The 57671-nt window shown below is 62.3% G+C and carries 48 protein-coding genes and 5 pseudogenes (1 of these 53 running past the window's edge); 26 read left to right on the top strand and 27 right to left on the bottom strand.

Features of this window, described 5'->3' with window-relative positions; all coding sequences use genetic code 11:
• Both SPHV1_RS21070 and SPHV1_RS21065 read left to right on the top strand, forming a co-directional pair.
• On the top strand, positions 1-233 hold the 3' portion of the coding sequence (locus tag SPHV1_RS21070) for a hypothetical protein (RefSeq protein WP_054947958.1). Its footprint begins 355 nt before the window's first position; the window shows 233 of its 588 coding nt (coding positions 356-588); the start codon falls outside the window, past its left edge; the stop codon is at positions 231-233.
• On the top strand, positions 217-2649 hold the full coding sequence (locus SPHV1_RS21065) for an AAA family ATPase (protein ID WP_054947957.1): 2433 nt from the start codon (positions 217-219) through the stop codon (positions 2647-2649). Before SPHV1_RS21070 ends, SPHV1_RS21065 begins: the two co-directional genes overlap by 17 nt.
• Before the next feature lie 462 nt (positions 2650-3111).
• On the opposite strand, the pseudogene SPHV1_RS21060 reads toward SPHV1_RS21065, so the two are convergent.
• Positions 3112-4116: pseudogene (locus SPHV1_RS21060) on the bottom strand (IS91 family transposase); the annotation flags it as partial.
• A gap of 168 nt (positions 4117-4284) precedes the next feature.
• Between SPHV1_RS21060 and SPHV1_RS21055 the strand changes: the two are divergent.
• Genes SPHV1_RS21055 through SPHV1_RS21045 form a run of 3 tightly spaced genes read left to right on the top strand, consistent with a single transcriptional unit; the run spans position 4285 to position 7408 of the window.
• A complete protein-coding gene (locus SPHV1_RS21055; RefSeq protein ID WP_231634796.1) occupies positions 4285-5517 on the top strand; it encodes a tyrosine-type recombinase/integrase in 1233 nt (410 codons plus the stop codon).
• Positions 5517-6422 (top strand): tyrosine-type recombinase/integrase, encoded by a 906-nt coding sequence (locus SPHV1_RS21050; RefSeq protein WP_054947985.1) that lies wholly within the window; start codon positions 5517-5519, stop codon positions 6420-6422. Before SPHV1_RS21055 ends, SPHV1_RS21050 begins: the two co-directional genes overlap by 1 nt.
• On the top strand, positions 6419-7408 hold the full coding sequence (locus SPHV1_RS21045) for a tyrosine-type recombinase/integrase (RefSeq protein WP_054947955.1): 990 nt from the start codon (positions 6419-6421) through the stop codon (positions 7406-7408). The genes SPHV1_RS21050 and SPHV1_RS21045 overlap by 4 nt, the downstream gene beginning before the upstream one ends.
• Before the next feature lie 81 nt (positions 7409-7489).
• Here the strand turns inward: SPHV1_RS21045 and SPHV1_RS24640 are convergent.
• The 4 genes and pseudogenes from SPHV1_RS24640 to SPHV1_RS21030 all read right to left on the bottom strand — a co-directional run.
• Positions 7490-7684 (bottom strand): annotated as a pseudogene (locus SPHV1_RS24640) (transposase zinc-binding domain-containing protein); the annotation flags it as partial.
• 4 nt (positions 7685-7688) lie between these two features.
• The gene (locus tag SPHV1_RS21040; protein WP_054947954.1) at positions 7689-8597 is read right to left on the bottom strand and encodes a site-specific integrase; all 909 of its coding nucleotides are present in this window, start codon (positions 8595-8597) and stop codon (positions 7689-7691) included.
• Positions 8598-8890: 293 nt separating this feature from the next.
• Positions 8891-9040, bottom strand: a pseudogene (locus tag SPHV1_RS26015) (type II toxin-antitoxin system RelE/ParE family toxin); the annotation flags it as partial.
• 155 nt (positions 9041-9195) lie between these two features.
• Positions 9196-9441: a type II toxin-antitoxin system ParD family antitoxin gene (locus SPHV1_RS21030; RefSeq protein WP_013831443.1), complete on the bottom strand. Its 246-nt coding sequence runs from the start codon at positions 9439-9441 to the stop codon at positions 9196-9198.
• Positions 9442-9613: 172 nt separating this feature from the next.
• Between SPHV1_RS21030 and SPHV1_RS24630 the strand changes: the two are divergent.
• A pseudogene (locus SPHV1_RS24630) lies at positions 9614-9925 on the top strand (integrase); the annotation flags it as partial.
• Positions 9926-9942: 17 nt separating this feature from the next.
• On the opposite strand, the gene SPHV1_RS21025 reads toward SPHV1_RS24630, so the two are convergent.
• From SPHV1_RS21025 to SPHV1_RS20990, 8 genes and pseudogenes are all read right to left on the bottom strand, one after another.
• Positions 9943-10506, bottom strand: a complete 564-nt coding sequence (locus tag SPHV1_RS21025) for a PIN domain-containing protein (protein WP_255352310.1) — start codon at positions 10504-10506, stop codon at positions 9943-9945.
• 20 nt (positions 10507-10526) lie between these two features.
• Positions 10527-10985, bottom strand: a complete 459-nt coding sequence (locus tag SPHV1_RS21020) for a helix-turn-helix domain-containing protein (RefSeq protein WP_054947951.1) — start codon at positions 10983-10985, stop codon at positions 10527-10529.
• A 418-nt stretch (positions 10986-11403) separates the two neighbouring features.
• A complete protein-coding gene (locus SPHV1_RS21015; RefSeq protein WP_082431093.1) occupies positions 11404-12339 on the bottom strand; it encodes a DUF2493 domain-containing protein in 936 nt (311 codons plus the stop codon).
• A 305-nt stretch (positions 12340-12644) separates the two neighbouring features.
• Positions 12645-13696, bottom strand: a pseudogene (locus SPHV1_RS21010) (toprim domain-containing protein).
• Between the two features lie 99 nt (positions 13697-13795).
• Complete coding sequence (locus tag SPHV1_RS21005) at positions 13796-15895, bottom strand: ParB/RepB/Spo0J family partition protein (protein ID WP_054947950.1); 2100 nt, start codon at positions 15893-15895, stop codon at positions 13796-13798.
• Positions 15896-16072: 177 nt separating this feature from the next.
• Complete coding sequence (locus SPHV1_RS21000; RefSeq protein WP_054947949.1) at positions 16073-17269, bottom strand: hypothetical protein; 1197 nt, start codon at positions 17267-17269, stop codon at positions 16073-16075.
• Positions 17270-17549: 280 nt separating this feature from the next.
• Positions 17550-17861 carry a type II toxin-antitoxin system RelE/ParE family toxin gene (locus tag SPHV1_RS20995; protein WP_054947948.1) on the bottom strand — a complete coding sequence of 104 codons (312 nt, stop codon included), beginning with the start codon at positions 17859-17861 and terminating at the stop codon, positions 17550-17552.
• On the bottom strand, positions 17858-18112 hold the full coding sequence (locus SPHV1_RS20990) for an antitoxin (protein ID WP_054947947.1): 255 nt from the start codon (positions 18110-18112) through the stop codon (positions 17858-17860). Before SPHV1_RS20990 ends, SPHV1_RS20995 begins: the two co-directional genes overlap by 4 nt.
• 192 nt (positions 18113-18304) lie before the next feature.
• Between SPHV1_RS20990 and SPHV1_RS20985 the strand changes: the two genes are divergently transcribed.
• From SPHV1_RS20985 to SPHV1_RS20965, 5 genes are all read left to right on the top strand, one after another.
• Positions 18305-20473: a TonB-dependent receptor gene (locus tag SPHV1_RS20985; protein WP_054947946.1), complete on the top strand. Its 2169-nt coding sequence runs from the start codon at positions 18305-18307 to the stop codon at positions 20471-20473.
• Positions 20474-20486: 13 nt separating this feature from the next.
• Positions 20487-21572: a PepSY domain-containing protein gene (locus SPHV1_RS20980; protein WP_054947983.1), complete on the top strand. Its 1086-nt coding sequence runs from the start codon at positions 20487-20489 to the stop codon at positions 21570-21572.
• Between the two features lie 73 nt (positions 21573-21645).
• Positions 21646-22059, top strand: a complete 414-nt coding sequence (locus tag SPHV1_RS20975) for a nucleotidyltransferase substrate binding protein (RefSeq protein ID WP_054947945.1) — start codon at positions 21646-21648, stop codon at positions 22057-22059.
• Entirely contained in the window at positions 22056-22364 is a 309-nt protein-coding gene (locus SPHV1_RS20970; RefSeq protein ID WP_054947944.1) for a nucleotidyltransferase domain-containing protein, read from the top strand. The genes SPHV1_RS20975 and SPHV1_RS20970 overlap by 4 nt, the downstream gene beginning before the upstream one ends.
• 155 nt (positions 22365-22519) lie before the next feature.
• The gene (locus tag SPHV1_RS20965; RefSeq protein WP_054947943.1) at positions 22520-23098 is read left to right on the top strand and encodes a hypothetical protein; all 579 of its coding nucleotides are present in this window, start codon (positions 22520-22522) and stop codon (positions 23096-23098) included.
• Positions 23099-23152: 54 nt separating this feature from the next.
• Here the strand turns inward: SPHV1_RS20965 and SPHV1_RS20960 are convergent, their stop codons facing one another.
• The 11 genes from SPHV1_RS20960 to SPHV1_RS20910 all read right to left on the bottom strand — a co-directional run bounded on the left by SPHV1_RS20960 (position 23153) and on the right by SPHV1_RS20910 (position 34124).
• Complete coding sequence (locus SPHV1_RS20960) at positions 23153-24328, bottom strand: diguanylate cyclase (protein WP_054947942.1); 1176 nt, start codon at positions 24326-24328, stop codon at positions 23153-23155.
• A 164-nt stretch (positions 24329-24492) separates the two neighbouring features.
• On the bottom strand, positions 24493-24897 hold the full coding sequence (locus SPHV1_RS20955) for a hypothetical protein (protein ID WP_156367414.1): 405 nt from the start codon (positions 24895-24897) through the stop codon (positions 24493-24495).
• 125 nt (positions 24898-25022) lie between these two features.
• Positions 25023-25394 carry a hypothetical protein gene (locus SPHV1_RS20950; protein ID WP_197277763.1) on the bottom strand — a complete coding sequence of 124 codons (372 nt, stop codon included), beginning with the start codon at positions 25392-25394 and terminating at the stop codon, positions 25023-25025.
• Positions 25395-25522: 128 nt separating this feature from the next.
• On the bottom strand, positions 25523-25765 hold the full coding sequence (locus SPHV1_RS20945) for a cold-shock protein (protein ID WP_054947939.1): 243 nt from the start codon (positions 25763-25765) through the stop codon (positions 25523-25525).
• Positions 25766-26077: 312 nt separating this feature from the next.
• Positions 26078-26566 (bottom strand): hypothetical protein, encoded by a 489-nt coding sequence (locus tag SPHV1_RS20940; protein WP_054947982.1) that lies wholly within the window; start codon positions 26564-26566, stop codon positions 26078-26080.
• Positions 26567-26701: 135 nt separating this feature from the next.
• Positions 26702-27421, bottom strand: a complete 720-nt coding sequence (locus tag SPHV1_RS20935; RefSeq protein ID WP_054947938.1) for an RES family NAD+ phosphorylase — start codon at positions 27419-27421, stop codon at positions 26702-26704.
• Positions 27418-27831, bottom strand: coding sequence for an MbcA/ParS/Xre antitoxin family protein (locus SPHV1_RS20930; RefSeq protein WP_054947937.1), 414 nt, complete (start codon positions 27829-27831; stop codon positions 27418-27420). Before SPHV1_RS20930 ends, SPHV1_RS20935 begins: the two co-directional genes overlap by 4 nt.
• 158 nt (positions 27832-27989) lie before the next feature.
• A complete protein-coding gene (locus tag SPHV1_RS20925; protein ID WP_054947936.1) occupies positions 27990-29462 on the bottom strand; it encodes a sulfatase in 1473 nt (490 codons plus the stop codon).
• Positions 29459-31363: a sulfatase gene (locus SPHV1_RS20920; protein WP_054947935.1), complete on the bottom strand. Its 1905-nt coding sequence runs from the start codon at positions 31361-31363 to the stop codon at positions 29459-29461. The genes SPHV1_RS20925 and SPHV1_RS20920 overlap by 4 nt, the downstream gene beginning before the upstream one ends.
• A complete protein-coding gene (locus tag SPHV1_RS20915; protein ID WP_231634794.1) occupies positions 31360-33102 on the bottom strand; it encodes a sulfatase in 1743 nt (580 codons plus the stop codon). Before SPHV1_RS20915 ends, SPHV1_RS20920 begins: the two co-directional genes overlap by 4 nt.
• Before the next feature lie 344 nt (positions 33103-33446).
• Positions 33447-34124, bottom strand: coding sequence for a response regulator transcription factor (locus SPHV1_RS20910; protein ID WP_054947934.1), 678 nt, complete (start codon positions 34122-34124; stop codon positions 33447-33449).
• Between the two features lie 230 nt (positions 34125-34354).
• On the opposite strand from SPHV1_RS20910, the gene SPHV1_RS20905 reads away from it, so the two are divergent.
• From SPHV1_RS20905 to SPHV1_RS20875, 7 genes are all read left to right on the top strand, one after another.
• Positions 34355-36778, top strand: coding sequence for a TonB-dependent receptor (locus SPHV1_RS20905; protein ID WP_054947933.1), 2424 nt, complete (start codon positions 34355-34357; stop codon positions 36776-36778).
• Between the two features lie 207 nt (positions 36779-36985).
• The gene (locus tag SPHV1_RS20900) at positions 36986-37276 is read left to right on the top strand and encodes a PepSY domain-containing protein (RefSeq protein WP_054947932.1); all 291 of its coding nucleotides are present in this window, start codon (positions 36986-36988) and stop codon (positions 37274-37276) included.
• A 9-nt stretch (positions 37277-37285) separates the two neighbouring features.
• The gene (locus SPHV1_RS20895; RefSeq protein WP_054947931.1) at positions 37286-37960 is read left to right on the top strand and encodes a response regulator transcription factor; all 675 of its coding nucleotides are present in this window, start codon (positions 37286-37288) and stop codon (positions 37958-37960) included.
• On the top strand, positions 37957-39306 hold the full coding sequence (locus SPHV1_RS20890) for a HAMP domain-containing sensor histidine kinase (protein WP_054947930.1): 1350 nt from the start codon (positions 37957-37959) through the stop codon (positions 39304-39306). The genes SPHV1_RS20895 and SPHV1_RS20890 overlap by 4 nt, the downstream gene beginning before the upstream one ends.
• Entirely contained in the window at positions 39303-40640 is a 1338-nt protein-coding gene (locus SPHV1_RS20885; protein ID WP_054947929.1) for a TolC family protein, read from the top strand. Before SPHV1_RS20890 ends, SPHV1_RS20885 begins: the two co-directional genes overlap by 4 nt.
• On the top strand, positions 40640-41662 hold the full coding sequence (locus tag SPHV1_RS20880; protein ID WP_054947980.1) for an efflux RND transporter periplasmic adaptor subunit: 1023 nt from the start codon (positions 40640-40642) through the stop codon (positions 41660-41662). Before SPHV1_RS20885 ends, SPHV1_RS20880 begins: the two co-directional genes overlap by 1 nt.
• Entirely contained in the window at positions 41659-44712 is a 3054-nt protein-coding gene (locus tag SPHV1_RS20875; protein WP_054947928.1) for an efflux RND transporter permease subunit, read from the top strand. Before SPHV1_RS20880 ends, SPHV1_RS20875 begins: the two co-directional genes overlap by 4 nt.
• A gap of 27 nt (positions 44713-44739) precedes the next feature.
• Here the strand turns inward: SPHV1_RS20875 and mprF are convergent, their stop codons facing one another.
• From mprF to SPHV1_RS20860, 3 genes are all read right to left on the bottom strand, one after another.
• A complete protein-coding gene (mprF, locus tag SPHV1_RS20870; RefSeq protein ID WP_054947927.1) occupies positions 44740-47316 on the bottom strand; it encodes a bifunctional lysylphosphatidylglycerol flippase/synthetase MprF in 2577 nt (858 codons plus the stop codon).
• Positions 47317-47348: 32 nt separating this feature from the next.
• Entirely contained in the window at positions 47349-47720 is a 372-nt protein-coding gene (locus SPHV1_RS20865) for a DUF2147 domain-containing protein (protein WP_231634792.1), read from the bottom strand.
• Between the two features lie 89 nt (positions 47721-47809).
• The gene (locus SPHV1_RS20860; protein ID WP_054947926.1) at positions 47810-48541 is read right to left on the bottom strand and encodes an AcvB/VirJ family lysyl-phosphatidylglycerol hydrolase; all 732 of its coding nucleotides are present in this window, start codon (positions 48539-48541) and stop codon (positions 47810-47812) included.
• Between the two features lie 280 nt (positions 48542-48821).
• On the opposite strand from SPHV1_RS20860, the gene SPHV1_RS20855 reads away from it, so the two are divergent.
• The 8 genes from SPHV1_RS20855 to SPHV1_RS20820 all read left to right on the top strand — a co-directional run bounded on the left by SPHV1_RS20855 (position 48822) and on the right by SPHV1_RS20820 (position 57655).
• Entirely contained in the window at positions 48822-49235 is a 414-nt protein-coding gene (locus tag SPHV1_RS20855) for a PDZ domain-containing protein (RefSeq protein WP_231634791.1), read from the top strand.
• On the top strand, positions 49225-49908 hold the full coding sequence (locus SPHV1_RS20850) for a response regulator transcription factor (protein WP_054947924.1): 684 nt from the start codon (positions 49225-49227) through the stop codon (positions 49906-49908). Before SPHV1_RS20855 ends, SPHV1_RS20850 begins: the two co-directional genes overlap by 11 nt.
• Positions 49909-49911: 3 nt before the next feature.
• Positions 49912-51312, top strand: coding sequence for a HAMP domain-containing sensor histidine kinase (locus tag SPHV1_RS20845; protein ID WP_054947923.1), 1401 nt, complete (start codon positions 49912-49914; stop codon positions 51310-51312).
• Between the two features lie 97 nt (positions 51313-51409).
• On the top strand, positions 51410-51625 hold the full coding sequence (locus tag SPHV1_RS20840) for a hypothetical protein (RefSeq protein WP_054947922.1): 216 nt from the start codon (positions 51410-51412) through the stop codon (positions 51623-51625).
• Between the two features lie 1086 nt (positions 51626-52711).
• Positions 52712-53266, top strand: a complete 555-nt coding sequence (locus SPHV1_RS20835; protein WP_054947921.1) for a hypothetical protein — start codon at positions 52712-52714, stop codon at positions 53264-53266.
• Positions 53267-53424: 158 nt separating this feature from the next.
• On the top strand, positions 53425-54210 hold the full coding sequence (locus SPHV1_RS20830) for a fimbria/pilus periplasmic chaperone (RefSeq protein ID WP_054947920.1): 786 nt from the start codon (positions 53425-53427) through the stop codon (positions 54208-54210).
• 7 nt (positions 54211-54217) lie between these two features.
• The gene (locus tag SPHV1_RS20825) at positions 54218-56731 is read left to right on the top strand and encodes a fimbria/pilus outer membrane usher protein (RefSeq protein WP_054947919.1); all 2514 of its coding nucleotides are present in this window, start codon (positions 54218-54220) and stop codon (positions 56729-56731) included.
• 9 nt (positions 56732-56740) lie between these two features.
• Positions 56741-57655: a hypothetical protein gene (locus SPHV1_RS20820; protein ID WP_156367413.1), complete on the top strand. Its 915-nt coding sequence runs from the start codon at positions 56741-56743 to the stop codon at positions 57653-57655.
• Positions 57656-57671 lie beyond the last annotated feature (16 nt).

The following is a 57671-nucleotide window of genomic DNA, read 5'->3' as shown; positions in this document are numbered from 1 at the left end:
ATTGGCTCGCAGTATTGCTGCCCTTGACGCCGCCCAAGACCAATGCCGGCCGCGCCGAAGCGGCGATCGCGACGCTGCTCGCCGAGCCGGCCGACCCATTGGTTCAGGAATTTGTAGCGCTAGCAGCCCAGGGCAAGGACAGCGTGGCGACCCACTTGGCCGAGGCGATCGACGAGCTCTTCTTGCCCACCGAACCTACTGACGAAGGGGGAACCGATGCCACCTCGTCTTAAACGGCTATTAGTCGAGGACTTCCGCAGTATTCGCGGGCAGATCGATGTCTCACTCGATGCACCTGTCGTGCTCGTCCATGGTCCGAACGGCACCGGCAAAACCAGCCTGCTGTCGGCGATTGAGCTAGCACTGACGGGCGCAGTGCCCTCGCTGGCCCGGTTGGATCAGCATTATTTGGCCCACCTTCCGCACAAGCGTGCGAGCAAGAAACAGGCGTCCATTGCTCTATTGGCAGACGGCTTTGGCGAAGAAGGCAAAGGCGCATTCATCGCCGACGGCAAGGCAATCATCGGGGAGGCTCTACTGGATGATGAAGGGACGCGCTTTTACACCGAACGTTGCTATCTGGCTCAGGCGACCTTGGGGCGGCTGCTGGAGATCTACGAGCATCAGGACAATCGCAGGTCCGATTCCCCACTAACCCGTTTCGTCAAAGAGCTGCTCGGGCTTGACGCGCTCGATGCCTTGATCGAGGGCCTCCATGCTGCGGGAGACGTTCGGCGCCTTCGCGAAGTCTCGCCGTTGTTCTGGTCGGCGAGAAGCGACGCGCCAGAACTTGAAGCAAAATTGCGGGAAGCGCAGTTCCACGAAGTCGATATTCGCGAAAAGCTCACCGCGGCGGATACCAAGGTGCGGGAGTTGGCCGCGCCTTTAGCCTCGGACGGCGCGCTCATCGACATCGACACCTTGCAGACGTCAATGGCCACGCTAGCCGCTCACAGTGAGAAGCGGCTCACCGAGCTGGCCCGGCTTCGCCGCGATATCTCTGGTGCCAGTGGCCAAGTTCAGGAAGCTTCGTTGGCGGATGCTGGCGGCGCGCGCGCGCGCGCCGAAGCCGCGAATGTCGCGGCTCGCGAGGCGCTGACCGCTTGGCAGTCCGGCCAAGGCAAGGAACTCGAAACCCTTGTCACCGCGGTGCAAGCGAGCTTCCCCGATGTGCCGCCGATGGCGGCAGACCCCGCGGCCTCGCACGCGGCCGCCCTGGCTGCGGTGAGGGCTGCAGGCGTCCGCTCCGAGAAGATCAGCAAGGCTGACAGCGCAGATGCGGAATTGCTTGCTGATGTCCAAGTCGAAATTCGCCAAGGCGAGGGCCGGGTAGAACAAATCGATCGTGAGCTTGCCAGCGCCCAAGGTGCCAACCGGGAGCTCGCCGAAGCGCTGACGGCGATATCGAGCCATATCGAGAACGAGCGCTGCCCGGTTTGCGCGCGCGACTATTCGGAGTATTCGCCCACGCCGTTGGCCGAGCACATTTCGCAGGAGGTTGCTCGCTTGGTGACGGCGGCGGGCCGCGTCGAAGCGTTGGTCCGCGACCGTGGCACGACGGCTACGGCGGTAGCCACAGCCCAGCGGCGCGAGGCCGACCTGCTGGCGCGGCGCCTGCCGGCAGAGCGCCGTGACGCCATAAAATTGGAGATCGCCAATCTCACGGAATGGGTGAATAGCTTGGAAGCGCTTTCCGAGGCGGCCCAGGCCGGCACCCAGATCACCAGAGCCGCGATGCACAGCGCGCAGGTACTCGCGTCAATGAACAGCACCCAGTCGGCGGTCGCGGGTTTGCGTGCGGAGCTGACGAAACATACCGAAAGGCTCGCACTGCCGCCGCCGGCGGAGGACATCCCGCTGCAAGCCATCGTCGATGATCTCATCGCTGAGATCGCCCGGCAGGAAGCGGCGGAGACTGCCCACAAGGAGAAGTGCGACGAGGCGATCCAAACCCTCTCCATTCTCTCGGATCTCAGGACGCAGCTTAAGGAGGCCGAAGACAACTGCTCTCGCCTCTTCAAGCAGCATCAAGTTTCCACGCGTCTGTTGGCAGAGGTGGACCGCCGGATTGGTGTCGCCCGAGATCTCATCGCCAAGGCGCAAGGCGTGCGCAGCGCCGAGGTGCGGCGTGTGTTCAACGACGAGCTCAATGCCGTCTGGCGCGAACTGTTCATTCGGCTTGCGCCCGATGAAGACTTCGTCCCAGCATTTGCATGGCCCGAAGTCACCGGACAGCCAGTCGAAGCAGTGCTGGAAACGCGTTATCGCGCGGGCGGAAAGGGCGGCAATCCGAGGGCGATGCTGAGTGCCGGCAACCTCAACACGGCAGCGCTGACGCTGTTCCTAGCGCTGCACCTGTCAGTGCCGGCCACGTTGCCCTGGTTGATCATCGATGATCCGGTGCAGAGCATGGACGATGTCCATATTGCTCAATTTGCTGCCCTGCTGCGCACGCTGAAGCAGCACGGTCGGCAGGTGATAATCGCAGTGCACGATCGGCCGCTGTTCGACTACCTCGCGCTCGAACTAAGCCCGGCGTACAACGGTGATCGGCTGGTCACAATCGAGCTTGGGCGTGACGCGGACGGCATGACGACAGCGCCATGGAGCCTGATCGCATTCGAGCCTGACAAGGCGATCGCGGCCTAGCCCTGACAATGCCTCCAGCCTTATCATTAACACGGCGACTCACCCCGTCCGTGCGCAACTAGCGAACTTCCACGGTGTCCCTAGCCCCTCTTCTGCGAACGCATGCTTCTGCTGGCTGGATGTATGTCCGCTCATGGAGTTCATTGGCTAAAGTCCGGAAGGTCGAAGGGTTTCGGGCGCCGACAGGCGTACTAAAACCCGGACAGGTACGACCCGCGGTGGGTCTGGGCGTGAGCTATGGGGATTTTGGCTTCGGGCGGGTCTGTGCTGTCGGCCGGGCGCTACGTAGCAGCGGCGCGGGCTGCGTGAGCCGCGCGCATTTTCCGTGATGAGTCCGTGTTCCGGAGTGGCGTTTCGGCGCTCCATCGCAGCATTTTCGATTGGGGCCGACGACGGAGGCGAGTGTTCGCGCTTCCAGCGAGGCGGTGATCGCTGGATGGGACAGTTGCAGGCCATGCCGGATCATGGCGCGAGTTCCCGGATTGGCGGCGTCATTGTCGGCGGTGCCCGTGGCTGGCGCCAGCGTTCGAAGGTCTCGATGATCACCATGTGGCCGCCGCAGCATGGGCACGGCGGGCGATGGTCGACAGGCTCGTCGATGTTGTCATTGGCCGGTTCGGGAGCGACCTGGAGCAGTTCGCGGGCGCGTGCCAGGCTGGATTTGCGGGTAGAGCCGGCGAGCAGGCCATAGTGGCGGATGCGGTGGAAGCCGCGCGGCAGGACATGGATCAGGAAGCGGCGGATAAACTCGTCGGTCCCAAGGGTCATGACCCGTTGGCGCTCCGGGCCGTCGCGCTTGTAGTCCTTGTAGCGGAAGGTGACGCCCCTTTCGTCGAACGCGATCAGCCGCCGGTTCGAGATCGCAATGCGATGCGTGTAGCGCGAGAGGTAGGCGAGTACGGCCTGCGGTCCCGCGAACGGCGGCTTGGCATAGACCACCCAGCGCTTCTTCCGGACCGGCGACAGGTGGCGCAGGAACGTCCTGCGGTCAGCGAGCGGGGCCGCCGTGCCGAAGAACGCAAGGCGTCCGGCCTGGTGCAACTGGATCAACCGGGTCAGGAACAGGCGGCGGAACAATGCCCCCAGCACCCGGACCGGCAGCAGGAAGGCGGGACGCGACGATATCCAACTGGCACCATCGGGAGCAATGCCGCCTCCCGGCACGATCATGTGAACGTGCGGATGATGGGTCATCGCCGAGCCCCAGGTGTGGAGCACGGCGGTGATCCCGATCCGCGCGCCGAGATGCTTCGGATCCGCCGCGATAGTCAGCATCGTTTCCGACGCTGCCTTGAACAGCAGGTCGTAGACCACCGCCTTGTTCTGCCAGGCGATGTCAGCGATCTCGGCGGGCAGCGTGAACACGACGTGGAAGTAGCCGACCGGGAGCAGGTCGGCCTCGCGCGCAGCCAGCCAGTCGCGCGCCGCAGCGCCCTGGCATTTGGGGCAATGTCGGTTGCGGCACGTAATGTGGAACGCCCATTACATGCCTTATGGGCAGATCCAGTAATGGGGAGCTGGCGACTGCACCGCCAGTATTTTCCCGTGGATCGTCGATTTTCACTCTTCATAACATGGTGCCGGTGGTGCCCCGTCTGCTCGGCCACTGACGGCCGATTACGAGCGGGGACAAACATGTTGGAGATCTACTTTTCTTCGTTGAAGACGCTGGAGCATCTGCGCAGCGGGCCGTGCGGACCATTTCTAGATAGCTTTGCCGGTTCGCTCGAACGGCGGGGCTATGGACCCGATACGGCGGTGCGCTATCTGCGAGCGGCAGCTCACGTTGGCCACGTCATGGCCGAGCGCGATGCCAGCGTAAGCGATATCGATTTAGCAGCGTTCGAACTGCATTTGAGGACGTGCCGATGCCCGCGCGCCAAGGGAGGACGTCGCAACCATCACACTATCTACGGTGCGAGGCTTTTTCGTCGGCACCTCGAGAAAATAGGTGTGTGCAAGCCCGCAGTCGCCGCGATGCGCCCTGCTGAACCGCAGTTGGTCGCCGACTTTAAAGCATGGCTCAGCAAGCATCGCGGTGTATCTGATGCGACCATCGGGCTATATGTGCGCAACGCGATCAGTTTCATGGCGGCACTTGGAGCGGGGCCGACACATTGGTGTCCCGCCGATATTCGCTGCTATTTCATGACGCGCGTGAGCACATGCGGGCGCGGCACCATCGAGAAGATGACTACGAGCCTGCGGGCGTTCTTGCGCTACCTCGCCACGCAAGGGCACTGCCGCGCCGGCCTCGACAATGCCGTTCCGGCCTATGCCCATTGGCAGCTTGCCGAGATGCCGCGATATCTATCGAGCGAACAGGTCAGTCGCTTGATTGCCGCCTGCGATGGAGACGCCGGCGCGCGCAGGCGAGATCGCGCCATTGTTCTGCTGTTGGCTCGCCTCGGACTGAGGGCCGGCGACGTGGCACAGCTCCGCCTCATCGATATCGAGTGGCAGGCGGGTTCGCTGCGGGTCACGGGTAAGTCGAGCCATGAAGTTCGCTTGCCGCTGCCCCAGGACGTCGGGGATGCGGTCGCAGCCTATCTCGAATGCCGACCGTCTTTCTGCCGAAGTGATCGCGTGTTCCTGAGCACGATCGCGCCCAGTCGCCCGTTCTTGAACGGTGACGCCGTTTCTTCGGTGGTCAGGCGCGTCATGAAGCGGGCTGGCCTCATGACACCGTTCAAGGGCGCGCACGTCCTACGCCACACCGCGGCAACAGAGATGCTGCGCCACGGGGTACCGCTCGACAAGATCGGCCTGGTCCTCCGACATAGTGGGATCGACACGACGGCCCACTACGCCAAAGCCGATGTCGCTCTTTTGAAACAGGTGGCGCAGCCATGGCCGGAGGTGCTCTGATGTTGAAGACCATAGAGACCTATCTCGCACTGCGGCGTACCACGGGCTTTGCGATGTCGAATGCCGAGTATCTGCTCAAAAGCTTCGCCGACTTCGCGGCTGAGCGCGGACAGGCGTATGTTCAAACGCAAACAGCCATCGATTGGGCCGCACTGGGACCGTCAATTGCACAGCGCGACGCTCGGCTGAAAGCTGTCTGCCGCTTCGCGCGCCATATCCGCATCGAAGACTTGCGGCATGAATTGCCCCCGGGCAATCACTTCGGTGCCCGCAAAAGGCGCCGACCACCGCACATTTACTCGGGCACGGAGATCGCTCGCCTGATCGAAACCGCTGGCCAGCTTCGACCTCAAGGGAGCCTGCGCCCGCTGACTTACGCGACCCTAATAGCCCTACTCGCAGCCACAGGATTGCGTATCTCAGAAGCCCTTAAGCTCACGTTCGCCGACATATCGGGCGACGGTTTGCTGATCCGCGAGACCAAGTTCCGGAAGACCCGTCTTGTGCCTCTGCACGATACGGCGGCGGCAGGCTTGCAACGCTACCTGCAGCGCCGCGGCCCCGGCTCGGGAGATGATTCTGTGTTCGCCGATGCACATGGCCAGCCACTGCGCTACATCGCAGTCAAAGAGACCTTTGACAGGCTGGTTGGCAAAGCTGGCATCCGGCCATCGTCGGCGCGCCGCCCGCGGCTGCATGATCTGCGGCACACATTCGCGGTGCGGGCATTACAAGACAGTCCGACGGGTCGAAATCGGTGCGGTGCGCATATGGTCGCGCTCGCAACGTACATGGGGCACGTCAACATCTACGCCACCTATTGGTATCTGGAGGCAACCGCCGACCTCGTGCGCGACATCGCCATGGCCAGCGATGCGTTCATGTCTGAGGGGAAGCGAGCATGACACCCATCGCTCCCCTCATCGAAGCGTTCCTGCGCGAAACACTCGTCCATCATCGTGGCGCTAGCCGACACACCTGCGATTCTTACGCTCAGAGTTTCCAGCTCCTGTTCGAGTTCGCGGCTGAAAGGCTCAAGAACAGACCATCCAGGTTGATGCTGGAGCAGATCGATGCCGGTTTGGTCAGCGCCTTCCTCGAGCATCTTGAGGACCATCGTCATAACGCCGCCGTGACGCGAAACGTTCGCTTGGCGGCCATCAAGTCGTTCTTCCGCTTCCTCGAATACCGACAGCCGGCGGCCCTCGATCAGGTCCGTCGCGTGCTTGCGATCCCGTTCAAGAAGACCGAAACGCGTCTCGTTCCCTATCTACTACGCGAGGAACTGCAGGCGCTTCTCGACGCTCCAGACCCGGCAACGCGCGACGGCATCCGCGACCGAGCAATGTTGCATGTCGCCGTGTGTGCAGGGTTGCGCGTCTCGGAACTTACTGGCCTGACAATCGACAATATCGACATGGCGTCGATGAGCATACGCGTCGTCGGCAAGGGACGGCGGGAACGAGCGCTGCCGCTGTGGAAGCCGGCAGCCACCGCACTCCGCTCATGGCTCGCCATTCGTGGAAAGGTTGCGACGCCCGAAGTGTTCGTCAGTGCACGCGGTGAAGCGTTGAGCCGATGGGGCTTCGCCTATCTACTCAAGCAGCACACCGCAGCCGCGGCACGGCAACAGCCAGGGCTCGCCAAAAAGCGTGTCTCGCCACATGTCCTCAGGCACACCTGCGCGATGATCATCCTGCAGGCGACCCAAGACATCCGGAAAGTATCGCTGTGGCTGGGCCATGCTACGATGACGACCACCGAAGTCTATACGCGCGGAGATCCAACCGAAAAGCTCGAAGCCATAGAAGCGGTCGTGCCGCCGCATCTGCGTCGTGGGACATTCCAACCAACCGACAAGCTGATGGCGCTGCTGAAGAGCACAACGTAATGGTGAGCGGGGCTGGCAGCGAAATGGGTCGACGAAGCCACCAAGTCGCTCCAGCTCCCCATTACTGGATCTGCCCATAAGGCATGAGTTGTAGGCGATCCGCCAGTGCCCGCAGTCTTCGCAGGCCTCGACGTGGCCGCCCAGCGCTGCAGTCCGACAGTTCTCGATCGCCGTCATCACCTTGAGCTGGACGAGGTTCAGATGCCCGGCATGGGTAGCCCGATAGCCTGGTCCGGCAGCACGGAAGATGTCGGCGACCTCAATCGAGGTGCGCACCGGCTCAACCGGGCGGCAACCCTTGCGGCCCTGGGAACATGCCCAGGCGGTCAAGCGGGCTGACCACGGCCTTCACCGTTTTGGTTGCCACCCGGGTGTACAGCGTCGTGGTCTGCAACTGGGAATGTCCCAGCAGCACCTGGATGATCCGGACATCGACGCCGTCTTCGAGCAAGTGGGTTGCGAAGCTATGGCGCAATGTATGCGGCCCGACCCGCTTGGTGATGCCGGCGGCATGGGCTGCTTCTGCAGCTATGCGGTGGACTTGCCGGGTGCTGATCGGCTTGAGGTAATGCATGCCCGGGAACAGCCAGCCATCGGGATGCATCACGCCCTCCTTGCGCCCGATCTTCCACCATTCCCGCAGGAGGACGAGCAGGTCCTGGGCGAGCATGGCATTGCGATCCCCGCCGCCTTTGCCGCACTCGACCCGGAGCAACATGCGTTCGCTGTCGATATCCCGGACCTTGAGGCGGGACACTTCTCCTGCGCGCAGGCCGGCTCCATAGGCAACGGACAGGATCGCCTGGTGCTTGATACTGGTCGTGGCATTCAGCATCCGGCCCACTTCGTCCCGGCTGAGCACGGTCGGCAATCCGCGAGGATGCTTCACCCGGTGGAGCTTGCGGGTCAGGTCAGGACGATCCAGCGTTCGGATGTAGAAGAACCGCAGCGCTGACACGGCGGTGTTCATGGCCGGGGCACCGAACCCCATCTCCGACTGCTCTATCTGGTAACGGCGCAGATCTTCATCTGTCGCCGTGTCGGGCGGCCGCCCAAGCCAGATCGCGAACCGCTCGACATCGCGCAAGTAGTTGCGCTGCGTCGTCCGGCAAAGACGATGCAGCTTCATATCCTCGATCATCCGCTCGCGAAGCGTGGTGGCGGGCGCTGGCATAGTGATATTGGTCATGTTCGACTCCTCGGTTGAAGGAGCCGAAAGCGTCTGCCTCTCAGTCGCGAGGCTCAACCAAGGCGCGTTGTAAGCAGGACTTTCACAACATCAGGTCCAGCGCTATTCCCGCGACAGCGGGTTCGTACATGTCCGACGTAACCGACGTTGCGGCGCGGCCAAGCAAGGATCTGAATATGTCCGATGTTTGGATTCTGGAAACGTCCCGTGAGCGGCAAAAAAGGGTCGGCAGGAGAAACGCTAATGTGGTGAGAATCTCTGCGGATTGGCCGCCAGCGCGGACCTTTTCACGGCTAACCGTCGTAATTCGATGATGTCCAATCTTCCCGACCCTGCCGGACGCGTAGAATGATGACCTCGCCCTCATCTCCTACATCATAAATCACCAGGTGGGCCTTGTAGGGATGCACGCGAACTGGCGGCGAGATTTCCTCTCGCAAGCGCGCGGCATGGGGCTAGTCTGCGAGAAACGCGAAAATCGCACTCAGCCCTTCGTGATAAGCGTCAGCCTGCGGCAAGCCAAACTGCTCGATGCCTTCCAGAAAAATGGCTGTCAGATCGTCGGCTGCAGCGCGTGTTAAGTGAAAACGTGGCACAGTCAGGCTTGCAGGCCTGCCTGGCTGATCGCTCGCGCCCGGATATCCGCCATCGTCTCATCGCTCAGACCGCCAGCTCGGGCGTCGTCGACAAGGCGCTGCATGGCGGCAATCTTGTCGGCGCGTTCCTGGTCACGGCGGATAAGATCGCGCACATAGTCGCTGGCATTGCTATACCGACCAGTATCAGCTTGCGCTTCCACCCATTGCTTCATCGGATCGGGCAGTGAGATGTTCATCGTAGCCATGGCAACCTCCATGCCCTGAAATAGCAAAAATTGGCAAAGCTTGTCAATTTCTGCTCAGCCATGACCTACCCCCACGAATAGGGACAATTATGCAGCCGACGCCTCGCAGCACCTCCCCCTGCGGCTGCCAGACGTTCTTCCGTTGGCCAATTCTGGCTATCGGAGAATGAACATGGAAATGCCTGAAACCCAACCTACATCCGCCAAGCGTCAGGTCTGGAACGCAGGTCGCGCTGTCGGCGCGAAGCGGGCGCTGAAGCCGAAGCAAATTTGGGAGATCCGCTTTTACCTCAATCAGCGTCGTCGCCTTCGAGACCGGGCTCTGTTCGACCTGGCGATCGACAGCAAATTGCGTGGTTGTGATCTCGTGCAAATGAAAATCGGCGACATCGTCAGCGGCGGGCAGATCCGAACACGCGCCATCGTGATGCAGTGGAAGCTGCCGTTTAAAGCCCGGTTGGCGAACGACGCATTTTGGTTGGAGATGTTGGAAGCGAGCCTTCAGATTGAGCTGAGGTGGGAAGCGAGAACCGAAGCTGTTTCGAGCAGGCCGTTAGCTTCCATGGCCCGTAAAAATTCTTCAGGGGACATTTGAGGTCGCTTAAGGCGCTCGCGCATTTCACGGATTGCAGCAATCGCCCTCCCCTCATCAAGGGCAATCGTGTCAGCAATGAAGTCATCGGCAGTTCGTGCCTCAATGTTGAGTTTGCCAAGGATGACAGCCGGGAAATCCTTTAGATTCTCGGTAACGAGGTCTTGGGCTTGCGTTTTGACGGCAGCGGCGATGACGTGTTCGTCATCAGGATCGGGTAAGCCAAACTGCGCGCTAACAATCAGCTCAAAATCTTCGACCATTGCTTCTGGGAAGGCCGTCTGCATGGCCCTTATCGCTCGCGCCCCTCGTGCCTCAGGATCATCGAGATCGCGCTCGCGGGCCATCTTGATCAGAGCTGCTTTAGTCTCGTTAAGAATGGGCACTGACCAGCGAATGCGGAAAAATACGGCTTCGGCAAGCGACAGCAGCAAATTGCGCCGCCAGACACTGACGAGCGTACAGGCATCAATTAGGGCAGTGTAGCGCTGGGTCAGACCAAGTCGGCATCGCCGCTGATGAGTTCGTCGAGGGCGCGCGAACGTTCATCATCGCGTTGCGCCTTGTAGCGGAACACGTCATCGGCCCGGATACGACGATGTCGCCCTACCAGAGTGTGGGGCATTGCCTCCTGCTCAAGCAGCTTGATCAGATAGGGACGTGACACATTGAGTAGGTCTGCAGCTTGCTGGGTCGTCAGCATTTCCTGGATCGGCACGAGTGTTACTGCACTGCCGCTGCCGATATAACGTAGCAATTCAAGAAACAGGTCAGACATGGCGGGAGTGAGAGTAATTTCGACCGGCTTCTTCGATTCCGGCTCCCGGACACGCAAGGTTGCTTCGCCCGACTTTTGGGCAACAAGCACGCGACGTAGCTGGTTAGCGATCTGGCGGTCATCAGCCGACGGCATATGGCCGCCGAACGGCTCTGAATGCGCAGGCAATGTCATGGGAACTCTCCGTGGTAGAGCAATTCAATAACTCATATTCGAAATAAACGCAACGAAAATTGGTTCCCCTGGGGAGGGGCAACCTTCCCATCGCCCTATCAGCCGGTCTGTTTGCAGCGAGAATCGCCAGATGGCCTTCAGTTCCAAGGTAGCATAATTAAGATAGGTAACTGGCGTGGAACCCTGGGCCCCCTAACGCTTGGAGTGAATCGATGGAACGGAGCGGTTCGAGCCCGGAGCAGCAGCGCAACGCGGCAATCTATGTTGCCGTAACGGATGGGGCGACCTTCGGGCAGCTTGCTCAGAAGTATGCCATCAGCAAGGTGCGCGTGCAGAAAGCCTACGCTCGAGAGCGAGAAAACGTATCTGAGCGGCCGAAAGGGGTGGCTCCCTTCCATGGGACCGGCAGCTTGAAACATCACCCTTTCCCGCACCGCCAAACCGGGATGCCGAGCTTCTTCGCCTTGTCTGCAAGGTTGTCCTGAATGCCTGTGCCCGGAAAGGCAAGAACGCCCACGGGCACGACTTCGAGCATCTGATCATTGCGCCTGAAGGGTGCTGCGCGTCCGTGCCTGGCCCAGTCCGGTGCAAACCCGATCTGCGGAACGCTGCGGTGATCGGCCCAGCGCGAAGCAATCTTTTCTGCGCCTTTCGGGGACTTGCCATGCATCAGAACCATGTCGGGATGCTTGGCGTGAACCTGGTCGAGCTTGGCCCAGATCAACTTGTGGTCGTTGAACTCCAAGCCACCGGTAAAGGCAATCTTTGGACCTTCGGGCAACAGCACGTGGTTCTGCGCGCGCTTGCGAGCCGCGATAAAGTCGCGGCTGTCGATCATCGCCGAGGTGAGATTGCGGTGATTGACACGGGAACCGCTGCGAGGAAGCCATGCCTTTCCTGCGCGGCGCTCGTAATGCTCGCCCGCCTGATCGCGCATGAGTTCGAAGGCATCCTGCCGTTCCACCAGCGTGCGGCCCTGTGCAATCAGCCGCTCCAGTTCGACGGATCGCACTTCGCTACCGTCCTGTTCACGCTGCGAACGGCGCTGCGCCTGTTCGTTATCGTCTAGTTCGCGGTTGGCGCGTTCGGCGGCGCGATGGAAGACGTTCGCGGTGGACCAGAGCAGATCGTCAAGATCGGGTTCCATGCGCGTGTCGTCAAGGGTAGCGATCAAGGCATCGAAGATGTCGGCGATCGCACCGGCCAGCATGTTGCCGTCGGGAAGCGGTCTGGGGTCCGGTTCGTCCTCGAAGGGGCGATAGCCGTACAATTGCAGTTCGGTCAGTACGTGATCGGTTGGGCAGGATGTACTGGTATGCTCAAGCTCGTTCGATTGCCTCACGGGATGCTCCATCGCCTCATGCCGCGCCCCTCGCGGCCTTCGTGGCGACAAAAGCCGTCGGGACGAGCGGGCTGGCACCCGGCGCGGCAGCGACGGGCCGAAGCGACAAGCGAAGGACCGAAGGCGGCGACTATTTTGGTTCGCGATGGCAAAGCGCTCCGATACGGAGCGCGCCGGAAAATAGTCGCCGCAAAGGTTGCCCGGCCGGGCGGCTTGACGGCCGATCGCCCTCTCGAAGGCCAGGGCGCGGCTTTGCTGAGAGGGAGACTATCCTGCGAGACGATGGCCGATAAAGGCTATCACGATCGTCCTTGTCCCTACGCAGAGGGTGCCAGGAAGAGTGCTGCATCTTGAGTCGCCATAGGAACACGCAGACGCTCGCGGACCGCGTCGATGCCGAGATGCCGCAAGTCGTCGTTGAAGTCGTCCAATGCGGGCTGCAGCGCGATAACCTCAATGCCGGCCTGTCCCCCCTGTCCTTGAGTGCCGCGAGTACGCCCTCGCCTGCCGGATCGACGTCTTGTGCGACATAGAGCCTGCGCAAGGATGCTGGAAATGCGATCGCGGCAAGGTGGGCGGCGGAGAGTGCGGCCAGCATGGGCATGGTCGGCAGAGCGCAGCGAAGCGACAGGACGGTCTCAATGCCCTCGCCAGCAGCCATGACCGGCCCTGCTTTGCCAAAGCGCACAGCGTTTCCAAGCAAATCGCCGAGCGCCCGGCGCGAGGTTGCAACAGGCGCCTTGCCGAGTGTTTCCTCGTTGAAACCGTCAGGATCGAGCCAGGTGCGATGAATGCCGGTAATCTTGCCGTTCTGGTCGGTGACCGCCGCAAGCATGGCAGGCCAGTGCTCCGTCGGGCAATCTTCATAAGTCCGGTAGTAACAGTGAGGATGGAAACGCAGGGCCTCGGCTGGGATTGGCGAAGCGATGCCCCGGCCCTGCAAGTAGGATTGAGCAAGCGTGCCCTCGATCGGTGCGCCCATGGCAAATAGGCGGCGGGCCGCATTTCGTTTTCCGGATGATGCATTGGATCTGGCTTGCCGGAGGGGCGAGGCTTGGGGCTCTGCAGGTGGCAAGCGAAGAAAGCGGCGTGCCTCATCCGTCACGTCCCCGAAATCGACCAATCCGCATGTCTCGCGGATCACGTCGAGCAGATCGCCGTGCTCGCCCGTCGCCGCATCGGTCCACTTTCCGGCGACACCCTTGGCCGTGTCGCTGAGGCGCACGTACATCGAGCGCCCAGCGGTATTGCGTACATCACCCACCTGCCAGTAGTTGCCCTGCCGTGTGCCGTGGTAGAGGTAATGCCGGCACACCAGTTCTGCCCGGTCGGCAAGGGCGCGCGCCAGGTCGTGTGCTGTCTCGATCATGATGGTCCTCCATGCAAAAGGCCCGCCGTCGTCACGCTGGCGAAGCAGCGCTTCGCGGGTGATGCCGATTGGGCGGGCCAGTCGCGTTGTTGCCGGTGCCTATTCGGCTGCGATTATCTCCGCGTCGGCATCATTGTCTGCGACCAGGGCAGATTCGCCGATATCCGTTTCGCCGCCGGACGCTTGCGTTTCTTCGCCTGCGGCCTCGCCGTCGGTGGAATCGGCCGGCAAGAGCGCGATCGACGCGCCGCCCGGAGTGCGAAGTGGCTCGGGTAGCCAGCCCGTATCGGCCAACAGTTCTTCGGCCTGCGAGGCCATGTCGCCTTTCTTGAGGTGCGCAATGCGATCGGCGGCATCGTGCCCCCTGCCTTCGGCGACTGCCTGCAGGATTCGCGCCTTTGTGACCCGACCAAGGAACTGGTCGACGGTGGGCCGCCATCCGGCACGCACCATGTCGAGAGCCGCGGTCGCGGCCAGTTGGTCGGCATGTGCGAGTGCGCGCGGTCTGCGGTTCCAGGCTTCGTGCACGGCATTGACCGACATGCTGACGACATGCGCGAAGAGTGCCCGGCGCCGGGCCTCGTCCCAATCGCCAAGTGCCTCCCACAGTTCCGCGGATTCCTTGGGGAGCAATGCGGCCCAATCGTCATGGCGGGTGCGGATTGCCTGCGCGCAGGCACTGTCATTGAGCCCCGGCGCCTGCGCCCCGAAACTCACGCTCTTGAGATCGAGGTCCAGGCAACTGTCCGTGCGGTAATGGTAGAAGACCTGGAGAGTCAGGGCGTGGAGCGCGGCGAGGAAGGCAATGTCGGGCTCATCGCCAAGAGCCTGACGCAGGGCCAGTGTACGATGCGCCGACAATTCAGTCATGAGCCGATCGGAGATCGGGGAAAGGCCCTCGTCCTCCACCGCCTCGGACTGCGGCGATCCGGCTTCCCCCGTCAGACACGCCTCACCGGCATCGCCCATGGCAGCGGCAATCGCATCGCTGGGTTCCGGTTCACCGAGGCATTCGAGCGGCTGTTCGTCCTCGGGACGCACATAGCCCCGCTCGATACGCAGCACGCCGCCCGGTGCAATGCTGACGAAGGCCCCTGCCCGCGCCATGTCGTCGGGTTCGAAACGCAAGGGCCGGGCTTCGAACGCTTCAAGGGCCGTCTCGAGTTCACCGAAGCGTGCGTCGATATCATCGGGCAACTCGTCGGCGCTCGCATATTCCTCCGACAGTCGGTCATATTCAGCCTGCGATGCCTCGCGGGAAGTTTCCTCTTCTGCGGTCAGAGGCGAAGATTCACCGAACAATTGGCGCAGACCAAAGGTATGGCCGTAGGGAAAGTCGGGGGCCGTCTCGACCCACTTCCAGCCTTCCGCAGCAACGGCGGCAGCCTCCTCGTTCAGACGCTCGGTCACAAGCATGTCGACGAGCGCGACGTCCTGCAGCCACCCGCCATCGTCACCCTGAAACAGGTCGCGCATGATCGTGCCGCCGGCTTCAAGATAGGGATCGAGGCCGATGAACTGCACGCGCTTATCCGATGCACGAACCGATTCCTCGGTCAGCAGGCGCCGGATGGTATGGGGGTGTTTGTCGTAGGCCCGATTTAACTGTTCATAGGCCTGTTCCTGGCGCTCGTGATCACTCGACACCGTAAAGGCCATGAGTTGATCAAGGCTCAGACCGTCCTCGGCATAGACCTCGAGCAAGCGCGGCGACACCGACGCGAGCTTCAACCGCTGCCGGACGACACTGACCGAAACGAAGAAAGCCGCGGCGATTTCCTCTTCGAACTGGCCCTTCTCGCGTAGGGCCAGAAACGCGCGGAACTGGTCGAGAGGATGCAAGGGTGCGCGCTGCACGTTTTCAGCAAGCGAGTCTTCCTCGGCAAGTCCCTCTGCGCGTACGATGCAGGGCACCGGCGCAGTGCGGGTAAGGCGCTTCTGCTTCACCAGCAGTTCGAGCGCGCGGTAACGGCGCCCGCCTGCCGGAATCTCGAACATGCCGGTCTCGGCACCGGCCTCGTCAGTGACAGGGCGTACGCTCAGGCCCTGGAGCAGGCCGCGACGCACGATGTCCTCGGCCAGTTCCTCGATCGAGACACCGGCCTTGATACGCCGGACATTCGATTGGCTCAGCATCAGCTTGTTGAAGGGAATGTCGCTCGACGTCGACAGGGTGATCTTCTTTGCAGCAGTAGCCATGGAAATGTACTCCGCGACAGGCAGCCGGGAGCCTCTCTCCCAGCTTTCCAACCCGTCACGAACGAGGGCACCGCCCTCTGACTCTGAGAGGACGGCGCCAGGCAGCGACAGCTGCGAGCGAGGAACGGACACCGCCGGAGGCATCAGGATCGACGCCTCCGGTTGCCCCCCCCGAAGTCAGGAAGCGCGATCGAAGAGCTTCTTGGCCCGGCCCTCGAGGTCGAGCCTTGCATCCTGGTTGGTCTTGCGACGTGCGAGGGCGGTGATGCCCTGGACGAAGTCGAACACGCTCGTGGGCGGATGCCCTTCCTCGGCAAGAACCGTGTCCACGATCCTGGTGGTGTCGGCGCGCGAGAAGCCCCGCTTACGCAGGAATTCGACGCGGTCCTCATCGCTGCGCGCAACGATCCGTTCGCGAGCCGCCTTGATGCCGTTGACGAAGGGCATGGGCGATGAATCGGCAAAGCGCGTCAAGGCCGGCGCCGCCTCATGGGCGAAACGCGACGCGGCATACTTGGAATGGCGGATCGAGATTTCCTGAAAGTCCTCGACGCCCCACAAATTGCGGTTCTGGCACACAGCCCGCAGATAGAAGCTCGCGATGCCGAGCGTCCTGGCACCCACTTCGGAATTCCAGCAATAGAAGCCGCGGAAGAACAGGTCCGGGGATCCGTCGGGCAGCTTGCCCGCCTCGATCGGGTTCAAATCGTCGACGAGGAACAGGAAGATGTCGCGATCGGAGGCGTAAAGCGTGGTCGTATTGCGGGTCACATCGACATGGGGATTGTAGATGCCGGTCGACCAGTCGAGCACGCCGGGTACCTTCCAGCGCGTATCGCCGGTTCCGTTGCCGGCAATGCGCTGCACGGCGGATACCAGTTCGTGGTCGAAAATGCGCCCGTAGTCGGGCCCGGTCACGGCCCGCAGTTCGACACGGCCATCCTCGGCCTCGAGCGTTTTCACCTGCTCTGCACGATGCGACGTCAGGCCATACTGGAGGTTGATACCGGCCAGCGGCGCGGGCAGCTGGCGCAGATAGGCGGCCGGTGCGCCAACCAGGCTGGCGAGCTGACCGAAACTCCAGTGCGTGGGCGCAACCGGCCGGTCTGAGCCCGGCAGCATCAGCGATAGGCGCTCTGCATCATCGCGGCTCGCCTCCACACGGATCGCGGCACTCTCCAGCGTCCGGGTCCGGCTGCGCTCGGCACGGCCGCGAACGGCACCGAACAGATCGGACAGTGAGAGATAGCGCTCGTCATCGGGCCGGGAAAGCCATTCCGAAGAGACGCGCGAGATGCTGTCACCGCGCGTGACATCGACCTTATAGCCGACGCTGCGACCGGGCTCGCCGTCCAGAACTTCCACCTGTGTCATGGGAAATCTCCATGACGGGCGCCGGGAGCCTCTCTCCCAGCTCAAAACCCGTCACGGCCAATCCCCTTCCCTCCTCTAACTCTCTCACTCGGAACGGACGCAACGCACCTCGCTAGAGAAGCGTGACACCTCATACTGATCGAATGAGGACAGCAGTTGGCGCCGTGGCGACAAATTATCGATATCGGGGACCCGCATCTTCGATTGACTGACCCCTATGCAACAAGAGCCTTGCGACACAGGGATTACGAAGGACGCCTGCATATTCGTGAGGCTCGGCCTACGACAGTCTGCTCTCCAAACGCATCACCAGATCCATACGCTCGTGAAGGATTGCGACGATGAGCGCCGGTTCGGCCTCGCGTGACAGACAAAAGATAAAGTGATGTTCGCAGTGAACCATCCGAAGTCCCGGGTGAAGTTCACTCATCTCCTTGAACGCTCCGTGCCCACTCGCAAGGCGAACCATACCTTGTTCGAGCTTGAAAACGTAGGAACGGACCTGCTCGTTTCCCCATTGCTTGCGGGTATATCGGATGATCGAACGCAAGTCGTCTTCGGCTGCCGCCGTTAAAACATAGGGAGCAGTCAATCCCGGCTATCCCCGCCGAGTTCTTCATCCAGTATCGTGCCAACGCTCTTGGCTGAAATGCCGCCCGCCAGACCTTGGGCAACGCGCTCATTCAGAAGTGCTTTCAGTTCCAGCCATGCCTCATCGGTACCCGCATTGGTCGGAAAAAGCCGTTCGATCGCATATTGCCTGATCGTCTTGCCTTGCAAGGCTGCCAAGGCCTTCAAGCTCTGGTGCTGTTGTTCAGAAATGTCGATTGTAAGCCGACTCATGGGAACCTCGCCAATTTCTACAAACCCACATTAGCACAAATGTGGGTTTGTAGTCATGCCCGCCTGCCGAAAGCAAAGTCGCAGCGCGTCATGCACTGAATGGCGTGGACTATCCTCTCATCGCAACTCTATTGATAATGACTTGCAAGTGCATGAGATCTTCCCTATCCGCCCGGCCGGAAGGGAGATCTCATGACCGTCAAAATTCGCCACGCATTGCTCGTTTTGCCCATGGCTGTTGGCTCGGCACCGGCCCTCGCCCAGACTCCGGTCAATTTTGATGCGAAGGCAGATGCTCCAATTATCGTAACCGCGGCACGCACCGAGTTGCCCGCCAATGCCTTGCCGATGACGATCGATGTTCTCGACAATGCGACCCTTGCACAGCAAGTGGCGATCGGCGGTTCCGTCGTCGATGCGGTGTCCGCCCTCACGCCGTCCTTCTCACCGACCCGCCAGAAGCTGTCGGGAGCCGGCGAAACCCTGCGTGGCCGATCCCCGCTTTATGCGATCAACGGCATTCCCCAGACAGCCCCGCTGCGCGATGGCGCCCGCGACGGCTTCACCATCGATCCGTTCTTCGTCGACCGGGTCGAGGTGATTTACGGGTCGAACGCACTTCAGGGCATCGGCGGCACCGGCGGCATCGTCAACCAGGTGACGGTGAGCCCTCCGCAACATGACGGGATTTCCGGGCGCGTGCTGGTGCAAGGGAACGCAAACACAGGCTTCAGCAGCGACGGTATCGGCGGCAAGATCGCAGGCCTGATCGGATGGCGCGGCGGACGCTTCGACGCAACCGTTGGCGCTGCCTTTCACAAGCGCGGCGTCTACTACGATGGCAAGGGTCGCCGCATCGGCGCTGACCTGACTCAGGGTGAAACCCAGGATAGCCGCTCCTGGTCCTTCTTCGGCCGCTTCGGCTATGCGCTTTCGGATACGGCACGCCTCGACCTGATGCTGAGCCGTTTCGAACTGGAAGGCGAAGGCGACTACGTCCCCGAGAATGGCGACTATACCATCGACCTGCCCACCACATCGGTGCGTGGGACACCGCCTGGCAAGTCGGCGACGAACCGCACGGAAAGCGCGGCACTGACGCTGACCGATAGCGACCTGTGGGGCGGCAGCCTCATGGCCCAGCTGTTCTGGAACCGCTCGCGCGACACCTACGGCGGCGAACCGGTCATCGCCGGCGAGCAATTCATCGCCACCTTCCAGGACGCCTCCATCGCGCCCATCGGCACGCTGTTCGATCAGTCGCAGAACCGTAGCCGCAAGTATGGCGGCAAGCTCTCGTACGAGCGCAAGGTTCCCGGTCTGGAGGCCCTGACGGCGACGCTCGGTCTCGACGTTCTGTACGATGCGACCGAGCAGCGGCTGATCGCTACCGATCGCAACTGGGTTCCACCCACGGATTATCGCAGCATCGCGCCCTTCGCGCAGTTCAACCTGGCGCTGCTGGACGACAAGCTGCGCTTTGCCGGCGGCGTGCGCTACGAAGACGTGAAGATCTCCATCGACGACTACACGACGCTGGCCAGCTACGGCGGCTTCGCCGTTTCGGGAGGCACCCCCAAGTTCAGCGACACGCTGTTCAACGGCGGCGTCATTCTGGAACCGGTCGCCGGCCTGCGCGCCTATGCCAGTTATGCGGAAGGCTACACCGTTCCCGACGTTGGCCGCATCGCACGCGCCGTCAACTCGGCAGGCGTGGACATCGACGACTACGTGAACATCAGTCCGATCGTCTCCAACAACCGCGAAATCGGCATGGAGGCCAAGCGCGGCCCCCTCGATGCGAGCGCCGCCTACTTCTGGTCGACGAGCAAGAACGGTTCGCTATTGGTGCGGACCGGCGGTGTCTTCGAGGTCCAGCGCCAGCGGGTCGAGATCGAGGGTATCGAGATCAACCTGTCGGCCAGGACGCCTGTCCCGGGACTCACGCTCTCGGCAGGCTACGCCCATCTCGAAGGCCGCACCGATGGTTCGAATGACGGCATCGACAAGGTAGACCGGGACCTCGATGGCGCCAACATCTCGCCGGATCGCCTGAACCTGGCGGCCAGCTATCGCAGCGGACCATTCTCTGCGCGGGTTCAGACGCTACTTTTCCTGTCCCGCAAATTCGAACGGACGCCAGGCAATTTCAATGAGACTTACGCCTTCGACGGCTACGATGTCACCGACATCAGCCTGCGCTATGAGACCGGCTTCGGTGCCCTGACACTCGCGGCGCAGAATATCTTCGATACGTTCTACATCGACTATTATACCCAAACCGTCCGCCCCACCGACAACGCGCACTTCTTTGCCGGACGCGGCCGCAACTTCACGTTCGGTTGGGACTATCGCTTCTGATGTGTCGGCATTCATGAAGCTGCTCGACAGTGTGCACCGCTGGACAGGAGGCCTCATCGGCCTCCTGCTGGCGCTCCTCGGCCTCACGGGGACGATCCTGCTGCACAAGGACGCCTGGATCACGCTGCCTCATGGCAACGATCCCCAAATGCAGGAGACGTCCCTACTCGCCGAAACGACGCAGCGCCTCATGACGGATGCCGCAAACAGGCCGCAATCGATCACTTTCGCGACTGCCGACTTCGGGCTCGATCGCCTGAGCTTTGCCGATGGCGCAGGTGCCTACGTCACGCAGACAGGCGATCCGGTGACAGACTGGTCCAGTCAATGGCAACGACCCGAGCTTTGGATCTTCGATTTTCACCATCACCTTTTCGCAGGCGACCAGGGCGAGTTCGTGATCGGCATTGCGGCCCTTTGCGGCCTGTTCTTCGTGGTCAGCGGCATCATCCTCTGGTGGCGAACACGCAAGACCTTCCAGTTCCGACTGGTTCCGGCACGCCTGACCCGCCCCGCAATCGTGCGGCATCATCGCGATCTCGGCGTCATCGTCGCCCCCTTGCTCGCAGTTTCGCTGTTAACTGGTGCCGTGCTCGTCTTCCGGCCGATGGCGGCCGTACTGTTCGGGCCCGGTGCGCCGGAAGAAATCAGCCGTGCTCTCGCAGCGCCGAGCGCTCGTCCCGTAGCCGTCGCGAAGGATCTCGATTGGGCAGCGATGATCGTCCGCGCGCGACAGCGCTTCCCCAATGCCGAAGTGCGCAGCCTGTCGCTGCCGCGCAATGACAATGGGCTGATCACTTTGCGCATGCGCGGGCAACAGGAATGGCTGCCAAACGGCCGCACGACGGTCTGGTTCGCGGCCGATACCGGCGAAGTCATTGCAACGCGCGATGCCGCCGACCTGTCCCGGACGGTCGCCGCCTATAACGCGCTCTACCCGCTTCACGCCGCAAAGGTCGGGGGACTGGCTTTTCGCGTTGTAATGACGTTGTCGGGGCTGGCTCTCACTCTTCTCGGATCGCTCGCGGTTTGGAGCTTCTGGTTTGCCAGGCCGAAACGCAAGACAAAGCCGCAGCATACTGCAGCCTCGCGCAGCTAACGCCTCGCGGGCGCACCTCCCTTGCAGATGCGCCGAGATGCTTGCCGTGATGGTACGTTCAATGGCAATGGTAATGACGATGCCGCTCAACTTTTCCTCGCTTGCCCATGCCGTCTCTCGCCTCGAAGAGGGGCTGACGCGCTATCTGTCTGACACCTCGGACGCTCAGATCCGCGATGGCTTGATCCAACGCTTCGAGTTCACCTACGACCTCTCGCACAAGATGTTGCGCAGATCGCTGGAAGCCGCGGCGGCAAATCCGGAGGAAGTCGATCGAATGAGTTTTCCAGAACTCATTCGCACCGGCGTGGAACTGGGCCTTGTAGCCGGAGATTGGCCAGACTGGCGCACTTACAGAGAAATGCGCAACATTACGTCGCACACTTACGACGAGGCCAAAGCTCTACAGGTTGCGCAGGCTATCCCCGGCTTCCTTGATGAAGCACGCGCGCTCCTTGATCGCCTGCAGAACCGACCGACCGCGTGACCCGGGCGCTTGTCATTTCTGACAGCGAACGCAATGAAGTGCGCCGTGTCCTTTCAGCGCACCTGCCCCCGGATATCCAGGTGCACGTGTTCGGCAGCCGGGCGGGCGGCTCACCCAAACCCTGGTCGGATCTTGATCTAGCGCTGACGGGGCCAGTCCCCCTCCCCTTAGCGCTGCTTGCAGAACTGGCCGAAGCCTTCGACGAAAGCGCCTTGCCGTTCAAAGTTGACCTCGTCGATCACAGGACAGTGAGCGAGGCGTTCAGTGCGATCATCGATGCCACTGCGATCCCCTTCAACCTTTGATTGATGAGGAAACGAGAGGTTTTGCCTCATACTTCAGTCAAATCTCCTGGCATGGCGACAGAACTATCCGGGCCGAAACGCAAGACGAAGCAGCCGCATCCTGCAGCAACACGCGGATAAGGAACCGCCGGCCTTGTCCACCCGTTGAGGCATGAATGGGCAAGATCAGGACTATCGCCGCAATGGCACCGGCGCTGATGCTCGTGGCATGCGGGCAGACGCAAACTGTACCGGACAGCAATGAGGCAACGGGCTCGCCCGTTTCCGAAGCTGGCATGAAGCCGGATCAGGCGACTGAAATTGAAGCGACTGTCAGCAGCGACAAGGCAACCGATACTGCGAAGTCTCAACTGACGCCTGACGCCGAACGCGGCGAGACAGGCGCGCGCGACGTCCTGCTGGATTTCGCCCGCGCAATCGAGCTGGGACAATATGCCAAGGCCTGGGCCATGCTCAGCCCCGCAGACCGGGAGAAATGGAGCCAGTCCCGGTTCGCAGCCCTCTTCGCCGATCTGGACAAGCCCACGGTCGCCGTTCCCTCCGGAGTGATGGAGGGGGCTGCAGGCTCAAGCTACTACACGGCGCCGCTCACCGTCACCGGAACCGACAAGGACGGCCGTCCGGTCAGACTGGAAGGTGAGGCCGTGCTGCGCCGGGTCAACGATATCGGCGGAGCCAGTCCAGCGCAGCTGCGCTGGCATCTCGAGTCCGTGAAGCTCGACTGGACGCACTGATTTCGACCGGATTGTCTCACTGCCACCGCTGTTCGGCCAAGTCAGAGGCTTGCGTCAGTTGGCGACAGCGAGAGGCTCGGTTCGGGCCAGAACGATGCGATTGCGGCCGCTCGCCTTCGCCTGGTAGAGGGCGCTGTCCGCCGCTGCGAGCAAACCCGGAAGCTTGGTGCCGTCGGGGCCGAGTTCCGCGATGCCGATACTTACCGTCGCTTTCACGCCCAAGCCGGTCCGGGGATCGGCCGCCACTTCCGCAAAGCGGCTTGCCACGCCCTGGGCCACCGAAATCGCCTCGGCACTGGACCTGCAGGGCAGCAATGCGGCGAATTCCTCACCACCTATCCGAGCAAGGATAGCGCCCTCCCCAACCGTACGGCGCGCGAAACGGGCGAAGAGCTTGAGCGCTTCATCCCCCATGGCATGGCCGAACCGGTCATTGATCGACTTGAAATGATCGAGGTCGAAAGCCAGCAGAAAGACACGCGTTTGCGCGTGCGCCGACCGGATATATCGCTCACCTTCTTCGAAGAACCAGCGCCGGTTGCCCAGATTGGTCAGGTAGTCGGTACGACTTGCCGCCAGCAACTGGGCATGGGTTTCTTCGCGCAGAAGGGCCATGAGCGCCATGGGCAGGCCAACCGAGTAGAGCACGCCTTCGTACATGGTGACAGTGCTGGCCGTGACCAGAAGGTGGGGCCCCAAGGCCGACACCAGAAGGGGCAGGATCAATGCCCTGCCCGCATAGAACAGGGCGTGGACAGCCGCGAAGGCTACAACGATGCGCTGTGAACGCAGGGCATGGAGGCGACCGTTTCGCCACATTTCCCAGGCCGTCAGGCCACTGGCCAAGGCAATGGGTCCGGCACAGATGTAGTGCCATACTTCCTGCTGCCAGCGTGTGCCGGCAAAGGCCCACGCCAGTGCAAGGGCGACAAGCAACGCCAGCGAGATCGCTCGGCGCCTGTGGCCGCCAAGCGCTGCGACGCCTTCGAATAGCAGGAGATAGCCCGAGAGCATGATCATGCTGGCAGCGATCGCACCCAAGGTGCCGGGAAGGTGGAAGCGAGCCATTGCCAGAATGCAGCCGGTCGCGAGGGTGGCAAAACCCACGGCAAGGAAGTGCAGTTCTTTCCTGCGCTCGGGCCGGGCACGACATTCCCAGAGCGTCATACCGGCGCTGAGCAGCAGAGTTCCAATGGCAAGGAAATAGAGGGTAGAAAGGTCAAAGCGCATCGCAGGCACCGAAGTTTCCCTGCGTCTATGCGCAATCCGCAAATTTCCTCTTAACGCCGGGCAAGAGTTCGTCCCGATTCCCGCGCGCTGTTTGGAGAAATGTTAGAAGCCTTCGGCCATCGATCCGCAAGGATGCGACCGGATCTGTTGCCGGCCTCAGGCAATCAGGATCCGGGACTGTCGATCTTCGCTGACGGGCCCGCCCTGACGCGGGCATAGTCCGCTTCAGCCTGCTGCATCTTCATGGTCCCATCCAGGATCAGTTGCTCGCCTTCGATCTTGGCGTTCGAAGCTGCCTGAATCCGGGCCTCGGCTTTGACCACGTCAGCGCGGGCATCGGCGAGTTGCTTTCGCGCGCTGTCTGAACTCTTGGCGCTCTTGTCGATCATGCGTTGACCCAGCTTCGCGTCTTTCTGCCCTGCAGACCATGCATCGCCATAGTCGGTGATTTCCCCGCCCCGCTGGGAAATACGCTCTCCGGTATTCATGTCGGAAGACTGTGTAGCCGCGCAACCGCTCAGGCTTAGGACGAGGCCTGCTGTCAGCGCTGTGAAGGTATATCTGTTCATGAGAGTTCTCCTCGAAATGCCCCAAAATGGGCGATGCACACCGACTGGTTTCGGACGAGACGGTTTCGAAACTCGATTGCGCTATCCGAACGCTTGCTGCCGGCACTGGAGTGTTTGCAGGGCGATCATTCATCGCTCTGCATCGCAGCCTGCCTTTGTCGTGCGTGCTCTGCCACTGCGAGTGACAGATCGGAGAAAACCGCTGATCCCACGAAATATTGTGAGGGCAGCGTCAATCTACTCTCCGCAACCGGGGTTGCGCGGGGCCGGCTGATGGCCCCGCCCTCGTTCTCCCACGCATCCAGTGACGATGGGGGCTTTTGCAGGCTATCCCATGCATAAGATCCGTAGGAGAGAGTGCCCCTGGCAACCGAGGACAACAAGGCGACCGTCCGGTTTGGCGGGATCCGCAAGGCACCGATATCCTCGGCATATTGCGCCGCCTTGTCGAAGTGGATCTGCCGGCTTTCATCGTCACCGGCTCCCTTCGCCCTCATCACTGCTAACTGATGGGCGTGGAGAAGGACATTCAGGTCCATGGCGAGGTGCCTTTCCGTAACGAAAGTAATCTGTTGGCACGCCGAAGCCGGAACCACTGGCGGAGAGCTCCGCCAAGAAAACGGATTCAGCCTTGCTGCTGTTCGGCCTGTTCTCGATGGCTCAGCTGCTGCTGCAGGTTCACGGCCTGTTGTTTGCCACTATCCAACTGCTTGGTTTCGTAACCGTAGCGCTGGCCCACCTTGGGCGCCTGACGCTGATGATCGAGATCGGCCCTGACAAATGGTAGAGACTTGCCGCCCATTTCGGGAGTGATCGTACCGGCGCCCTTGGCGCTGTCATAGCTTGTGATCTTGCCGGAGAGGGTCATGAGATCTTCCTTAATTTTCGCGCAGACAATCACCAGCGACCGTTTGAACGCGGGCTAATAGGCGGAAAAGAAAGGGGGGAGAGATAAACATGCATCCCTCAAGACTGTCGATCACGACTAGTAGATAATAACAAGGTAGTAATTTTATTTATTTTTTCAATAGTAATTCACGGAAAATATTAAACTAAATAATTACTCTATAATTATCAACCCTAAAACACTTGCGGACTTCGATATGAAAAAGGCCGCACCATGCCTTTGAGCCCCCGTCTGCTTGCCGACTCCGCCCCATGCAGAATGCCCCCGGCTGACCTACATCTGCGGGCGGCAAGGCTTCCCCTCATACTGATGTCGATGGAGGACATAGGCCTTGCCGTTCCAGCGCTCGACCGGGAAGCAGAAGCCGGGACCGCCGACTTCGATATCCGGCCAGCCTCCCACGCCCTTGGTAGCAAGGAAATTGGGTATGCCAGTCCCGCCGGTGATGGTCTTCCAGGTGCCGTCGGCCTGTTTGCTGACTATCGTATAGCCGGTCCCCGTCATGCCGAAGCAGTACGTCCCCCCTTCGGTGATCACCGCTTCAGGTCTTCCATCGCCATTGAGGTCGCGCACTGTTTCGATCTGTCCCGGCGAATAGCTGGGCGTGCCCGGATCGCCGCAGGCGGACCACTTGCCACCCTGAAAGGTGAAACCGGCAGCGCGGAACGCAGCAGCGCGGTCTTTCGGCGTCAAATTCGATTGTGCCAGCACCGGAGGCGCGAACAGAAGCAGGGATCCAACGAGAGCGAGACGAATCCGCACGGCATCCTCCACGATCGAAGCGCTGCATTCATAGCATGCCAAGGCAAGGGAGCAGAAGCATCGAGATACTGGCCGCACTGGCCCTGCGCCGTCACCCGTCTCGCGGAGGGAATGACGCGCAATCCGCTCGATACCTCAGTCCGTACTCACAACACGGAAAACCTCACCGGATCCCGCATCGCGTACCAGATCGACGCTGGTGCCATCCCAGTGATAATCGAGGTGTCGTCCCTGGACGGGATCGGAAGCGCCATCGGGATAGAACAGGCCGACGCATTCCCCGCCGTCATGCCGGATACTGGGATAGACGATGCCATCGCAACCGGCAGCCTTGAGTGCGGACGCGATACCCTGCGATGCCGTATAGCTATCGGGATCGAGTACAGGACATTGCGCGGCGCCCTGCCTGAGATCGTGCAAGTTTGCGCCGACTGTCAGGACGATCTCACGGAACTGCGAGGTCCATCCCGGCGCTTCGGCGGTGCGGGCCATGAACCGGGCATGGTGATGGATCGTCTCGAATAGCGCGGTTTCGAACGAATTGCCGACATAGAGGACACCGTAGCTGCCATCGGTGAAGCGGCTTGCACGATCGGTGCTGACGTGGGTGAACGGCGCCATCAGGTAGGACGCGCCGTGACCGCCGACCCGGCGCTCAACCGGCACAAGATCGAGATTGCCGATCGTCGCCATGATCCGCGGATTGGTTTTCTGTTCTGCCGAGAGCAGCAGCGGCCAATCTGCGGGATCGGCAATATCCTCGAACAGGTCGATGGGGGGAAAGGTACTGCGGATGATGCGGACCGCACCTTTCCACTCGACCCGCGTAACCTGCAAAGCCTTCGGATCGGTCACCAGGCGCCGCGTTCGGCATCGAGATAGCGGCGCACCCGCATGATGTCGGTCAACTCTCCGCCGAGCATGACATCGAGCGCGCTCGCTCCGCCAAAGGCGGCGTTGCCTGCCCTGACCCAGGCATAGCCGCGCCCCGCTTCGGAAAAGATGATCCTCAGCGCCTTGTGTATGCCCATCAGGTTCGAGAGCCGCGCCGCGCCGTCGCGCGAGATGCGGCCCGGCCCTTGCGCCTTCCAGCGCCGATAGCTGCGCACCGGCATGTCAAGCAGCGTCGCCGCCTGCTCGTCGGTCAGTTCCCATTTGCCAAACAGGTTCAGCACGGCACGAAACATCGCCGCCGCTTCATCCTGGGTGATCGGATCGGGCCGGAAGGACCCGGGGACTGTATCAATGGGTTCAAGAGCCAGCATGGCATTTCTCCATATGGCACTATATACACCATATGATGCCATATGGCAAAGCATGCCGCGCTTGCCCGCAACTTCGTCGCGCGTATGGCCGACAGGGGGAAACCCGTCAGCCGCCGCGCAGCAACTGACGGGTTTCGCGCTTCACACCGTGATCGCGGTCAGTAGACGAATTCGGTCTTGCGGCCGTTGATGATGATCTCGCGCGTCGAATGGATCGGCCATAGCGGCTCAGGCAGGGTCGCATCGAACGCGTCGACGCGCTCTTTCATCGCACGCACGCGCTCTGGCTGCCGGGCGGCCAGGTCGTTCCGCTCCCACGGATCGGCCTCGATGTCGTAGAGGTGCGTCTGCTTCCAATCGTCCGAGTGCCACAGCTTGTAACGCCCCTCGCGGATGACGCGGACCGGCCGCTGGTCCCACATCAGCGTGCGGGGCGCGCTGTTCGGCGCGGCAATCGTGTCCAGCAGGTCGACGCCCTCAAGCTCGCTCGGAATCGGAGTATCCGGGGCCACGGCGTCGAGGATGGTCGGCGCGATGTCCAGCGAACTCACCGGCGCATCGATGGTGCCGCGCGTCTTGAGCCCGGCAGGCCAGGACATCATGAACGGGACGCGCGTTCCCCCTTCCAGGTACGTGAATTTGCCTGCGCCCCACGGGTGATGGGCATCGCAATACCCGAATTGAACCGGGCACCCGTTGTCCGACAGGAAGATCACCAGCGTGTTGTCGCGAACCCCTTCGTCGCCCAGCGTCTTGAGAATGCGGCCCACGCCGACATCGAGCGCGTCGATCATGGCCACGTAAGTGCGGCGCACCGGGTCCACGATCTCGCTGTGACGATCATAGTAGGTTTGCGGGACCTGCATCGGCCAGTGCGGCGCATTGTAGGCCACATAGGTGAAGAAGGGCTGCTTGCTGGCGGCACTGCGCTTGATGAAGTCGACGGTGCGTTCGGTGATCGTCTCGGTGAGATACTGATGCGGTTGCTCGACGATCTTCATTTCAGGCCCGTCGAACAGACGGCCGCCGCCCTCGCGCTCCCTGGGTTCGTAACGGTCCGCCTTGGTGGGCGTGGTGACGATGCCGGGCGTATCGGGATCGGCGTAGATCGTCTCTCCGGCCAGAAACCCGAAGAACTCGTCGAAGCCCCGCCGCGTCGGATAGAACCGGGGATCGGCACCCTGATGCCATTTGCCGAAGGCAGCCGTGCCATACCCTTGTGGCTTCAGGCGCTCCGCGATGGTCGGAACGTCCGTCGGCAGGCCTGCCCCGGCATTCTCGTTGCCGCGATCGACGATGTTGTACATGAAGCCGTAGCGCATCGGCATGCGACCGCTCAGCAGCCCTGCGCGGGACACGGCGCAAATCGATGCGGTGACGTAACCGGCGGAGAAATTGACGCCCTGCTCGCCGATACTGTCGATGTTGGGCGTCCTGATCGTTCCCGCCCGATTGATCGAGACGTCCGTCCACGGCAGGTCGTCGACCAGGATCACCACCACATTGGGACGAGAGGCCTCGCGCGGCTCGACCCTGGCGAGGGAGGCAGAAGGGGCGTCGACGGTTGCGCATCCGGTCAGGCCAACCATGCTGACGGCGGCAGCCAGGGCGAAAAGTGCCTTCCTGCTCATTCGCCGGCTCCAGTCTTGCTCGGCAGAGAATTCATGTCGAAGATTTTCATCGAGGGTTCGTACCGTCCCAGCAGCACTGCCTCGAGGTAGATCGCGCAATTGCGCACGAACATATAAGCGTCTCCCTTGGCCTGCACGATCGCGGGCATCGCCGCGCGTGCCAGCGCCGGGGCGACGTAGGTCAGCGCGTTGATCGCCTGCAGCCGAACCGCATCGGACTGATCCTTGCCGAGCAACGCGACCAGATCGTCGACGCCCTGACGTCCCATCCCGACGTGGGTTGCCGCTTCGGCCAGAACGACGCGAACCTGCGGGACCTGCTCGGCCTGCAGGGCCTTCGCGATTGCCCGCTCAGCTGCACTGGCAGCCTCCCCGAGGATCAGCAGACCCGTTGCCGCCCAGTAGCGCATCAGCGGATCGGCGTGCGTCAGAAGCGACCCGAAATGGCTTGCCTGAGCGGCGTCCGCCCTTGCTGCCGATGCCGCCAGCGCCATGATGGCCGGCAAGGGATAGGCCCCGTGCTCACGGCTCGCGTCATAGCCTTCGCCGGCCATTCCCTCGGCAATGAACCCGTTGTCGTTAATGGCGATCATCTGTGCGTCGAGCGCGCGGCTCATTTCCGCCAACTGCTTGCTGAACGCCGGATCCCCGGCAAGGTTGTGCACCTCGTCCGGATCGTTCTCAAGGTCGTAGAACTCCTCGTAGCCCCGTGGCTCGAAGAAGCGCGACTGGGCAGCGTTGCACTCCCCGGCCAGCCAGGCCCGCTCGTAAGCCTGATAGCCCTTGGCCAACCACGCGAAAGCCTGATGCTGGCCGCACGGACGGTGCGGCGCATAGTTGCGGATATAGCGAAAGCGCCCGTCGGTAACCGTGCGCACGAAGTCGTAGCGTTCGTCCATGCGATTGCGCATGCCGAAGGCATATTGCTGGGCCGGCGCACACTGCCGTCCAAGGAACGCGTGGCCCTGCATGGTGGCGGGGGATTTCCGTCCTGCGAGCGACAGCACCGTCGGCGCGAGGTCGATAAAACTGACCGGGCTTTCTTCGACGCTGCCCGGCGGGTTGGGCGAAAGATGCGCAAACTTCGCAGGCACGCGCACGATCATCGCGCAGCGCAGGCCTTCGTCATAGCAATAGCGCTTGGACCGCGGCATGACCCCGCCGTTGTCCGAGTAGTAGAAAACGATCGTGTCCTCGGCGAGACCGTCCGCCTCGAGTTCGGCAAGCCGTGCGCCGACTTCGCCGTCCATCCGCGTCATCAGGTTGTAGTAGCTGGCGAAATCCTGCCTTATCTCCGGCAAGTCGGGAAGGTAGGCCGGGACGCGCACGTCGGCGGGCGTCACATCGCCATCCGTCGGCTTGAAAATGCGCGATTCATGCGTGGTCATGAGATTGAAGACCGAAAGGAACGGCTTTCCTTCCGGACGGTCGCGCCAGTGCGCGTCATGGCCCTGGCGGTCCCAGATCGCCTGTGGGTCAACGTCGCAATTGTAGTCGGTCTTCGCGTTGTTCGTGCAGAAGTAACCTGCTTCGCGCATCAATTCGGGATAGGTCCGGATCTCCTCGGGCAAATGCGCACGGGCGCGCATGTGCTCGGCGGGACCGCAGCTCTCCGGGTACACCCCGGTGAGGATGCCGAAGCGCGACGGCGCGCAAACCGGCGCGTTGGAATAGACATTGCGATAGAGGATCCCTTCACCCGCCAGGCGGTCCAGCACCGGCGTGCGTGCGATCGGATCGCCGTAAGCCCCGATGAAGGGATTGTTGTCTTCACTCACGATCCACAGGATGTTGGGACGCGCCTCGCCCTCGTTCCACGTCGCGCCGGACACTTTCGTGGCGAACGCGAGCGCAGCAGCGCCGGAAAGAACCTGCCTGCGATTGATCCCGCCCCGCCTCATTCGCCGGACCGCCCACCGGGGATGTAGGTCTTGCCTTCCTCGTCCGCCTTCAGCTTCTCGGGCGTGTCGCGATAATAGCCGTTGAAGGCCGTGGGCAGGTTGGGCTTCGTGTACCAGTCGGCGGGGAAGTCCGCCGCGTGCGGCCCATCAACATTGCGTTTGACGATACCTTCGCTGAACTTCTCGGTATAGGGAATGTGATGCTCGCCCTGCCTGTTGGCAAGCTGATCGAACAACGCCTTTCGCAAGGTGACCTTGGTTTCGAGATGCTTCGGATCGTCGATCAGGTTGTGCATTTCCTCCGGGTCATGACGCACATCGTAGAGTTCCTCGATGTCCCAGATACCGTGGTACTGGATATACTTCATCCCATCGCGCTCGATCGCAAAGGTGGTCGGCGTCTGCGGGAAAGACACATCCCAGTAGTACTCGTAGACGAAGTCGCCCGGGTTCCAGTCCTTTGCGGCCGTCTTGCCCTCGGCAAGCGACAGGAAGCTGCTGCCTTCCATCTGCGCGGGCTTGGCAACGCCTGCTGCCTCGAGAAAGGTTGGCGCCAGATCCAGGTTGCGCACCAGCGCCTGGTTGACCGCGCCGGCGGGAATGGTGCCGGGCGCGTATACCAGCAACGGCACGCGCACCGACGGTTCATAGGCGTTGCGCTTGTCGATCAGGCCATGATCGCCGACCATGAAACCGTTGTCCGAATAGAACACGACCATTGTGTTCCGCTCCAGACCATAGTCGCGCAGGTAATGCAGGATCTTGCCAAGGCTCTCGTCGACGGGGGAGAGCGTTGCGTAATAGTCGCGCAGGTAGTCGGTCATTTTCCGGTCGGTATGATACGGAAAGTCGATGCCGTGCCAGCTGTTGCGCTGGTTTCGCACCCAGACCGGCTTGCCCGCATTGTTTTCCGGCGTGTTGGCCGCCGAAGCCGGCAGCGTCACCTTCAGATCCGCGTACTGATCCTTGTAGCGCAGCGGCGGCTCCGGGTCGGAGTGAACCGCCTTATGGCTCAGGTAGAGGAAGAACGGGCGGCTCCGGTCGCGTCCCTGCTTGAGCCAGTCGAGCGCATAATCGGTCAGTTCGTCGGTGATGTAACCCGTGCGGTTGACGTGCGTGCCGTCGACGTTGAGCTGCTGGCGCTTGCCCGCCGCCACTTCGGCAGGCGAGAGCCGTTCCGTCGGCCAATAAGTGCCCTGCCCCGCGAAACTCACCCACCGATCGAAGCCGGGCCGGGGTGCATCGGTGGCATCGCCCATGTGCCATTTGCCGAAGAAGGCTGTCTGGTAGCCTGCCTGTTGCAGATAGCTCGGAAAGAAGGTCAGGCCCTTCTCGCTCGAATTGCTGTTGTCGATCACGCCGTGGTTTCGCGCGGTTTCACCGGTCAGGATGGTGGCCCGGCTCGGGCTGCAGAGCGAGGATGTCACCACGGCATTGGGAAAATACGTCCCGTTCCTGGCGAGGTAGTCGATATTGGGCGTCTGAAGGCCCGGCGTCAGGAAGCCCATGGCATCGAAGCGCAAATCGTCGACCAGCACGAAGATCATGTTCATCTGCTGATGTTCGGCCTGCGGGACGGACCGGGCGCTCTCAGCCACGGGAGTCTGGGCCGGCGCCTTCGCGCTCACCGGCGAAACCGCCGCCATGGCCGCGGCACCCGCAAGCACGATGGCGCGAAACAGCTTCTTGGGACGCCTGCCGAGGCCGGGCAGCTTCGGCGGATTCGAGTCTTTCACCATTCCAATTGCTCCTCGCCGCAGCATGAGGTCTGCGGGTCTCTTTCCGGTCGATGACGAAGTGCGGCGGCCTGACCCGCGTACGGAAGCCGTTTGCGCGCCTGCGGAAAGATCTCTTGTGCCTGACACTTGCCTGTCCCTTTGTGCCTGATCGTCGTGAGCGATCGGTCAATTTACCGCTAAACTATAAGTGGGGTGACTCGCGGTTGTCAATCAACCAGGAGCGACTTCGCAGCGATCGCGACCTACACCAACCGAGCAAAGCCAATAAACTGCTGCTCCGGAAGTCTGGAAAACGGCGGGCACCAGCGGGCGCAAAAGCGCCTGCAGTGCTATCGGAGCAAGCGCTAGATGGTGTCGAGAATGTAGCCGCAGGCGCGGACGGTTCGGGGGACATAGGGGACATCGAGGCTGCGCAAGGTAGTGCGCAGGCGGCTCATCCAGACGTCGACGGTCCGCTCGGCGTTGACTTCCCGGCTCCTTCCGAGAACCCCGATCAGATCGCTGCGCGTGTAGATCCGGTCCGGATGGCGCACGAAATGGGCCAGAAGCCGGAATTCGTTGACTTTGAGGGGTAGCCGCTCGCCGCGAAAGCGTATGAGGTAGGCATTGGTATCGACCGTCATGTCCCCGAAGGTGATGACCGGATCTTCGGGCGGGACGAGAACCACGCGATAGGACTTCATCCTGTCGATCAACTGGTCGGGGTTGAGCGGCCCGACGATGTAGTCATCCGCGCCGGCTGCGAGTGCCCGCATCTGAATATCGGCATCCGGTGTCGGAAGGACCATCGAAATGCGCACTTTCTCGCCCAGTGCCGACCCGCGCAGCAGGCGCACCAGCTGTATCCCCGCCATCGCCGGCAGCAGCCAGTCGATGAAGATCCAGGTGCTGTCGTCGAAGTTCTGGTTCAGCAGGCTATCCGGATCGACGATCTGAACCTGGATGCTGTAGAAAAGGTCGGAAATCGAATTGATCAGGTCCAGCCCACCCGAGGTGAGCAGAAGGCGGTTCAGTTTCAGCATACTGCGATCCGGAAACGCGCGCAGGAAGCGCTTTGCGAGATGGGCACCTGACCATGACGTCACGCTCCGGGCAATCCGCAGTGCGCTGCTGTATGAAAACCGCAACAAATCCAGAAAATTTCAGCCGCAAATCGTACATTCGGCGCGAATAGATGCCCGCCCTGACCGCAGGGGACGCATCACAGGTTGACGCATGGCCCCGGCGGCAATTGCCATCAGGGAGCACTGTTGTGCGTATCAAAGCTGTTTCACTTTGCCTTTCCACCTGCGTCCTTGCCCTCAGTGCCGCGACGCCTGCTTTCGCAAACGACGGGGCTGATGCGGCTCCGGCCGCTGTCGCTGACGACGCCGTGGCTGGTGCCGGGCTGAGCCAGATCGTCGTCACCGCGACCAAGCGCGAAACGAACCTGCAGAAGACGCCGATCGCCATCGCCGTGGTCGATCCCGCGATGCTCAAGGACCGCCACATCCAGAGCCTGATGGATCTGGCTGACGGTTCGGTGCCGACCCTGCGCGTGGCCACTTTCGAAGCGCGCCAGTCCGCACTGACCGTCGGCATTCGCGGCATCGTTCCGTTCGACCAGAACCAGACCGCGCGCGATACCGGCGTCGGCGTCTATATCGACGGTGTCTATCTCGGCCGCTCGCAAGGCCTCAACGCCGCGCTGTTCGATGTCGACCGGATCGAAGTGCTCGAAGGCCCGCAAGGCACGCTGTTCGGGCGCAACACCGAAGGCGGCGCGGTCAGCATCGTGACCAGGCAGCCGACCGGTGCGTTCGGCGGCCGCATGAGCGCGGGCGTGGGCAATTACGGCAGCTATACCGGCCAGCTCCACCTCAACCTGCCGGAAGTCCACGATGTCTCGGTCAAGGTCGACGGCCTGATCCAGCATCAGGACGCGACGGTGAAGGATCCCCTCGCCGGCCAGACGGGCTGGAACTACCACAACGACGTGGGCGGTCGCATCACCGCCAAGTGGGAGCCCATGAAGGGCTTTTCGGCCACTTTCGCCTATGACCGGGCGAGGGACGAGAATACGCCGAATTTCAGCCAGCTGATCAACTACAACCCGCTGAACGAGAACGTCGGCACTTACGTGGGCGGCATCCTCACCTACAACGGCAATGCCTGCAACAAGACCACCAACCTGTGCATCGCGCCGCTCTCGCCATTGATCACGCCGACCGGCGACAAGCGCCTCAAGTCCGCGCAGGTCGGCGTTCCGCAGCAGCCCAGCGTCGATGCGACCCACGGTTTCTCGGCCAGCCTGAAGTGGGAGGTGGCCCCTTCGACCGAACTGCGTTCGATCACCGCATGGCGCGGCGTGACCACCGACCAGTGGGACAACTCGGGCGGCCCGGCACGCACGATCTATGCGCCCAACACGCCGTTCAGCCGCTACAGCCTGTCGCACTTGTGGCAACGCCAGTTCAGCCAGGAACTCCAGTTGGTCGGTAGCCTGCCGCACCTCGATTACGTGGCCGGGCTCTACTACTTCACCGAATATGCGCATGAGCTTGCGGCGACGCCGGCCTCGAACACCTGGAACGCGGACGGCAGCGCCTATACGATCAACAGCGCGATCGTGACCGGCCCGATCACCGGCAGCAACAATGGCTGGGACCGCGATTCCTGGTTCGTGCAGCGTGACAGCAACGCCACCGCGCACAGCTATGCCGCCTTCGCACAAGCCACGTGGTCGCCGGTCGACGTGCTCCACCTGACTGTCGGCGGCCGCTATACCAAGGACAAGCGGCACGGCGCCCTCACCACGGTCTCCGGCGTGGCGACGCCCTGGACCTTCACGTATGACAAGGGCCACTTCGACCCGATGGTGACGCTGGCCTGGGATGCCACGCAGGACGTGAACCTCTACGCCAAGTTCGCCACCGGCTACCGTGCAGGCGGTGCCAACGACCGCTCGGCGACCTTCCTCGCTTTCGACCCGGAAAAGGTGAAATCCTATGAGGTCGGCGCCAAGATGGACTTCCTCGACCATCATGTCCGCCTGAACCTCGCCGGCTACCTGATGGACCGCACCGGCACCCAGACCGACTTCGACAACGTCGATACCAACCCCTACCTGCCCGATGGCGTCACGCCGAACCCGACCTTCAACCTCCACACCGAGAATACCGCGAATGCCCCCGGCACTTCGAAGATCCGCGGTATCGAGGCGCAGCTGACGGTCCGTCCGGTCGAGAACCTGACGCTGGGCGCGTCCTATGCCTATACCCACATCACGGTTCCGGCGACGCCGAACCCGAACCTGGGCGGCGCGCTCTATCAGGTCTACACGGTCTACACGCCGGAAAACGCCGCTTCGGGCTACATCGACTACGACGTGCCACTCTCTGCCTATGGGATGAGCCTGCGTGCGCACATCGACGCAAACTACTCCGATCCGGTCTACAGCTTCCAGAACGAGCCGACCCGCACCGACAAGAGCTTCGTCGTCAACGGCAGCATCGCCCTTGCCGATATCCCGATGGGCCCGGGCGGCCAGAAGCTGACCGTCTCGGCCTGGTCGCGCAACCTGTTCAACACCACCTACATCTACCGCCGTTCCGCGGCGAACGAGAAGGTGCTGGGCGACTACGGCAACTTCAACCCGCCCCGGACTTTCGGCCTCGAAGCGCAAGTGGCCTTCTGATCCTGCCGAGACCTGCCGCATGGCACCGTTCGCAAGAGCAGTGTCGCTGAAGAGGCCCGCCACCGTTTGGATGCGGCGGGCCTTTCCATATGCCATGTCCAACAGTTTGCAGCGCAAGGTTGCCAAATTGTATCCCCCAGGCAACCGCCAACCAATCTATAGGAGCGTAGTCCAACTGGCATGCAGTCATGCTACTGGAGAAGATGGATGAATTGGCTTTTCGAACGCGCTTCGCTGCCGTTTGCTGCGGCGGCCCTGATGCTGGCCGGTCTGGCACAGGCTGCGCCGAAACCGCAGGTCTCCAAGTCCCAGGCACAGGCGATTGCCCTTCGGGTCGCACCGGGAAAGATCGTCAAGGCTGAGTATGAGCGTGAAAACGGCGCGTGGCGCTGGTCGTTCGACGTCAGGCAAGGCGCCCGGATCCACGAAATCGGTGTGGATGCGAAGACCGGCAAGATCGTTGAGGACAGCTTCGAAACCCCCGGCGAAAGGGACTGACCGTCTGATATGCGCATCCTGTTGGCCGAGGACGATGTTGATAATGTGCAGTTCGTGGCCAACGGGCTGCGTGAACACGGGCATATCGTCCTGCTGGCCGAAACCGGCACGGATGCGCTGCATTTCGGCCTAACGGAAACGCTCGACCTGTTTATCATGGACAGGATGTTGCCCCAGCTCGATGGCCTGTCCGTCCTGAGGCGGCTGCGCGCTGCCCAGATCAAGGTGCCGGCCATCATGCTCACGGCCCTCGGCCGGATCGAGGATCGCATCGAAGGGCTCGATGCCGGTGCCGACGACTATCTCGTCAAGCCATTCGCCTTTGGTGAGCTGCTCGCCCGGGTGAACGCCCTCAGCCGCCGGGCATCCCCGCAGGAAGTCGTCACGAAATTGAGTGCAGGACCGGTCGAGATGGACCTGCTGCGCCGCGAAGTGCGCCGCGACGGCATGATTATCCTGCTTCAGCCCCGCGAGTTCCGGGTGCTGGAAGAGCTGATGCGCCATCCTGGCGAATTCGTGACCCGCACGATGCTGCTGGAGCGCGTCTGGGACTTTCATTTCGATCCGCAGACCAAGATCGTCGAGACCCACATGAGCCGCCTGCGTTCGAAACTGAACGAGGGCGGATTGCCGGATGTCATCGAGACCGTTCGCGGCGTCGGCTATCGGGTCCGCGTACCGTGAAGCGCCTTTTCAAAAGCGCGGCCTACCGCGTCGCCTTCGTCACTTCGCTGGCCTTCGCCATGGCGACATTGTGCCTGGGCTCAGCCGTCTATTACGCTGCGCATACGGCGCTGGCACGCCAGCTCGACGCAAGCATCGAACAGGCGCGCAATTCCCTGCTAGTCGAGCTCCGCGACGACGGGATAGACGGTCTTCGCGAGGCGATCACCCAGCGCAATTCGCGGGGCCCCGAAAACATGGGCTATGCGCTGTTCGATACCGCAGGCAACCGGATTGCCGGGCAGATGGATACCCGCCGCGCCCTGCCCGGTTGGCAGCGCATCACGTTTCTCGATCCGGTTGAAGGCGTCGATCCGGCGCGGGCACTCGTCACCGAACTCGCCGACGGTCACCAGCTCATTGTTGCCGCCGACCTCGAACCGCTGGAACAGATCGATCACCGGATTCTCATGATTTTCGGCGTGGCCTGCCTCGCTCTGGCGGGCCTCGGCGCACTGGGCACGCTTCTGCTCGGCGGCTATCTGCGCCGTCGCCTGGGACGGATCGCGCAGACGGCCGGCGCCATCATCGACGGGGACCTGACATCTCGCATGGAGATCGGTCCGGCCGAAGACGAATTCGATCAGGTAGCCGCCTCGCTCAACGCCATGCTCGACAAGATCGAGGCGCTGGTTGCCAACCTGCGGCAGGTCACCAGCGATCTGGCGCATGACATGCGCACGCCGCTGGCGCGGCTGCGCAACCGCCTCGAAGTCCTACGAGATCACGCCCGGGATGCGGAGAACCGCGAGATGGCAGAGGATGCCGTAGAACGCGCTGACGATGTGCTGCGGCTGTTCGAAGCAATGCTGCGCATTTCCGAATTAGACGGAAGCGATCTGAGCAACCGATTCCGTCCCGTCGACCTTGGCGGGCTGATCGATGATCTAGGCGAGATCCATGCCTCGATCGCCGAAGACGAAGGGCGCACGCTCGAGTGGTCGGCAGCGCCCGATTGCGTGATCGAAGGCGATCGCGAACTGCTGGCACAGGCACTGATCAATCTCATCGAGAATGCCCTGCGTCACACCCCGCCGGGCAGCCGCATCAGCCTAACCGCAAGCTGCGATGCAAGAACGGTGACGGTGAGCCTAAACGATGACGGACCCGGAATTGCCGAAGCGGATCGCAAGCGCGTGTTCCAGCGTTTCGTAAGGCTCGAGGCATCGCGCTCGACACCCGGCCATGGCCTTGGCCTCAGCCTCGTCGAAGCCATCGCCCATGCTCACGGCGCCAGCATCGCGCTGCGCGATCGGCGGCCCGGTCTTGAAGTGGTGCTTCAATTCAGGCGGAGGCAGAACACGTGAAACGATATGCCATGCTCGCCGCGCTGCTCCTCACCAGCGCCTGCGCCAGCTATACTCCGGCCCCACTTGCTGGCTCGCCTGCACTGCTCGAACCGCCTGTTGCGGCCATCCTCGAAGCGAAAGCGGGCGAGATCGCGCGTCCGTGGCTCACGCAGGTGACCCTGGACCTGTCGGCACCGCTTTCTCCCAATGCCATCGCGACCCTCGCGGTCGTCAACAACCCCGAACTCAAGGCCGCCCGGGTTCGCGCAGGGGTATCCGACGCACAGGTCTTTGCAGCAGGCCTGTTGCCCGATCCCAGCATCAGCCTGGGCGCCAGCAAGGTGCTTCACGGACCCGACCCCCTGCTGGATCTGACCAGCGCCCTCGCGCTCGACATCAATGCGCTGCGCACGCACGGCGTCACGCGCGAGAAAGCCCGGGCCGAAGCGCGACAGGTGCGGCTCGACCTCGCTTGGCAGGAATGGCAGGTGGCGGGACAGGCGCGCCTCGAAGCCGTGCGCATCGCGGCCCTGGAAAATCAGCTGGGCTGGGCACAGCAATCGGCGGAGACCGGGCAGGAACTGCTCAACCGGACGCAGAAAGCCGCAGAGCGCGGCGACGTATCGGGTGATCGCCTGCAGACTGCCCGGATCGCCGCGCTCGATGCCGACGGCAGGCTGCGCACGGTCGAACAGGACCTTACCACCGCGCGCAGCGCACTTTGCGCGTTGCTGGGCCTGCCTCCAGGCGAGGTTCCGCAGCTTGCGTCGCCTCCCCTGCCCGAGGCCCCGCCACCCGATGACACCCTCTTCGCGCTTGCCCGCAGCAACCGCGCTGACCTGCAGGCGCTGCTGGCGGGCTATGCCGCGCAGGAGGCAGCCGTGCACAAGGCCGTCGTCGACCAGTTCCCGACGCTAAACCTTACCGTGAACACCAACCGCGATTCCGCCGGCAATACGCTTCTTGGCCCCGCCATCGATTTCACGCTGCCGCTGTGGAACCGCAATCGCGGCGGGATCGCCGTAGAGCGGGCCACGCGGGCCGCGCTCAAGGCCGAGTACGAAACACGGCTATTCCAAACCCGCAGCGAAATCGCCGCCGCCCGCGCCGGGATCGCTCTTGCCTTGCGCCAGCGGACCGATGCCCGGCAAGGGCTTCCCGCACTGCAAGCCTATGCCGAAAGCGCCCGACGAGCAGCAAGCCGCGGCGACCTCAGCGTCGAGACGGCGCAAGCCGCCGAGCAGGCCCTGCGCGACCGGCTGACACAGATCGAAGAGGATGAACAGGCGATCCGCGAGCGGACAATTGCGCTGGAACTGCTGACGGGTACGCCCAGGGAGGCTTGGAAGTGATGATCCGCCACTGCACCGTTTCGCTGCTGCTGATTCTGGCGGCCTGCTCGGGAAGCTCCGATGGACGCGACAGTGCGCCAACGCCCGTGGCGCTCGTTACTCTAGCAACCGCCAGCAAGGGCAATGTCGCGGAAATGCTGACACTGTATGGCGCGGTACAGGCAGATAGCACGGCGCAATACGCCCTGTCCGCGCCGGTTGAGGCGATTGTGCGCGACGTCGCAATGCCGGTCGGAAGTGCGGTGCAGGCGGACGAAGTGGTCGTGAGGCTGGAGCCGAGCCCCAACAGCCGGGCGGCGATGGCCAGCGCGGCCGCCAGTGCCCGCGCCGCCGAACAGGCCTATGCCCGCGCCCGTCGCCTGCGCGCGGACGGTCTGGCCAGCGACGGCGACGTCGAAAGCGCGCGCAGCGCCGCCATTACGGCACAGGCCCAGCAGGACGCCATGACGCGCGGTGCACGCAGCCTGCTCCTGCGTGCCCAAGAAGCGGGTCACGTCGAAACGGTGTCGGTCAATCCGGGCGATCTCATCGCGCCCGGCAGCACGGTCGCAACGCTTACCCGTTTCGGTAGCGGGCGCGCCCGCTTCGGCATCGATCCGCAGGCGGCCATGCGTCTTGCCCCGGGCACAAGGCTCCAGCTTGGCGTGGCGGGCGGAGGGACCCGGGTTTCCCTGCCGATCGAGAACATCGACCGGACTGTCGATCCCCAGACCCGCCTTGCATCCGTTTATGCCCGCATCCCTGCAAGGCTGCAGCTTGGGCCGGGGCAGCCGCTGACAGCCCGTGTGCCGCTGGCGGAAAGCCGGGATGCGCTGACCATACCGTATCAGGCCCTGCTCGATGATGGCGGACAACCCTACGTCTACGTGGTGAAGGATGGGATCGCCCATCGTCACGACGTCGTTCTCGGCTCCTCCGATCAACAGCGCGTAGCCGTCACCAGAGGCATTGCGCCCGGAGACAAGGTCATCACGGTGGGCGGCACGGCAATCGAAGACGGGATGAAGGTGCGAACTCGATGAGCGCAAGCCTCGCCCGACACGGTCGCGCCCTGTGGCTGGCGATGATCCTGTTGACACTGGGCGGGATTGCTGGCGCGCTCAGCCTGCCGGTCAGCCTCTTCCCGCAGATCGATTATCCGCGAGTAGTGGTGTCGATCGACGCGGGCGAGCGCGACCCCGCACAGATGGAAGCGGAAGTTACCCGCCCCATGGAAATCGCCCTGCGCGGCATTCAGGGCGTGACCCGCCTGCGCTCGACAACAAGCCGCGGTTCGGCGGAAATCCAGCTCAATTTCGCGTGGGGCGAGAACATGCCCCAAGCCCTGTTGGCAACGCAGGGGGCCCTGGCGACGATCCAGCCAGATCTTCCGAGCGGAACCCGCTATACCGCATGGCGCGCCGACCCTACCGTCTTTCCTGTCTATGGCATCGCGCTCACCTCCCGGTCGCTCGACCAGGAAGCCTTGCGCCAGCTTGCCGAACTGAAAGTCCGGCCCGCCCTCACCGGCATAAACGGGGTCTCGGCCGTCGACATCCTCGGCGGCGCGCCACGTACATTCGAAGTTGAAGTCGATCCCTCGAAACTCAGTACACTCGGCCTTGGCCCGGGCGATGTCGCCACGGCTCTGGCCAAGGCCAATGTCGTGCGCGGCGCTGGAAAAGTAGAAGACCGCCACCGCCTCTATCTGGTCCTCGTCGAAAACCGGCTTGCCGGGGCTGCGGACATCGCTGCCACTCCGCTGCGGGCAGGGGGCGATGGAAACTCAGGACTGGCGACCGTCGGGTCGGTAGCCACCGTACGCCCCTCGATAACCCCGAATTACTCGCTGGTAACCAGCAACGGGCAGAACGCCGTGCTGCTCAATGTCCGCCAGACATTCAGCGGCGATACCGTGCAAGTGGTCAAGCTAGTTTCGGAGCGCATGAAATCGCTCGGCCTGCCGCCAAGCGTAACGATAACGCCGTTCTACGACCAGTCCGAACTGGTGACAGGCGCTGCCAATGCGGTGCGCGATGCCATCCTTCTCGGCGCTGTCCTGGCTGGCCTCGTCCTGTTCGTTTTCCTGCGCTCATTCAGGCTGATGGCAATTACCGCCGCGGTGCTGCCTGCCGTGCTCTCGGGGACCTGCCTTGTTCTTTATGCATTGGGCATGCACTTCGACATGATGACGCTGGGCGGAATGGCAGCCGCCGTCGGCCTGATCATCGACGATGCCGTCGTCATGCTCGAGCACATGATGCGGCGGATGCAGGAAGGTGCGGCGAAAGACCCACCGGCGCTGCTCGTCGCCGCCGCGGAGATGGGCAAGCCGCTGCTCGGTTCAACCGGGGCAACGATCGTCGTTTTCCTCCCCCTCGCGTTCATTTCCGGCGTGACGGGCGGCTTCTTCAAGGCGCTGGCGATAACCATAGTAGCCGCGCTGGGCATCTCGCTCATCTACGCGCGCTTCCTCATCCCGCTGATCGCAGCCTACTGGCTGCGTGACAGGGACGCAGAAGCGGCGGAAAGCGCAGGTGGCCTGTTCGGCCGGATCATCGCCGCTTACGATCGTGCGGCACATCGGGCCTTCGCACGGCCCAAGCTCCTCGTATTCGCGGTTCTCATCGTGCTCGGGACAGCCGGGATCCTGTCCTATCGCCATGTCCCCTCAGGCTTCATGCCGCATATGGACGAAGGCGGCTTCATACTCGACTATAAGGCCCAGTCCGGGGCGGCCTTAAGCGACACGAACCGCTTGCTGAATCAGGTCGAGGCAATCATTCAGGCCACGCCAGAGGTTGCCAGCTATTCGCGGCGGACCGGCTTCCAGCTTGGCGGCGGCCTGACCGAAGCGGACGAAGGGGACTTGTTCATTCGCCTGAAGGGCGGATCGCGCCGGTCCATCGATGAGGTCATGGCCGACATTCGCAGAAAGATCGAAGCCAGGGTTCCCGGCATCGAAATCGAAACGGCACAATTGATGGAAGACCTGATCGGCGACCTCACCGCCGTTCCCCAGCCCATCGAAATCAAGCTCTTCGCAGACGATCCGGCCGCGCTGGCAAAGGCAGCGAAGCAAGTCGGTGGCGCGCTGGCCTCAGTGCAGGGCGTGGTCGAAATCGTGGACGGTTTGCGGGTCGCAGGCGATGCCATCGCCGTCAGGGTGGACGCCGGCGCGGCCTTACAACAGGGCCTCGATACTGACGCGCTCGCCAGTCAACTGGAATCGCTGGTGGGAGGAACATCGGCTACTCAGGTCAGGATCGGCGAACAGCTCATCGATGTGCGAGTGCGGGGTCCCGGATCGCTGCGTGAACGGGCCGATGCCCTTGCCCAATTGCCGATAACAGCGCCCGACGGCCACATCGTCAGGGTGAGCCAAATCGCCAAAGTTTCCATCCTGGCGGGCCAGAAGCAACACACCCGCGAAGATCTGGCGCCCTTCATCGACGTGACAGCCCGGTTGGAAGGACGCGATCTCGGCAGCGCGATGAAGGACATCCGCAAGACCGTAACCAAACTGAGCCTGCCACCCTCGATCCGCGTCGAATATGGCGGCATTTACGCCCAACAGCAGAAAAGCTTCAGGGATCTCGCCATGGTCTTTGCCGCCGCTCTGCTACTCTCGACCCTGCTGCTTACCATACTTTACGAAAGGCTCTCCTGGACGTTCGCGGCTTTGACGACTGTGTTGCTTTCCGCCGCATGCGTCATGTGCGGACTGTGGATCACCGGCATCGAACTGGACATCTCTGCCCTCATGGGCCTGACTATGGTTGTCGGCATGGTCAGTGAACTCATCGTCTTCTTCTTTGCCGAGATCGACAGGGACAGGCCGGTCGAACTGGCGGTATTGCTCGAAGCGGGTCGCAAGCGCCTGCGCCCCATCCTGATGTCGGCCCTGATCGCGATCTTCACGCTAAGCCCGCTCGCACTGGGCTTCAGTCGCGGCGCCGGGCTGCAGCGGCCGCTGGCCACCGCGATCATCTTCGGCCTGACTGCCGCGGTTCCCCTCGTACTTATCTTCTTGCCGGCATTGGTGGCCATCCTCCCCAAGGGCTCAGCCCGCATTGGTCGGCACCGAGCGTAAGCGCAACCGTTTCGCCGTTCGCGCCTGCTAAGCGACCTGGGACAGTCTGGCCTTGCGGGCCGCGCTGTCCCGTCCGCCGCCCACAAGCGTCTGCAGGTCGAACAAGGCGCGGACCAGGCCGATACCGGGAGGCCCTGCGATGTAGCTCGATTCCCAGCAGGGCAGGAACTTCTCCTTGTATGCGCGCAGGCCTTCGAAGCCGTACTGGGCCTCGCCATGCTTGTAGAGCAGATGGCCTAGCCGCGCCCATACGGGGGCCAACCGCCTCGCCTCTATTCCCGACAAGGGCGCAAGACCGAGGTTGAACCAGCGATAGCCGTTTTCGCGTCCCCAGAGCATGAGGTGGATGAACAGGAAGTCCATCGTTCCGTAAGGCATTTCGTCCGTATGGCGCATCAGGTCGACGGAGAGTTCCTCGCGGTCATCGGTCTTCCAGACATTGGCGAAGGCCACGATCCTCCCCTCCTGCCGCACGACCGCGCAATCGAACATGGACATGTACCGTGGGTCGAAGGCCCCGATGCTGAACGCCTTTTCGGTGTGGCCCTTGGCCTGCAGCCATGCCTTCGAGATGGCTGCCAGATCGGCCATGATCGACGGGACCTGGCTGGCAGGGACGATCTCGAAGGTCGCGCCTTCGCGCCTCGCCCGGCGCTCGGAATAACGCAGGCTCCTGGCTTCGGGACCATCAAGGTTGAAGCGGTCGAGGTCGACCCTCGCGTCTTCGCCGTACTTGATCAGTTGCAGGCCAAGGTCGATGGCCAGAGGCAAGGCCCGGTCGCTCAACTGGTAGAGCAGCAGGCGCCCCTGCGACCTGTCGCACATGTCCCGCAACCGCCACAGCAGTTCCGACCATTGCTCCCGGTTGCCGACCGGGTCGCCCATCACGATCCAGCTCTGTCCCTGCACCTGATACATGACGAAGGCATCGCCGGCTGACGAGACGAGAAACCGCTTGTCGCCGCAGTAGGCCAGCGCCGCATATGTGCGATCGGACAGCGCCATCGGGTCGATCGCTTCGGGCAATGCGCGCAAGGCCGCCTCGTCCACAATCTCGCGGGTTCGGAACAGCCAATGCAGGGCCGCCGCCGTCAGCAGGACCGAGGAGGCAAAACTGGCGCGAAGGAAGCGCGGCGCATTGCTTCGCCATGCAAAGTCCCACCACAGTTCGCTCTGATAGGCGACGTGCTTGTAGGCGAACAAGCCGATCCAGAACGAAAGGCCGAGTGCGAGAACAACGGCGACCAGCCAGTCACGCGAGAGGCCGGCGCTGGTCAGCGAACTGCGCCGATAGAACGCGGCCCGGGTCCACTGCAGCAACCCGGCGATGACCAGCAGGACGCTCGCCTCCTCGTAATCCAGGCCCTTGAGCAGACTGAAGGCAGCACCGGCGAGCAGGATGATCCTTGCCAGGTGGAAGGCGCCGTCCTGCCTCTGATAGAGTCCCGGCGCCAGCAGCAACAGGGCGGTACCCGAAAGGCTGGCGGCGATATGCGACGCCTCGGTGAACGGCAGAGGCAGCACGCGGCGCAGGATCCGGAGCCGATCGTGCAGACCCGGCAACGCTCCCGAGACCAGCAGCATCGCGCCGCCGCCGAATGTGAGCATCGACAGGAGGATCGGCGAAAGGCTGGTGGCCACGACCTGCGAATGCCCGAGGATCGATCCTACGGACCCGCGCCATTGGCGATGCTCCTGAATGGCAAGGACGGCGGCCGCGATCACCAGTGGCAGCAGGTAGTAGATGACGCGGTAGGCAATCAGCGCGCCAAGCAGTTCGGGCCTTCCGACCTGCGGCAGAAGGGCAAGGATCACCGCTTCGAAAACACCGATGCCGCCCGGGACATGGCTGATCAGCGAGACCACGACGGCCAGAACATAAGCCAGGAACAGGACCGGAAAGAGCGATGCCCCGATCCCCGGTACCAGCACGAAAAGCGCGGCGCTGGCGGCGGCCATGTCGCAGCAGGCAACGACGATCTGGACAAGCGCCTGACGCGCCGAAGGCAGCGGCAAGGTCCATCCGGCGACGCTCACGGCCCGGCCCGAATGCCTTGCGGCGAACAGCGCCGCGGCGACGGCGGCAAGAACGGCGAAGCCGAACCCGCGCACCATGAGAACCGGGAGTTGCAGCCCCCCCAGTGCAATGGCTCCGGGGGTCACCGCAAGGGCAACGCCCGTCATCACGACAAGGCCCAGCCAAAAGGTCATCCCGGCAAGTCCGATGATCCGCGCAACATCGGCGCCGCTCACCCCGCCCGACGAATAGATGCGGTAGCGCGCGGTTCCGCCCGTGAGCAGGCCCAGCCCGAGATTGTGGCTGAGCGCATAACTGGTGAAAGAGGCAAGCCCCGCCGTGCGGTAAGGAACGCTCCGCCCCACGATCCGCAACGCCGTGACATCGTAGAGCGTCAGGAAAAGATAGCTCAGGGCAGTCAGGCCGATGGCCATGCCGAGACGCCAGGCCGGAATGCCATGGAAAGCGGCCTTGGCCTCGCGGAAACTGATCTCACCCAGCAACTTGTGCAGGGCAAACAGACCCAGGCCGCCGAGTATCAGCGTCAGGACGGCGCCCAATGGCTTTTGCCAGCGGGACAGTGCCATGCCGTAACGGCGCAAGGTGACCTGGCCTGTCCTCAAGCGCGGCGCCAGACCTGGCTCTTGCACAGCAGTCCGTGGAGCAGGCAGCCGCTGATCCGGATGGAATCCCTGTCGATCTCGCGAATTTTCGAGAAGAAGGTTGCACCGTGATCGGGAACGAAGACGTTACCCTGCCAGGTTCCGGGCGAAACACGGTCGTATTCGCTGAGCACCCGGGTTCCCAGCAAGTGCTCGGTCCCGCCCTCGCGCGCGTCGTCGATGGCATCGGGCGAGGCCCAGACCACCCAACCGCAGAGCCGGTCGGCGCAGTTGCCCGTTTCCACCTTCACGGTGCCGCTCGGATTCACCCAGACGCCGTTCAGCGACGGTGGCACCTGCGCGCTGGCGCCATCCGGAAAACCAGCCATGCAAATTGCCAGAAGCGCCAGGCTTGCGAACAATGGCCGCATCGCTTTGCCCGCCAACCCCGGAACCGATCGCATGCGATAGAAGTGCATCATCCTCGTTCCTTCGCCGTGGTTGCACGCGCCGAACGGATCGAATCCGATATCACCCGGTGAAGGGCATCGACATCGTCATTCAGATAGTGACCACCCGGCAGTTGCACATGCATGACATTGAGCTGATCCATGTACGGGCACAGGCTCGTGGTTTCCTTGGCCCCCGAAACACAGACGACCGGGATCCAGGTCAGCCTGCGCGCGCCCGGAATGGCGTCTGCATCGGGCTTGGACCAGTTGAACATCTCGGACGGCGATGCCCGCAGAAACAGCGTATCGGTAGGCACGACCATAATGACCTTGGCGATCTTCGCCCGCACCGGCCCGGGCATGGCTGAGAGCGCGACCGGGATCATGTCCGATCCGAACGACTGGCCGACAAGGATCACACGGTCGGCATGGCCGAACGTCAGCGCCTTTTCGATGGCGGTCTCGACCAGCGTCCTGACTTCCTGCGGTGAACGCTGATGCCGGAAATAGACGAGCGAATTGACGCCGATGACGGGAATGCCGTCTGCGGCCAGGCGCGCGGCGATCTTCGGCCCCATTCCGATCCGGAAGCCCATGTCACCCGACAGCACGACGGCTGCCAGCCCCGCCTTGGCATCCGTGGCCTGCGGGCTTGCAGCAACCGGCACGAAGGTCTCGCCACCGAAATATCCGATGTAGCCGAGGAAGCCGGCTCCTGCAGCCAGTACCGCTGCCAGTGCGATAAGCAGTTTCTTCATGGCTGCGCGCTTCCTCCGACGCCGCTCATGGCGTTCTCGACCTGTCCCTCCACTCGTATGACAACTGTGTTGGTCTGCCCATGGATCTTTGATTACAGTTTCGTAACAGTCGTAAGCTCTCCCGCGCACAAACCTCCGGAAAAAGTGGAAGGCAGGGGTGCCCCAACATGACGAAAGCGTAACGTGACTTGCGAGCGGCCCAGTCGCATTTTTCGTTCATGCCCGTCGGAATCCCGATCAGCCACCACCCTGCCCCGCGATCATCGCCTCGCCGATCGCCATGAGCCGGCCTGCACCAGCCTCGCTGCATCGCCTGTGCATGGCAGGTGTCATGCTCTCGCTGGCGGCCGTCGCCCTGGCCCTGTTCTTCGGCGCACAGAAGCTTGCGGTCCATACGATCATCCACCACGCGGACCGCGATACCCTGCCCGGCTTCACCATCGCCAGGGCGACGCCGCCTGCCCGCGGGCTTGTCATTACCAGCGTGCGCACGGACAGCGAGGCACAGGCCCTGGGGATTGCTGCGGGCGACCGTCTGGTGGCGATCAACGACAAGTCCGTGAGATCCGTCAGCGATGCCCGCCGCGATGTCGCCAATGCCAAGGGGACGCGATTGCATCTCGACTTGGTGAGGGATCACATTCGTCGTACGCTGGTCCTGCAACACAAGGCTGATCGGCATAATGAGCCATAAGATTCTGCTCGTCGAAGACGATGAGGCCACGGCCGCTTACATATGCAAGGGCTTGAACGAGGCGGGGTTTACCGTCGATCATGCCACAGACGGCAGGGACGGTTTCTTCCAGGCGAGCGACGGGACGTATCAGGCGATCATCCTCGACAGGATGCTGCCGGGACTGGACGGTCTGGCCGTGCTCAACGCGCTGCGCGCGGCGGGGATCGAAACGCCGGTCATCTTCCTTTCCGCGCTGGGAACACCCGACGACAGGGTTGAAGGGCTGCTGGCAGGATCGGACGACTATCTGGCCAAGCCATTCGCCTTTGCCGAACTGCTCGCCCGGCTTCGCCTGCTCTTGCGCAAGGGAAGCGCTCCGCAGGCGGAAACGAAACTGACGTGCCGTGATCTCGAAGTCGACCTGCTATCGCGCAAGGTGCGCCGCGCAGGCGTGCCGGTCGATCTGCAGCCCCGCGAATTTCGCCTGCTGGAATACCTGATGCGCCACGCCAACCAGGTGGTGACGCGCACGATGCTGCTGGAAGGCGTGTGGGACTACCATTTCGATCCGGGCACCAACGTCGTCGATGTCCACATCAGTCGCCTGCGCAAGAAGATCGACAACGGTTTGGGTGAACCCTTGCTTCACACCGTGCGCGGCGCGGGATACCTGCTCGGCGCCGAGCGCTGACGCTTGCGCCGGTTGTTCTTCCTGCCCCGCTCGACGATTGCGCGTCTGGTCGCGATGCTGGTCATCGCGCAATTCGCCGCGACCGCCGGAATCCTCTACTTCGTGCGCCTTTCCTCGCAGGAAACGCTCCTGAGCGAGCAGAAAGCCGTCGTCGCCGAGCTGCGGGACGGACTGCTCGCGGAATACCGAAAGGAAGGCAAGCCCGCCCTCGTTGCCGCAATTCGCGACCGGCTGCAGTTCCCGCAGTCGGGCATACCCGTGATCCTCCTTCTCAACCCGGACGGCACCGTCGCTGCGGGCAATCTCGACAACTGGCCGCCGGTTATCGGGGAGACGACCGACTGGACGACGCTGACCCTGTACCGAAAGGACGCCACGGCGCCGGAAGCCATGGCATTTTCTGCCAGCACGCTGCGGGACGGGTCGCATCTGCTGACCGGGCACGTCATTGAAAGCGGCCTGCAGTTGCAGAAGATCAATGATGAAGCCCTGTTCGCAGCGGCATTGCTCGCCTTTCCCATTTCGCTCCTGATCGCGCTTCAGGTCGGGCGAAGCATCGCCAGGCGGATCGCCGCGATCGCCAGAACGGCAGAGGCGATCGGTGCGGGCGATCTCTCCCACCGTGTCCCTCTCAACGGCACCCACGACGCCTTCGACCGGATGGGAGCGGGCATCAACGAGATGCTCGAGCGGATAGAACTGCTCGTCGAGGAACTGAGAATGGTGACCGACGGCCTCGCCCATGACCTGCGGTCCCCGGTGACCCGGCTCAAGTCGCATATCGAGCAAGCCTTCGCCGACACCCGCGATCCGGGAGACCTCGCGGTTTTCGAGAAGATTTCCGCCGAAGCCGATACCCTGCTGCGCATGCTGACGACAGCCTTGCAGATCAGCCGGGCCGAGGCCGGCATCGGCCGCGAACGCTTCGAGACCGTCGCCCTGGGCGACCTGCTGGAGGATCTCGGCGAAATCTACGGTCCCTCGGTCGAAGACTGCGGCTTCAGCCTTGATACAACGGTCCCGGTCCCGATCGCGATTTCCCTGCACCGCGATCTCGTCAGCCAGGCGCTCGGCAACCTGATCGAGAACGCCTGCAAATATGCCCGCGAAGGAACCACCATCCACCTTAGTGCACGCAAGGACGATAACGCCGTCGTGCTCACGGTATCGGACGATGGCGTCGGCATTCCCGCCGAGCTGCGCGACATTGCCCTACGGCGTTACGGCCGCCTCGATCCCGCGCGACACAAGCCCGGAGCCGGCCTCGGTCTGGCCCTCGTCGCATCCACGGCCCGATTGCATGGTGGAACCTTCGCTCTGGAAGACAACCAGCCTGGCCTGCGCGCGGTGATCAGGCTTCCGGTGCAGGACACGGATGGCGACACCGTGCCCCCGCCAACATGACGAAGATGTAATCTGCAGGAAATGCTGCGGACGGTATGCGGGGTCTAACAGGAGTTTCGACAGGCAATGACGCCACGTCGAAACTGGAGTTCAAGACATGAAGACCCGTTCATTCGTCACTGGTATTGTTGGCGCCCTGATGCTCGCCGCCCCGGGTCTTGCCGTCGCTGCGACCGCAAGCACGGCGAGCCACACCAAGGCCGCCACCGCAAGCTGCAAGGGCCTCACCGGCAAGGCGCTGAAGACCTGCAAGGCGAACATGACGCACAAGAGCGCGACCAAGCAGTCCGCGCCCAAGTCGACGGCCAAGTAAACCTGCCCCAACGGAGCACGACAGTCGCAAAAGCCCCCTCGCTCCAGGAAGCCTTGACGCAAGCCCCCGATTGACAGGCTTTCGAACGACTTTCGTGCTCCGCTTAACAAAGAAATCCATGCCCACAGTCGCTTGAGGCCCAGTCGGTTGGCGACAACCGGCAACACTTTGCGAAAAAGCCGTCCCAGATCAGGACCTTGCCTCAAAGGGACTATCTTCGCAGTTGCAAAAGAAATAATGCTGCAGTGCAGTTGATTGGAGGTCTGGCACCCGGCCAAGTCAAAGATCCGACTGCCGACTCCAACACCAAACTCAGGCCCGGCATTGTCCGGGCCTTTTTCATTGCGCACCAGGCGGCGCGAGCAACACTGTGCCGAGCAGCGCGAACGCTCCAAATTGCTGAACGGAGAGGTCAGACCGAGCAAGGCCAAGCCCTGAACCGATCTCGCGAATTTCCTTGATATGGAGCGTCTACGGTTCCGCTGTTCCAAGTCGAAAAGGCCCTCGCCACGGGAGCCCTGGTGGATTGGCCGAGATCCACGCCGCGCTCGTTGGTGTCTGCAACCTTGCTCCATCCAAGCGCTCGGCAAATCTCACCACAATGCCGGAGAGTACGGCGAGAAAGGCAATTGAGCGATTAGTTTTTGCTAAGGATACGTGCAAGGATAACGCATCTACCAAGTCTTTGCGGCCCTCGGTGAGGCCGGAGGGCGTGGCTTTCAACCCGAACTTCCCAAGAAACGGTGCAACCGCATCGATAATTAACTTACGGACACATCTCCTGAGGTGCTTTGAAGGCTTTTCAAAGAATGACTTAATCGCTAGTTCGAGACAGGAATGGCCTCCGAGCTGTTCCAGTTGGGGACACCCCACACTTTTATGGGGAGCAAAAATAACGCAATTCTGCGGATTATACGTAGGTTTGCCCAGCCAACCCCTGCCACATTGATTTCACATCCTTTTTCAAACCACTTTCTTCCGTTAGCTAACCTTCGTCACGGGGCCGATTGATTCGCAGTCGGTGATAACAGGGTCGCATTTCCCGGGCACATACACATGGAAGTGCAATTTGAAGGGGTATAACAAGTGAAGAAGCTTTTTCTTGCCACTGCGGCTTTCGCCGTCATCGCGACTCCTGCCTTTGCCGCGGATTCTGACTCGAAGGACTTCCGCATTCGCGCAAACGTGAAGCCGGAATGCAGCATCGCTGATCCCGAGAACGTCAACTTCGGCAACCTCTCGATCAACCGTGCTCCGGGCACCGACGCCCTGACCCTGACCACCGAATACGACAACAATTTCCAGAACGTCTGGGCGAGCTGCAACTATGCGGCCGGCATCACCCTGACGACCGCGAATGGCGGCCTCACCACCGATGAAGCCAACGACGGCCCCGATGCCGCCGACTTCACCGACATCATCTACTACCACGCTTCGCTGCGTCCCTCGGATGGTTCGGCCTTCTCGCCGGTCTTCCTGAACACCGAGAGCACCCCGGGCAAGACCCGCACCCGCACGCAGACCGACGCCTTCCATGACGAAGCAATCCTGCGCATCGTCATCCCCGCCGGCGTCAACACCAAGCGCCCGCTCGCTGGCCAGTACAGCGACGTCGCGACCGTTTCGCTCGGCCCCGTCTGAGTCATAGCGCACAGGGGGAGGGTCTCGGCCTTCCCCCTGATTTGCTTGCTGCAGTCCACATGCCACGGCTGATGGCTGCGCTGGTTCGAGTGGTCTCACGAAAAGAGCCGGACTTTACTTTGGGGGGGCGCCGGGCCGCAGGCCTGGCGAGCGGATCAATGCTTTCCAGAATTCTGACGGCAATCACCGCCGCGCTTTTTGTCCTTGTCCCGCTCTCTGCCGAGGCAGCGCGGGTCTCGCCGATGATCGTCGATCTGGAGCCGGCCGGCCGCAACTCGATCGCGCGCGTCGAGCTGACCAACGACAGCACCCGCAACATCCCCTATGAAGTGCAGATGATGCGGGGCGATATCAGCCCCGAAGGCGAGCTGAGCCTCACCCCGGCGGACGACGAATTCCTGGTCTTTCCCGCGCAGGCGATCGTAGAAAGCCGCTCGCAGCAGGTCTTCCGCATTCAATACGTCGGCGAGCAGGCAATGGCGGCCTCGCAGATCTACTATATGTCGATCCGACAGGTGCCGGTCGAGATGCCCGACCAGGCGACCCAGGTTCAGGTCGTGATCAACTACAATGTCCTGGTCAACGTTGTGCCCGATGGCACGCAGCCGCTTCCTGTCGTCAGCAGCGTCGAATTTTCGGAGAGAACGACCGAAGTCGATCCCGATGCGCCCAAGGATGCTCCTGCCAGCAAGCCGCGCACTCTCAAGGGCATTGCCGTGGATGTCGGCAACGATGGCAATCGCTTCTTTCTCGCGGGCACATCCGATTGGTTAATCAAGGCAACCACGACGGCGGGCGAACCCTTCGAGAAGAGCTTCACCGGCGAACAGATCTCGAAGATCATCGGCGTGGGCGTCGTTGCCCCGGGCAAGCACAGGCATTTCTTCGTTCCTGTCGACGAGGACCTCGCCAAGGGGTCTGTGTCGGTCGAGCTAAAGCTCTGATCCGATCATGAAGGGCCGCAAAATTGCCCTTGGGCTGCTGGCCAGCAGCTATGCCATGGCGGTGTCCGGGGCCGCGTACGCGCAAGCTTCCGCAGCGAGCGCGCAAGCGCCGGAAAACCTGCAGGACAGGCGGGCCGCGGATATCCCTGCACCGCGCACCGCTTCGCGCGCCATGGCCTTCACCGTTCCGCTTGTTTCCGGAACCAAGGTCCTTGGCGATGTCCTCATCGAGGTCGCCAAGGATGGTGGTGTCAGGATCGACAGCCAGACGTTGCGCAGCGAACTCGACAAGCTGCTCAACGATACCGGCCATGTCAGGCTGGACGAAGCGATTGCCGGGCGCCCCTATGTCGTTGCGGCCGACCTCAAGCCGATGGGCGTCGACCTCGCATTCGACAACAGCCGCCTTGAACTTCAGGTTTCCTCGATCGAAGGCTCCATCCGCAGGGTCGAAACACTGGGTGAAGCAGGCGAGAACCGTGCTCGCATCGATCTGCCGGTGATCGCCCCGGCAGGTTTCAGCACCTATCTCAACCTCGTCTCCAACGTCGACTACCTTTCGGATACCGGCTTCGCCAATCCTGACGTATTTCTCACCGGGGCGACAAGGGTAGGCGGCCTGGTACTGGAGTACGACGGTGCCTTCACCGATCAGTTCGGAGAAGGTTACAGCTTCTATCGCAGGTCCACTCGCGCCGTTTACGATCAGCCGGATAAGTATCGTCGCTTCTCAGCCGGCGATCTGAGGCTCAACACGATGACACTGCTGCGCACGCCCTTCCTGGGCGGTATCGCAGTGGAGAAAAGCCGCCAGATCTTCGATCCATTCCTGCCTGCCGCAAGGCTGGGTGGCCGCGAGATATTCCTCGACAACTCCTCGACTGTCGACGTGATCATCAATGGCCAGAAGTATCAATCCTTCCAGCTCCAGTCCGGAACGTACGATCTCGCCAGCCTGCCGGTCCAACTTGGCTCTAACGACGTCCAGCTGCAGATCCGCGATTCCTTCGGCCGGCAGCAGACGGTCAATCTCGACTACTTCTTCGAGCCCCTCGACCTGGCGCCCGGCGATGAGGAGTATTCCTTTGCGCTGGGCATGATCGCCGGCAACCTCACTTTCGAGCCGGACTACCGCAAGGATCCCGCATTCACCGGCTTTTACCGCAAGGCCCTGTCACGCAACGTGATCCTCGGCGGCGCTGTGCAGGCTTCCGAACGTGTGCAGCTGTTGGGCGGCACCGCCTCGTTCGTGCCCCAGGTCATCCCGGGGGCGTTCGACGTCGAAGCGGCCGTCAGCCGTGGCAACAACGGCACAGGCTATGCCCTGCGCGCCAACTACCGCTATCGTTCGGGCTCAAGCCTCACCCATTCCAGCCAAATTAGCGTCAATGTCGACTTCGAAAGCCGCAATTTCGATACGATTGGCGATATCGTGCCCAACGATTTCGACCTGTTGAACCTGGGCGTGAATTTCACCCAGGGGTTCACCGATCGCACTTATGCCAGCATCGGCGTGATCCATACCCGTCGTGGCGGCGGTCTCAGCAACCGGAGCACCGTCTTTGGCGATGTAATCCACCGCCTGACAGATCGCATCCGCCTGACGGCAGGCATCGAGTATGGCGACAGTGAATTCTATTCGAGCAACTTCGGTGTGCGTCTTGCGCTCTCCTTCGCCCTGGGCGGTGGGGTACGTGCCAATGCCGATTATCGCAGCCGGACGGAAACATTCCGCTCGACGATGTCAAAGGGCAACGACAGTACGGTTGGCTCGATCGGTTACGACCTCGGCTTTACCGATACGCGCGGCGAAACATCCGCAGACGGTAGCCTGGACTACATCGGCAACCGCTTCGACGCACGTGCATCGCTGTTCACGCAAGGGTCGGACATCGGCCATCTCGTCGATCAGCAACGTGCCCGCCTGCAGGTCGGCACATCGATTGCCTATGCGGGCGGAAGCTTCGGCATTGGCCGCCCGATCGGGGACTCCTTTGCCCTGGTAAAGCCCCACGAGACGCTGAAGGACAATGCCGTGATTACCTCGCGCAGCCTGACTGGGGCAGAGTACTATGCGCGCAGTGGAATTCTGGGCGCGGCGGTGCAGGGAGACCTCTCCTCGTACTATGGGCAGGACATCCAGTACGACGTGGACAGCCTGCAACCCGGCTACGACATCGGCGACGGCACGGTGCGGGTGGATCCGCCCTATCGCAGCGGTTATCGCATCACCGTCGGTAACGATCACTTCGTCAGCGCGGTGGGCACGCTGGTTTCGAACGGTGAACCGGTCTCGCTTATCTCGGGGACCGTGCACGCCGACGATCCGGATGAGGACTTCCAGCCTATGCCTTTCTTCACCAACTCGGCCGGTCGCTTCGGGTTGATAGGGCTTGCTCCCGGCAAATCCTATACGGTGACCCTGAACGGCAACCAGGGTCCATTCGTGATCAACGTGCCGAAAGACAATTCGGGGCTCTACCGTCTTGATACGGTGGATCTGCGACAGGCAGGCGAATAGGAGACAGGCATGCGCATTCTATCATCTCTTGTCGCTCTCGGAACGGCACTCGGCTTGAGCGCTGCGACGGCTACCCCGGCAATGGCCGGTCAGGGGCAAGGCCAGGGCCAGACCTGTTCTCCGGAATTCGTGCAGTCTTCGCAGACCGTCACGGTCACGGGTCTGGAGATCGGCACGAACGCGCCAACTTCCGAGAATTTTCAGATCCGCCTCCGCAATGAGGGCAATGGTCAGTGCGGCGCGACCTTGCGTGTCGCCCGATTGAGCACCTCGCCTTCGTCAGGCGTCGCCTTCATCTTGCGTTCGGGCGGTTCGGTCTTCGACATCCTGCCTACGGAAACCAGCCCCGGCACGTCCAACAGCGACGTCTATGTTCCCGGCATTTCTGGCGGCACTAACGGGCGGGCTCTGCCCTTCGTCCTGTCAGTACCCGGGGACTGGGGCATGTCTGCCGGCACCCGCCAGGAGCAATTGCTACTCTCGCTTATCGGCACGGACGGGACCATCTTCGATACGATGATCCTCAACATCGTGATCGACGTTCCGCCTTCGGTTGAACTGCGCATTGTTGGCGTTACCGGCAACAATGAGATCGCGGGGATCAATCTGGGTACACTCGATCCCCAGGCGGTGAACGTGTCCGACCCCTTCGGTGTTCGGATCTGGAGCACATCGCCCTATTCGGTGACTTTCCAGTCAGACCACATGGGCAAGCTGGCGCATGATAGTCTTGGCGATGCCATTCCATACAAGCTGCGCATGGACGGTAGCCTCGTCGATGTGAAAGGCGGCCAGGCTGTCCATTTCGGTACGCGCACGGATTCGCTAGGCGACCTGCATCCGCTCGAAGTGACCGTCGAACCATTCACGGCGCGAGCGGGCGATTACTCAGACAGGGTTCTGGTAACAGTGACGGCCAGCTAGCCTCTCTTATTCACGA

The organism is Novosphingobium sp. KN65.2, assembly GCF_001368935.1.
In the GTDB taxonomy this organism is placed as follows: Bacteria; Pseudomonadota; Alphaproteobacteria; order Sphingomonadales; family Sphingomonadaceae; genus Novosphingobium; species Novosphingobium mathurense.
Note: the sequence above shows the minus strand (reverse complement) of the source record. Positions and strands in the feature narration are given on the sequence as shown.

Bases quoted from the DNA above. Each gene is read 5' to 3' on its own strand.
- SPHV1_RS20855 (WP_231634791.1), top strand. From the start codon at position 48,822: ATGAGCCGGCCTGCACCAGCCTCGCTGCATCGCCTGTGCATGGCAGGT.
- SPHV1_RS20980 (WP_054947983.1), top strand. From the start codon at position 20,487: ATGAAGCTGCTCGACAGTGTGCACCGCTGGACAGGAGGCCTCATCGGC.
- SPHV1_RS21030 (WP_013831443.1), bottom strand. From the start codon at position 9,441: ATGGCTACGATGAACATCTCACTGCCCGATCCGATGAAGCAATGGGTG.
- SPHV1_RS21020 (WP_054947951.1), bottom strand. From the start codon at position 10,985: ATGACATTGCCTGCGCATTCAGAGCCGTTCGGCGGCCATATGCCGTCG.
- SPHV1_RS20920 (WP_054947935.1), bottom strand. From the start codon at position 31,363: ATGAGGCGGGGCGGGATCAATCGCAGGCAGGTTCTTTCCGGCGCTGCT.
- SPHV1_RS20975 (WP_054947945.1), top strand. From the start codon at position 21,646: ATGACGATGCCGCTCAACTTTTCCTCGCTTGCCCATGCCGTCTCTCGC.
- SPHV1_RS21040 (WP_054947954.1), bottom strand. From the start codon at position 8,597: ATGACCAATATCACTATGCCAGCGCCCGCCACCACGCTTCGCGAGCGG.
- SPHV1_RS20860 (WP_054947926.1), bottom strand. From the start codon at position 48,541: ATGAAGAAACTGCTTATCGCACTGGCAGCGGTACTGGCTGCAGGAGCC.
- SPHV1_RS20840 (WP_054947922.1), top strand. From the start codon at position 51,410: ATGAAGACCCGTTCATTCGTCACTGGTATTGTTGGCGCCCTGATGCTC.
- SPHV1_RS20865 (WP_231634792.1), bottom strand. From the start codon at position 47,720: ATGGCTGGTTTTCCGGATGGCGCCAGCGCGCAGGTGCCACCGTCGCTG.
- SPHV1_RS20990 (WP_054947947.1), bottom strand. From the start codon at position 18,112: ATGAGTCGGCTTACAATCGACATTTCTGAACAACAGCACCAGAGCTTG.
- SPHV1_RS20960 (WP_054947942.1), bottom strand. From the start codon at position 24,328: ATGCGCTTTGACCTTTCTACCCTCTATTTCCTTGCCATTGGAACTCTG.
- SPHV1_RS20945 (WP_054947939.1), bottom strand. From the start codon at position 25,765: ATGACCCTCTCCGGCAAGATCACAAGCTATGACAGCGCCAAGGGCGCC.
- SPHV1_RS20925 (WP_054947936.1), bottom strand. From the start codon at position 29,462: ATGAGCAGGAAGGCACTTTTCGCCCTGGCTGCCGCCGTCAGCATGGTT.
- SPHV1_RS20910 (WP_054947934.1), bottom strand. From the start codon at position 34,124: ATGCTGAAACTGAACCGCCTTCTGCTCACCTCGGGTGGGCTGGACCTG.
- SPHV1_RS20895 (WP_054947931.1), top strand. From the start codon at position 37,286: ATGCGCATCCTGTTGGCCGAGGACGATGTTGATAATGTGCAGTTCGTG.
- SPHV1_RS20950 (WP_197277763.1), bottom strand. From the start codon at position 25,394: ATGAGGGCGAAGGGAGCCGGTGACGATGAAAGCCGGCAGATCCACTTC.
- SPHV1_RS20900 (WP_054947932.1), top strand. From the start codon at position 36,986: ATGAATTGGCTTTTCGAACGCGCTTCGCTGCCGTTTGCTGCGGCGGCC.
- SPHV1_RS21065 (WP_054947957.1), top strand. From the start codon at position 217: ATGCCACCTCGTCTTAAACGGCTATTAGTCGAGGACTTCCGCAGTATT.
- SPHV1_RS20820 (WP_156367413.1), top strand. From the start codon at position 56,741: ATGCGCATTCTATCATCTCTTGTCGCTCTCGGAACGGCACTCGGCTTG.
- SPHV1_RS20875 (WP_054947928.1), top strand. From the start codon at position 41,659: ATGAGCGCAAGCCTCGCCCGACACGGTCGCGCCCTGTGGCTGGCGATG.
- SPHV1_RS20915 (WP_231634794.1), bottom strand. From the start codon at position 33,102: ATGGTGAAAGACTCGAATCCGCCGAAGCTGCCCGGCCTCGGCAGGCGT.
- SPHV1_RS21000 (WP_054947949.1), bottom strand. From the start codon at position 17,269: ATGACACAGGTGGAAGTTCTGGACGGCGAGCCCGGTCGCAGCGTCGGC.
- SPHV1_RS20830 (WP_054947920.1), top strand. From the start codon at position 53,425: ATGCTTTCCAGAATTCTGACGGCAATCACCGCCGCGCTTTTTGTCCTT.
- SPHV1_RS20965 (WP_054947943.1), top strand. From the start codon at position 22,520: ATGGGCAAGATCAGGACTATCGCCGCAATGGCACCGGCGCTGATGCTC.
- SPHV1_RS20825 (WP_054947919.1), top strand. From the start codon at position 54,218: ATGAAGGGCCGCAAAATTGCCCTTGGGCTGCTGGCCAGCAGCTATGCC.
- SPHV1_RS21050 (WP_054947985.1), top strand. From the start codon at position 5,517: ATGTTGAAGACCATAGAGACCTATCTCGCACTGCGGCGTACCACGGGC.
- SPHV1_RS21015 (WP_082431093.1), bottom strand. From the start codon at position 12,339: ATGGAGCATCCCGTGAGGCAATCGAACGAGCTTGAGCATACCAGTACA.
- SPHV1_RS21005 (WP_054947950.1), bottom strand. From the start codon at position 15,895: ATGGCTACTGCTGCAAAGAAGATCACCCTGTCGACGTCGAGCGACATT.
- SPHV1_RS20880 (WP_054947980.1), top strand. From the start codon at position 40,640: ATGATCCGCCACTGCACCGTTTCGCTGCTGCTGATTCTGGCGGCCTGC.
- SPHV1_RS21055 (WP_231634796.1), top strand. From the start codon at position 4,285: ATGTTGGAGATCTACTTTTCTTCGTTGAAGACGCTGGAGCATCTGCGC.
- SPHV1_RS20985 (WP_054947946.1), top strand. From the start codon at position 18,305: ATGACCGTCAAAATTCGCCACGCATTGCTCGTTTTGCCCATGGCTGTT.
- mprF (WP_054947927.1), bottom strand. From the start codon at position 47,316: ATGGCACTGTCCCGCTGGCAAAAGCCATTGGGCGCCGTCCTGACGCTG.
- SPHV1_RS20850 (WP_054947924.1), top strand. From the start codon at position 49,225: ATGAGCCATAAGATTCTGCTCGTCGAAGACGATGAGGCCACGGCCGCT.
- SPHV1_RS20930 (WP_054947937.1), bottom strand. From the start codon at position 27,831: ATGCTGGCTCTTGAACCCATTGATACAGTCCCCGGGTCCTTCCGGCCC.
- SPHV1_RS20955 (WP_156367414.1), bottom strand. From the start codon at position 24,897: ATGAACAGATATACCTTCACAGCGCTGACAGCAGGCCTCGTCCTAAGC.
- SPHV1_RS21045 (WP_054947955.1), top strand. From the start codon at position 6,419: ATGACACCCATCGCTCCCCTCATCGAAGCGTTCCTGCGCGAAACACTC.